57 protein-coding genes and 1 pseudogene (1 of these 58 only partly in view) are annotated in these 55,200 nt (G+C 64.2%); 21 read left to right on the top strand and 37 right to left on the bottom strand.

Translation table 11 applies throughout. The features are described from left to right. On the top strand, positions 1-347 hold the 3' portion of the coding sequence (locus FJ423_RS25895; protein ID WP_140845825.1) for a hypothetical protein. It extends 43 nt beyond the left edge of the window; only the last 347 of its 390 coding nucleotides appear in the window; the start codon falls outside the window, past its left edge; the stop codon is at positions 345-347. 97 nt (positions 348-444) lie between these two features. On the opposite strand, the gene FJ423_RS25890 is transcribed toward FJ423_RS25895, so the two are convergent. Further along, complete coding sequence (locus FJ423_RS25890) at positions 445-783, bottom strand: ATPase (protein WP_140845824.1); 339 nt, start codon at positions 781-783, stop codon at positions 445-447. A gap of 265 nt (positions 784-1,048) precedes the next feature. Next, the gene (gene glyS / locus FJ423_RS25885) at positions 1,049-3,376 is read right to left on the bottom strand and encodes a glycine--tRNA ligase subunit beta (RefSeq protein ID WP_140845823.1); all 2,328 of its coding nucleotides are present in this window, start codon (positions 3,374-3,376) and stop codon (positions 1,049-1,051) included. Between the two features lie 252 nt (positions 3,377-3,628). Here glyS and FJ423_RS25880 point away from each other — a divergent pair, with 252 nt between their 5' ends. Further along, positions 3,629-3,811 carry a hypothetical protein gene (locus FJ423_RS25880; RefSeq protein ID WP_140845822.1) on the top strand — a complete coding sequence of 61 codons (183 nt, stop codon included), beginning with the start codon at positions 3,629-3,631 and terminating at the stop codon, positions 3,809-3,811. Here the strand turns inward: FJ423_RS25880 and FJ423_RS25875 are convergent. Next, entirely contained in the window at positions 3,808-4,731 is a 924-nt protein-coding gene (locus FJ423_RS25875; RefSeq protein ID WP_176480037.1) for a glycine--tRNA ligase subunit alpha, read from the bottom strand. The two genes, FJ423_RS25880 and FJ423_RS25875, sit on opposite strands and share 4 nt — an antisense overlap. 192 nt (positions 4,732-4,923) lie before the next feature. Here FJ423_RS25875 and FJ423_RS25870 point away from each other — a divergent pair, with 192 nt between their 5' ends. Beyond that, positions 4,924-5,385, top strand: coding sequence for a GNAT family N-acetyltransferase (locus FJ423_RS25870; RefSeq protein ID WP_140845821.1), 462 nt, complete (start codon positions 4,924-4,926; stop codon positions 5,383-5,385). Positions 5,386-5,780: 395 nt separating this feature from the next. Here the strand turns inward: FJ423_RS25870 and FJ423_RS25865 are convergent, their stop codons facing one another. From FJ423_RS25865 to FJ423_RS25845, 5 genes are all read right to left on the bottom strand, one after another. Continuing rightward, positions 5,781-7,556, bottom strand: coding sequence for a tetratricopeptide repeat protein (locus tag FJ423_RS25865; protein WP_140845820.1), 1,776 nt, complete (start codon positions 7,554-7,556; stop codon positions 5,781-5,783). 203 nt (positions 7,557-7,759) lie between these two features. Next, positions 7,760-8,176 carry a DUF1284 domain-containing protein gene (locus tag FJ423_RS25860; protein WP_140845819.1) on the bottom strand — a complete coding sequence of 139 codons (417 nt, stop codon included), beginning with the start codon at positions 8,174-8,176 and terminating at the stop codon, positions 7,760-7,762. Then, positions 8,173-8,781, bottom strand: coding sequence for a biotin transporter BioY (locus tag FJ423_RS25855; RefSeq protein ID WP_140845818.1), 609 nt, complete (start codon positions 8,779-8,781; stop codon positions 8,173-8,175). Before FJ423_RS25855 ends, FJ423_RS25860 begins: the two co-directional genes overlap by 4 nt. Before the next feature lie 178 nt (positions 8,782-8,959). Further along, the gene (locus FJ423_RS25850; RefSeq protein WP_140845817.1) at positions 8,960-9,625 is read right to left on the bottom strand and encodes a GntR family transcriptional regulator; all 666 of its coding nucleotides are present in this window, start codon (positions 9,623-9,625) and stop codon (positions 8,960-8,962) included. Positions 9,626-9,725: 100 nt separating this feature from the next. Next, positions 9,726-10,739: a polyprenyl synthetase family protein gene (locus tag FJ423_RS25845; RefSeq protein WP_112095919.1), complete on the bottom strand. Its 1,014-nt coding sequence runs from the start codon at positions 10,737-10,739 to the stop codon at positions 9,726-9,728. A gap of 154 nt (positions 10,740-10,893) precedes the next feature. On the opposite strand from FJ423_RS25845, the gene FJ423_RS25840 reads away from it, so the two are divergent. The 6 genes from FJ423_RS25840 to moaB all read left to right on the top strand — a co-directional run bounded on the left by FJ423_RS25840 (position 10,894) and on the right by moaB (position 14,749). Next, positions 10,894-11,118, top strand: a complete 225-nt coding sequence (locus tag FJ423_RS25840; RefSeq protein WP_027164594.1) for a DUF2007 domain-containing protein — start codon at positions 10,894-10,896, stop codon at positions 11,116-11,118. Beyond that, positions 11,118-11,915 (top strand): methyltransferase, encoded by a 798-nt coding sequence (locus FJ423_RS25835; protein WP_140845816.1) that lies wholly within the window; start codon positions 11,118-11,120, stop codon positions 11,913-11,915. Before FJ423_RS25840 ends, FJ423_RS25835 begins: the two co-directional genes overlap by 1 nt. A 242-nt stretch (positions 11,916-12,157) precedes the next feature. Next, positions 12,158-13,015, top strand: coding sequence for a S49 family peptidase (locus FJ423_RS25830; protein WP_140845815.1), 858 nt, complete (start codon positions 12,158-12,160; stop codon positions 13,013-13,015). 85 nt (positions 13,016-13,100) lie between these two features. Beyond that, on the top strand, positions 13,101-13,286 hold the full coding sequence (locus FJ423_RS25825; RefSeq protein ID WP_095768715.1) for a hypothetical protein: 186 nt from the start codon (positions 13,101-13,103) through the stop codon (positions 13,284-13,286). Between the two features lie 25 nt (positions 13,287-13,311). Continuing rightward, positions 13,312-14,205, top strand: a complete 894-nt coding sequence (locus FJ423_RS25820; protein WP_140845814.1) for a 4-(cytidine 5'-diphospho)-2-C-methyl-D-erythritol kinase — start codon at positions 13,312-13,314, stop codon at positions 14,203-14,205. Further along, positions 14,192-14,749 (top strand): molybdenum cofactor biosynthesis protein B, encoded by a 558-nt coding sequence (gene moaB, locus FJ423_RS25815; protein ID WP_140845813.1) that lies wholly within the window; start codon positions 14,192-14,194, stop codon positions 14,747-14,749. Before FJ423_RS25820 ends, moaB begins: the two co-directional genes overlap by 14 nt. 36 nt (positions 14,750-14,785) lie before the next feature. On the opposite strand, the gene FJ423_RS25810 is transcribed toward moaB, so the two are convergent. After that, the gene (locus FJ423_RS25810) at positions 14,786-15,289 is read right to left on the bottom strand and encodes a glycosyltransferase (RefSeq protein WP_095768718.1); all 504 of its coding nucleotides are present in this window, start codon (positions 15,287-15,289) and stop codon (positions 14,786-14,788) included. 148 nt (positions 15,290-15,437) lie between these two features. On the opposite strand from FJ423_RS25810, the gene FJ423_RS25805 reads away from it, so the two are divergent. Both FJ423_RS25805 and FJ423_RS25800 read left to right on the top strand, forming a co-directional pair. Beyond that, positions 15,438-16,592 carry a PA0069 family radical SAM protein gene (locus tag FJ423_RS25805; protein ID WP_140845812.1) on the top strand — a complete coding sequence of 385 codons (1,155 nt, stop codon included), beginning with the start codon at positions 15,438-15,440 and terminating at the stop codon, positions 16,590-16,592. A 194-nt stretch (positions 16,593-16,786) separates the two neighbouring features. After that, a complete protein-coding gene (locus FJ423_RS25800) occupies positions 16,787-17,485 on the top strand; it encodes a ribonuclease HII (protein ID WP_140845811.1) in 699 nt (232 codons plus the stop codon). 442 nt (positions 17,486-17,927) lie between these two features. Here the strand turns inward: FJ423_RS25800 and FJ423_RS25795 are convergent, their stop codons facing one another. The 7 genes from FJ423_RS25795 to FJ423_RS25765 all read right to left on the bottom strand — a co-directional run bounded on the left by FJ423_RS25795 (position 17,928) and on the right by FJ423_RS25765 (position 23,604). Further along, the gene (locus tag FJ423_RS25795; RefSeq protein ID WP_140845810.1) at positions 17,928-18,419 is read right to left on the bottom strand and encodes a F0F1 ATP synthase subunit B; all 492 of its coding nucleotides are present in this window, start codon (positions 18,417-18,419) and stop codon (positions 17,928-17,930) included. 11 nt (positions 18,420-18,430) lie between these two features. Next, positions 18,431-19,012 carry a F0F1 ATP synthase subunit B gene (locus FJ423_RS25790; RefSeq protein WP_095768722.1) on the bottom strand — a complete coding sequence of 194 codons (582 nt, stop codon included), beginning with the start codon at positions 19,010-19,012 and terminating at the stop codon, positions 18,431-18,433. A 60-nt stretch (positions 19,013-19,072) separates the two neighbouring features. Beyond that, on the bottom strand, positions 19,073-19,297 hold the full coding sequence (locus FJ423_RS25785; RefSeq protein ID WP_027164582.1) for a F0F1 ATP synthase subunit C: 225 nt from the start codon (positions 19,295-19,297) through the stop codon (positions 19,073-19,075). A gap of 75 nt (positions 19,298-19,372) precedes the next feature. After that, complete coding sequence (locus FJ423_RS25780; RefSeq protein WP_095768723.1) at positions 19,373-20,131, bottom strand: F0F1 ATP synthase subunit A; 759 nt, start codon at positions 20,129-20,131, stop codon at positions 19,373-19,375. 65 nt (positions 20,132-20,196) lie between these two features. Then, positions 20,197-20,589: an AtpZ/AtpI family protein gene (locus FJ423_RS25775; protein WP_095768724.1), complete on the bottom strand. Its 393-nt coding sequence runs from the start codon at positions 20,587-20,589 to the stop codon at positions 20,197-20,199. Positions 20,590-20,975: 386 nt separating this feature from the next. Continuing rightward, the gene (locus FJ423_RS25770) at positions 20,976-22,157 is read right to left on the bottom strand and encodes a cell wall hydrolase (protein ID WP_095768725.1); all 1,182 of its coding nucleotides are present in this window, start codon (positions 22,155-22,157) and stop codon (positions 20,976-20,978) included. A gap of 172 nt (positions 22,158-22,329) precedes the next feature. Then, positions 22,330-23,604, bottom strand: a complete 1,275-nt coding sequence (locus tag FJ423_RS25765) for an MFS transporter (RefSeq protein ID WP_140845809.1) — start codon at positions 23,602-23,604, stop codon at positions 22,330-22,332. Positions 23,605-23,719: 115 nt separating this feature from the next. Between FJ423_RS25765 and FJ423_RS25760 the strand changes: the two genes are divergently transcribed. Then, entirely contained in the window at positions 23,720-24,640 is a 921-nt protein-coding gene (locus tag FJ423_RS25760) for a LysR substrate-binding domain-containing protein (protein ID WP_140845808.1), read from the top strand. A 236-nt stretch (positions 24,641-24,876) separates the two neighbouring features. Here FJ423_RS25760 and der read toward each other — a convergent pair whose 3' ends face one another. Together der and FJ423_RS25750 are read right to left on the bottom strand one after the other, a co-directional pair. Beyond that, positions 24,877-26,307 carry a ribosome biogenesis GTPase Der gene (gene der, locus FJ423_RS25755; RefSeq protein ID WP_140845807.1) on the bottom strand — a complete coding sequence of 477 codons (1,431 nt, stop codon included), beginning with the start codon at positions 26,305-26,307 and terminating at the stop codon, positions 24,877-24,879. Positions 26,308-26,313: 6 nt separating this feature from the next. After that, a complete protein-coding gene (locus tag FJ423_RS25750; protein WP_140845806.1) occupies positions 26,314-26,979 on the bottom strand; it encodes a tetratricopeptide repeat protein in 666 nt (221 codons plus the stop codon). A gap of 202 nt (positions 26,980-27,181) precedes the next feature. Between FJ423_RS25750 and FJ423_RS25745 the strand changes: the two genes are divergently transcribed. Next, entirely contained in the window at positions 27,182-28,186 is a 1,005-nt protein-coding gene (locus tag FJ423_RS25745) for a polysaccharide deacetylase family protein (protein ID WP_140845805.1), read from the top strand. Positions 28,187-28,208: 22 nt separating this feature from the next. Here the strand turns inward: FJ423_RS25745 and sbmA are convergent, their stop codons facing one another. The 3 genes from sbmA to FJ423_RS25730 form a co-directional block, all read right to left on the bottom strand. Next, positions 28,209-29,471: a peptide antibiotic transporter SbmA gene (sbmA, locus tag FJ423_RS25740; RefSeq protein WP_140845804.1), complete on the bottom strand. Its 1,263-nt coding sequence runs from the start codon at positions 29,469-29,471 to the stop codon at positions 28,209-28,211. A gap of 122 nt (positions 29,472-29,593) precedes the next feature. After that, complete coding sequence (locus tag FJ423_RS25735) at positions 29,594-30,751, bottom strand: YbfB/YjiJ family MFS transporter (RefSeq protein WP_246680307.1); 1,158 nt, start codon at positions 30,749-30,751, stop codon at positions 29,594-29,596. Between the two features lie 367 nt (positions 30,752-31,118). Next, a complete protein-coding gene (locus tag FJ423_RS25730) occupies positions 31,119-31,310 on the bottom strand; it encodes a hypothetical protein (RefSeq protein ID WP_140845803.1) in 192 nt (63 codons plus the stop codon). Positions 31,311-31,407: 97 nt separating this feature from the next. On the opposite strand from FJ423_RS25730, the gene FJ423_RS25725 reads away from it, so the two are divergent. The 4 genes from FJ423_RS25725 to FJ423_RS25710 all read left to right on the top strand — a co-directional run bounded on the left by FJ423_RS25725 (position 31,408) and on the right by FJ423_RS25710 (position 35,640). Further along, on the top strand, positions 31,408-32,322 hold the full coding sequence (locus FJ423_RS25725; protein WP_140845802.1) for a LysR substrate-binding domain-containing protein: 915 nt from the start codon (positions 31,408-31,410) through the stop codon (positions 32,320-32,322). Positions 32,323-32,447: 125 nt separating this feature from the next. After that, positions 32,448-33,704, top strand: coding sequence for an aminopeptidase (locus tag FJ423_RS25720; protein ID WP_140845801.1), 1,257 nt, complete (start codon positions 32,448-32,450; stop codon positions 33,702-33,704). A gap of 26 nt (positions 33,705-33,730) precedes the next feature. Continuing rightward, positions 33,731-34,087 carry a DUF488 domain-containing protein gene (locus FJ423_RS25715; protein WP_140845800.1) on the top strand — a complete coding sequence of 119 codons (357 nt, stop codon included), beginning with the start codon at positions 33,731-33,733 and terminating at the stop codon, positions 34,085-34,087. Positions 34,088-34,434: 347 nt separating this feature from the next. Continuing rightward, positions 34,435-35,640, top strand: coding sequence for an integrase core domain-containing protein (locus tag FJ423_RS25710; protein WP_140845799.1), 1,206 nt, complete (start codon positions 34,435-34,437; stop codon positions 35,638-35,640). A 161-nt stretch (positions 35,641-35,801) separates the two neighbouring features. On the opposite strand, the gene FJ423_RS25705 is transcribed toward FJ423_RS25710, so the two are convergent. Next, complete coding sequence (locus tag FJ423_RS25705) at positions 35,802-36,149, bottom strand: ArsC family reductase (protein WP_140845798.1); 348 nt, start codon at positions 36,147-36,149, stop codon at positions 35,802-35,804. A 175-nt stretch (positions 36,150-36,324) separates the two neighbouring features. Here FJ423_RS25705 and FJ423_RS25700 point away from each other — a divergent pair, with 175 nt between their 5' ends. After that, a complete protein-coding gene (locus FJ423_RS25700) occupies positions 36,325-36,678 on the top strand; it encodes a metalloregulator ArsR/SmtB family transcription factor (protein ID WP_140845797.1) in 354 nt (117 codons plus the stop codon). Further along, positions 36,675-37,154 (top strand): SRPBCC family protein, encoded by a 480-nt coding sequence (locus FJ423_RS25695; protein WP_140845796.1) that lies wholly within the window; start codon positions 36,675-36,677, stop codon positions 37,152-37,154. Before FJ423_RS25700 ends, FJ423_RS25695 begins: the two co-directional genes overlap by 4 nt. Positions 37,155-37,251: 97 nt before the next feature. Here the strand turns inward: FJ423_RS25695 and FJ423_RS25690 are convergent, their stop codons facing one another. Continuing rightward, positions 37,252-37,605, bottom strand: a complete 354-nt coding sequence (locus tag FJ423_RS25690) for a nuclear transport factor 2 family protein (RefSeq protein WP_140845795.1) — start codon at positions 37,603-37,605, stop codon at positions 37,252-37,254. Between the two features lie 301 nt (positions 37,606-37,906). Here FJ423_RS25690 and FJ423_RS25685 point away from each other — a divergent pair. Continuing rightward, positions 37,907-38,607, top strand: a pseudogene (locus FJ423_RS25685) (SOS response-associated peptidase). Between the two features lie 42 nt (positions 38,608-38,649). Here FJ423_RS25685 and FJ423_RS25680 read toward each other — a convergent pair. The 8 genes from FJ423_RS25680 to FJ423_RS25640 all read right to left on the bottom strand — a co-directional run bounded on the left by FJ423_RS25680 (position 38,650) and on the right by FJ423_RS25640 (position 48,365). Beyond that, a complete protein-coding gene (locus tag FJ423_RS25680; protein WP_140845794.1) occupies positions 38,650-39,687 on the bottom strand; it encodes a PIN domain-containing protein in 1,038 nt (345 codons plus the stop codon). A gap of 540 nt (positions 39,688-40,227) precedes the next feature. Further along, a complete protein-coding gene (locus FJ423_RS25670) occupies positions 40,228-41,205 on the bottom strand; it encodes a 2-dehydropantoate 2-reductase (RefSeq protein ID WP_140845792.1) in 978 nt (325 codons plus the stop codon). Next, positions 41,205-42,734 carry an acyl--CoA ligase gene (locus tag FJ423_RS25665; protein WP_140845791.1) on the bottom strand — a complete coding sequence of 510 codons (1,530 nt, stop codon included), beginning with the start codon at positions 42,732-42,734 and terminating at the stop codon, positions 41,205-41,207. Before FJ423_RS25665 ends, FJ423_RS25670 begins: the two co-directional genes overlap by 1 nt. Before the next feature lie 50 nt (positions 42,735-42,784). Further along, entirely contained in the window at positions 42,785-44,371 is a 1,587-nt protein-coding gene (gene ggt, locus FJ423_RS25660) for a gamma-glutamyltransferase (protein ID WP_140845790.1), read from the bottom strand. 21 nt (positions 44,372-44,392) lie between these two features. Beyond that, positions 44,393-45,193, bottom strand: a complete 801-nt coding sequence (locus tag FJ423_RS25655; protein WP_140845789.1) for an ABC transporter permease — start codon at positions 45,191-45,193, stop codon at positions 44,393-44,395. Further along, entirely contained in the window at positions 45,190-46,113 is a 924-nt protein-coding gene (locus FJ423_RS25650; protein WP_140845788.1) for an ABC transporter permease, read from the bottom strand. Before FJ423_RS25650 ends, FJ423_RS25655 begins: the two co-directional genes overlap by 4 nt. Further along, the gene (locus tag FJ423_RS25645) at positions 46,110-47,189 is read right to left on the bottom strand and encodes an ABC transporter ATP-binding protein (RefSeq protein ID WP_140845787.1); all 1,080 of its coding nucleotides are present in this window, start codon (positions 47,187-47,189) and stop codon (positions 46,110-46,112) included. The genes FJ423_RS25650 and FJ423_RS25645 overlap by 4 nt, the downstream gene beginning before the upstream one ends. A 135-nt stretch (positions 47,190-47,324) precedes the next feature. Continuing rightward, the gene (locus FJ423_RS25640) at positions 47,325-48,365 is read right to left on the bottom strand and encodes an ABC transporter substrate-binding protein (protein WP_140845786.1); all 1,041 of its coding nucleotides are present in this window, start codon (positions 48,363-48,365) and stop codon (positions 47,325-47,327) included. A 225-nt stretch (positions 48,366-48,590) separates the two neighbouring features. On the opposite strand from FJ423_RS25640, the gene FJ423_RS25635 reads away from it, so the two are divergent. Beyond that, the gene (locus FJ423_RS25635) at positions 48,591-49,289 is read left to right on the top strand and encodes a GntR family transcriptional regulator (RefSeq protein ID WP_181174900.1); all 699 of its coding nucleotides are present in this window, start codon (positions 48,591-48,593) and stop codon (positions 49,287-49,289) included. Between the two features lie 16 nt (positions 49,290-49,305). On the opposite strand, the gene FJ423_RS25630 is transcribed toward FJ423_RS25635, so the two are convergent. The 6 genes from FJ423_RS25630 to FJ423_RS25605 all read right to left on the bottom strand — a co-directional run. Beyond that, the gene (locus FJ423_RS25630) at positions 49,306-50,391 is read right to left on the bottom strand and encodes an ABC transporter ATP-binding protein (protein WP_140845784.1); all 1,086 of its coding nucleotides are present in this window, start codon (positions 50,389-50,391) and stop codon (positions 49,306-49,308) included. Continuing rightward, positions 50,381-50,989 carry a cupin domain-containing protein gene (locus tag FJ423_RS25625; RefSeq protein ID WP_140845783.1) on the bottom strand — a complete coding sequence of 203 codons (609 nt, stop codon included), beginning with the start codon at positions 50,987-50,989 and terminating at the stop codon, positions 50,381-50,383. Before FJ423_RS25625 ends, FJ423_RS25630 begins: the two co-directional genes overlap by 11 nt. Positions 50,990-51,195: 206 nt before the next feature. After that, positions 51,196-52,266 carry an ABC transporter substrate-binding protein gene (locus tag FJ423_RS25620; RefSeq protein WP_140845782.1) on the bottom strand — a complete coding sequence of 357 codons (1,071 nt, stop codon included), beginning with the start codon at positions 52,264-52,266 and terminating at the stop codon, positions 51,196-51,198. 27 nt (positions 52,267-52,293) lie between these two features. Next, positions 52,294-53,112, bottom strand: coding sequence for an ABC transporter permease (locus FJ423_RS25615; RefSeq protein ID WP_140845781.1), 819 nt, complete (start codon positions 53,110-53,112; stop codon positions 52,294-52,296). Further along, positions 53,109-53,996, bottom strand: coding sequence for an ABC transporter permease (locus FJ423_RS25610; RefSeq protein ID WP_140845780.1), 888 nt, complete (start codon positions 53,994-53,996; stop codon positions 53,109-53,111). The genes FJ423_RS25615 and FJ423_RS25610 overlap by 4 nt, the downstream gene beginning before the upstream one ends. A gap of 103 nt (positions 53,997-54,099) precedes the next feature. Next, the coding region (locus FJ423_RS25605; protein ID WP_140845779.1) for an FAD-dependent oxidoreductase at positions 54,100-55,200 on the bottom strand (1,101 nt) is incomplete at its 5' end.

The following is a 55,200-nucleotide window of genomic DNA, read 5'->3' as shown; positions in this document are numbered from 1 at the left end:
CGACGACACTGGGCACGGGTACGGCACGGGCCGACGACATGCTTGGCTCTTACACGGCGCGGATTTCCGACCGCGATCACCGCGCCAGCGACGGCTACCCGCTCGGCAGCGCGGCGCAGATGGTGCGGCAGGACCGCGCCAACTGGCATAAATTCCACCGGCGCGACAGCGACGACCAGGGTGATGCCTGGTTTCGCAGCGACGGCTCGCGCGCCGACCTGCAGCGCATGCTGGAACGCGGCGGCGCCATGAGCAGCGCCACAAGGCGCGCCATCGTCAATGGCGAGCCGTTGATCGAGGTCGATGTCTATTCGGACGGTGTGCGGGTCAGCATAGTGGAGGATTAACGGGTCAATCTTCCTGGAAGACCGACAAGAGCCGCACCGACGAAAAAGGGCGACGCGCGACGCGCCGCCCCTGATGGTTCAGACGAGAGGAGACGGCTCAGGCCGCTTCTTCCTTTTCGTCATCGTCGGACTCATCCTCATCGGCTTCGTCCTCATCATCGTCGCCATCTTCATCCTCGTCGTCGGACTCATCGTCGCCCGAGGCTTTGGCGTCTTCGGCGTCGCCGTCTTCGTCGCCTTCATCTTCATCGTCCGGCTCGTCGTCGGCCGAAGCAGTGGTTTTCTCGTCGCCGTCTTCGTCGTCGTCTTCGGACCGATCGGCGGATTCGACCGCCGCGGCGGCAGCGTGGTCGAGAAGGTTTTCGGAAGCGGATTCGATCGCCTCGGCGGCGGCCGGGGTCTCTTCAATCAAGTCGATATCGTCAACGGAATTCATGGCATGCCTCCGTGTTTGGGGAATGTCTTACGGCGCACCCGCGAAACGATTTCGGGCAACGCGCCTTAAGTCTTTGGTTGATGCATGTCGTTGCCCCAGGACCGCTCAGCGCTTCTGGACGACATGCACCTTTGTCCCATGCGGAGGTCATCGTCATATGACTGTAAGCCGGCTCCGGCGCATTAAATTTCGGGCGCCGAATTGTTCAAGCCTGCCGGCATCCTAGCGGATGCGGGCAGGCTCAAATGTGCGGTTTTCCGAGCCGTCAGCCGACGATTTTTGAAAAATCCGCGACCTGATCGGTGGCGGCGCGGATGCGGGCGAGCAGCGCCAGACGGTTGGCGCGCACGGCCTGGTCCTCATCATTCACGAGAACACGCTCAAAGAATGAATCAACCGGTTCGCGCAACACGCTAAGCGCCAGCATGGCGGCAGAAAAATCTTCGTTTTGAATTGCTTGGCCGGCTTCCTTCTCGGCCTGATTCACCGCGGCATAGAGCTTCTTTTCCGCGTCCTCGCGGAACAGCGCCGGCTCAACGGTCTCGGCGATTGCCGTTTTCTTCTTCTCCTCGGCGGCCAGGATGTTGGCGGCGCGCTTGGTTCCGGCAAGCAGGTTCTTGCCCTCCTCGGTGTCGAGCAAGGAGCCGAGCGCCTCGACGCGGCGGACGATCTGCAGGAGGTCGTCGTTCGGCGATTGCCCAATCTCCCCCCTTGTGGGGGAGATTGGGCGCGAGCCCGCTGACAGCACGGCATCGATCAAGTCATGCCGTGCACCGCTTTCACGCAGATAGACTTTCAGACGGTCGTGGAAGAAGGCGAGGAGGTCGGACGACTGGTCCGCGCCGCCTTTGAAGTTTGCAAAGGCCTTGGCGAAAACAGACGTCAGCGCCAGACGAATCCGGTTCTCGACGAGTATTCTGACCACGCCAAGAGCCGCACGTCGCAGCGCGAACGGATCCTTGCTGCCCGTGGGCTTTTCATCGATCGCCCAGAAGCCGGTGAGCGTGTCGAGCTTGTCGGCGAGCGCGACGGCAACCGAGACCGGATCTGTCGGCACGCGGTCGGATGGGCCTTGCGGTTTGTAGTGCTCCTCGGCGGCCGCGGCGACCGACGGATGCTCGCCCTGCAGCAGCGCATATTTGCGGCCCATGGCGCCTTGCAGCTCGGGGAACTCGCCGACCACTTCGGTTTGCAGGTCCGCCTTGGCAAGCACGGCGGCACGGCTTGCGAGCGCGGTAATCTCCCCCCTCGAGGGGGAGATGTCGCCGGAGGCGACCGTCGGCGCCAGTTCCTCAGCCAACCGCTTGATACGCTCAACGCGCGCGCCTTGCGTGCCCAGCTTCGCGTGAAAAGTCACGTTGAGATGATCGAGGCGCGCCATGCGCTGGTCGAGCGGCTTCTTCAAATCCAGGTCGAACTTCGCCGCCGATTCGTTCAGCTGGTCGAGGTCGGGCAAATCGCCTTGATCGGTCCGCCAGAAATAGAGCGCATCGGACAGGCGGGCGCGCACCACCTTGCCGTTGCCGTAGGCGATCTCCTTGCCGCCGTCGCTCGCCTCGATGTTGGCGACCAGCACGAAGCGGTTCGAAAGCGGCGATTGGCCAATCTCCCCCCTTGAGGGGGAGATGCCCGGCAGGGCAGAGAGGGGGGCCTCGCGCTGAGTCCCCTCTGTCGGCTTCCCCGACATCTCCCCCTCCAGCGGGGAGATCGGGCGCGACGTCACGAAACACTTCTGGTTGGCGCGGATGGTGAGGCGGATGACCTCGCCCGGAATGGTGAGGAAATCCTGCTCGAACTCGCCCATCAGCACGACCGGCCATTCCACCAGGCCGGAGACTTCCTCCAGCAGGCCCTCGTCCTCGACCAGGTCTAGGCCGTTGGCGAAGGCGATGTTGCGGGCGTCGGCCAGGATGATCTCCTTGCGCCGGTCGGCATCGAGCACGACCTTGGCCGCCTCGAGCTTCGCCACATAATCGTCGAAGCGGCGCACGGTGATCGGGCCCGGCGCATGGAAGCGATGGCCATAGGTGACGTTGCCGGCGCGGATGCCGTCGATCTCGAAATCGACGATCACCGGCTCCTCGGTCTCCGGCCCGAAGGTGCAGACGATTGACTGCAGCGGCCGCACCCAGCGCAGGGAACCGGACTTAGCCGAGGCCGGGCCCCAGCGCATCGATTTCGGCCAAGGGAAGGCGCGGATGATGCCCGGCACCAGCTCGGCGATGATTTCCTCCGCCGCCCGGCCCGGCTTGGAGATATGGGCGACGTAGAAGTCGCCCTTCTTGGGGTCGGAATGGACATGCGCCTCGGCGATCGACGAAAGGCCGGCCTTGCGAAGGAAGCCCTGCACCGCCTGCTCGGGCGCCGTGGTCGAAGGACCCTTGATCTCCTCGCGGATGTCCTTCGAGCGCGCGGTCAGGCCACGGATGTCGAGCGCCAGACGCCGCGGCGTCCAATATTCGCGCGCCGCCTCATAGGTGAGACCCGCCTCGACCAGACCGTCGGTCAGCATCTTCCTGAGGTCGCCGGCCGCCTTGCGCTGCATGCGGGCGGGAATCTCTTCCGAGCGGAGTTCCAAGAGCAGGTCGGGCATAGTTAAGCTCCCCACCCTCCCCTTGATGGGGAGGGTCGGCGCGAAGCGCCGAAACGAATGGGCGGGAGATAGCAACTCGGCCGCCCGCTGTCACCCCGCAAGCAGATCGCCTCTTCGACCGATTTCGCGGAATTTTTCGACCCGCTGTCGGGTTGGCGCGGGGCTGCTCGTCCTTGGAGCAGAACTTCCCATGAACCGAACGCTGCGCTGAAGCGACAAACGCTCAGGCAGAGACCTATTGGCTGAACGGCGATGAAGACGGCATCGAGAACCCTGCAGATCCTGGCGCTCAGCGCCTGCTTCGCCGCCCAGGCGCATGGCACCATCACGATGCCTGGGATCAGGCAGGCCATGCGCACGATCGACGGCGCATCGGCGCAGATCGTATTGCCGGTCGGTGCCGCCGTCGAGACCGCAAAGGCCGTGTCGGCTTAAGCCGCCGCCAGCCCGCCCGCCCGCGTCTTGAGGAACGCTTCGCCGCAGGCCTTGGCCAGATTGCGTACGCGCAGGATATAGCTTTGCCGCTCGGTGACCGAGATGACTCCGCGCGCGTCGAGCAGGTTGAAGACGTGGCTTGCCTTGATGCACTGGTCGTAGGCCGGGAAGACCATGCGGTGCATCGCCAGATTGTCGCTTGGCTTGGGCGTGCCGGCATCGAGCAGCGCCTTGCACTCGGCCTCGGCGTCCTCGAAGTGCCTCAGCAGCATCGCGGTGTTGGCGAATTCGAAATTGTGGCGCGAATATTCCTGCTCGGCCTGCAGGAAGACGTCGCCGTAAGTGACTTTCTCGGCGCCCTCGCGGCCGTTGAAGTTCAGATCGTAGACATTGTCGACGCCCTGCACATACATGGCGAGCCGCTCCAGGCCGTAGGTCAGCTCGCCCGCCACCGGCGCGCATTCGATGCCGCAGACCTGCTGGAAATAGGTGAACTGCGAGACTTCCATGCCGTCGCACCAGCACTCCCAGCCGAGCCCCCAGGCGCCCAGCGTCGGGCTTTCCCAGTCGTCCTCGACGAAGCGAATGTCGTGCAGCAGCGGATCGACGCCGATTGCTTCCAGCGAGCCTAGATAGAGCTCCTGCAGGTTCGGCGGATTGGGCTTCAGGATCACCTGGTATTGGTAATAGTGCTGCAGGCGGTTCGGGTTCTCGCCGTAGCGGCCATCCTTCGGGCGGCGCGAGGGCTGCACATAGGCCGCGTTCCAGCGCAGCGGGCCCAGCGCGCGCAAGGTGGTGGCCGGATGGAAGGTGCCGGCGCCGACCTCCATGTCGTAGGGCTGCAGGATGAGGCAACCATAGTCCGCCCAGTAATTGTGCAAGGTCAGGATCAGCCCCTGGAAGGAGCGGCTGGGATGCATATGGGCGGGAATTTCGATGGTCACGGCGGCCTCGGAAAGCGCGGGATGACGCTTCCCTAGTTGCCGGGCCGCCGAGCGTCAAGGCGGCGAGCCGCCCGGCGACGTTGAACGCTTTGCGGCCGGCTGGCCCATTGCCGGCCAGCAGCGGTGATCCTTTGCTCAGCCCCCAGCTCCAACAAAGAAGGTTCAGCCATGTCCGGTCAACTCACCGTGCGGCCCGTCACAAGGCAGGATTACGAGCAGTGGCTGCCGCTCTGGGACGGCTACAACGCATTTTACGGGCGCTCCGGGCCGACGGCGCTTGCCGGCGAGATCACGCAGATGACATGGTCGCGTTTCTTCGATGCCTATGAGCCGGTGCATGCACTGGTGGCCGAGCAGGAGGGCAAGCTTCTCGGCCTCGTCCACTATCTCTATCATCGCTCGACCACATCGATCGCGCCGAGCTGCTATCTGCAGGACCTCTTCACCACACAGGCCGCGCGCGGCCAGGGCGTCGGCCGGGCGCTGATCGAAGGTGTGTATGAACGCGCCAGGCAAGCGGGCGCGAACCGCGTCTACTGGCTGACGCATGAGACGAACCACACCGCAATGCAGCTCTACGACAGGATCGGCGAGAAGTCGGGGTTCGTCGTTTATAGAAAAGTGTTCTAGTTTCCTCGACACAGGGAAAGGCCGCTGTTTGTCGGCGCAAGATGGTCACCGGTCATTTCCATGACAACCGCTGAGATTGGTTGAAGCCTTCCAACCTCGTCATTCCAGGGCGGAGCAGCTGCGAAGCGGCGTCGCGGAGACCCTGGAATCCATTCCGTGACCTGAGCCGCGGAGTGCAGCGGAGCAGAATTCTGCACCGCGGGAGCGCTCAGAAGTCACGGAATGGATCCTCGGGTCTGCGCGCGTCGCTGCGCTCCTTGCTCCGCCCGTGGATGACGACAGAGTGGCCGTTTCGGCCAATCTCCACCTGCCAAGGCCCGAGCTCGGCAGACGCCGGGCCGAAACGAAAACGGGGCTCGATGAGCCCCGCATTCTTCAATGTTGACGAAAAGCGCTCAGCCTTTCGGCGCGGGCGTCGGCTCCGGCTTCACCTTGGGGGTTTCCTGCGCGGTGTTGGATTCGATCGGCGGCAGGCCCTTGAGCAGCTTCTGCTGCAAAGTGGCGAGCACATCCGGATCGGGCTTCAGGTCGCGTGCCTGCGTCCACTGATAGGTGGCCTCGAGCTTGCGGCCGACGCGCCAGTAGGCATCGCCGAGATGATCGTTGAGGACCGGATCCTCGGGCTTCAGCGAGACGGCGCGCTCCATTTCGCGCACGGCGTCGTCGAAGCGGCCCATGCGGAAATAGGCCCAGCCCAGCGAATCGACGATGTAGCCGTCGTTCGGCCGCAGATCCACGGCCTTCTGGATCATCGCCAGGCCTTCCTTGAGGTTCATGTTCATGTCGACCCAGGAATAGCCGAGATAGTTCATGACCTGCGGCTGGTCGGGCTGCAGCTCCAGCGCCTTGCGGAAATTGGGTTCCGCCTTCGGCCATTCCTTCAGCCGCTCATAGGCGATGCCGCGCTGGTAGAAGATGTTCCAGTTGGCGGCGGTTGGCGTCTTCAGCTGCTCGACAGCCTTGTCGTAGAGACTGGCGGCCGAGCGGAAATCTTCCTTCGAGCCATAGACGCCGCCAAGCGCCAGATAGGCGCGCATGTCGTCCGGATGCCGGTCGAGATAGGCCTTGAGATGCGAAATCGCCTCGTCATGTTTGTCGAGATCGGCAAGATTGAGGCCGATCTGCAGGTCGGAGAGCTCCTTCAGCGGCGAGGACGCCGGAATGCGGCGGTAGAGCGAGACGGCGCCTTCGCCGTCCTTAAGCTGCTCGGCCACGGCGGCAAGCTGCACAAGGGCTGCGTCGCTGTCCGGCTTCAGCGCCAGGGCATATTGCAGATAGAGCCGCACAAAAGGCTCGCCGCCGCCGCGGTTAAGCGCGGTGGCAAGGTCAAGCAGGATTTCGGATGCGCCGTCGGCCGGACCGGTGACGAGCGGCTCGATCTTGTCGCCCTTGCTGATGCGGTCGCGCAGCGTGGTGATTTCGAGCTTGCCCGGCGCGAAGGCCTCGGCCTGGTTCAACACCGCCAGCGCCTTCGACTTGTCGCCCTTGCGGACCAGGAACGAGGCATAGGCCTGGGCGTTGCGCATCCAGGTTTCGGGCGCGGAGCCGCCGGCCGCGGTATCGGCCATGGTGGCGGCGTAGAGTTCCTCGGCCTTGTCGTTCAGGCCGGCAGCGTCGGCGATCAGCGCCCGGTGGAACGATTTGAACAGGCCGAACCAGTCCGGGCCCTTGAGCTTGTCGATGGAGTCCATGGCCTCGGACGCGTTGCCGGCACCTTCCTTGGCCCAGCCGTCCATGACGCCCGAGAGCAGTCGGTCGAGATCGGATTCCAGCGAGAGCTTCAGCCAGTACTGCGCCTTGGCGTAGTCCTTCTTGTGGAAGGAATCGATGGCCAGAGCCAGGCGCGAGAAGCGCTCGACGTCCGGCACTTCCTTCAGCTTGTCGGCATAGACGAGCGATTCCTCGAAGCGGCCTTGCGCGACCAGAGCCAGCATCAGGCTCTGCTGCAATTCCTTGTCGTTCGGCGCAAAGGCCAGCGCCTGCTTGTAATAGGCGATCGCATCGTCGAGATCGTTGTCGCTTTCGGCGATATGAGCCGCGAGATAGGCGCCCGAGAAAGACGTGATCTGGAGCGGTCGGGCCTCTTCCTTGGCCTGGACCGGCAGCACCCAAAGCGCCACACCGGTCAAAAATGCCAGCCTCGTCAGCCAGCGCGCACGTCCTTGCCGCATCGTATCCCTTTCAGCCAGATGCGATCCCGCCCTTGGCGGACCGCCCACAGACTCGCTCTTTTCCGGTCAAAGCATGGCCTTTTTGGGGTCAGGCTTCAATTGCCGGGCGAATCACAATGCAATCATCCGGCTTAAAAAACGATGCCGCGCCAGCGAAAATCCCGCGCGCAGGCCCGGGACGCCCATATGCGGCATCGGATTGCCTACAGATAGGTATCGCTGAATCCGCTGGCGGCAACCGTATCGCACAGGCCGGACCATTCGCAGCCGGAGCACGCCTGGCGCGTCAGGCCGGCGGAAAAAGCCTTGCGCATCCCCGCCAGTTTGGGGGCGTCCAGCACCAACCGGTCTCCCGCCTGGATCGGCCGCCCGAGGAGAGCGCCGACATCGCGCGCGGCCATCCGGTCCCGCTCGGCGGCGCTCTCGCGCAGGCAATGCGGCTCCGGCTCGCCGAGCAGCGGGGCGCAGACGTCGTCCGGACCGGCAACGATCACCACCGCCTCGCCCTCGCCCAACCGCTTCACCACCTTGTCGTAATTGGCGGTGAAGGCCGGCGAGTAGCCCTTGCCGACATAGGTCAGCAGGCAGAGCAGATGATGGGCGCGCAGCTTGACGGTCATCGCGTCCCGGACGAGCGGTCGCCTTGCTCCGCACGATAGGTGGAAAAGAGCTTCAGCGTCGCCGCGCCCAGCGCCGACTTGAGCAGGCCGCCGACGATGAAGGGCACGAAGCCGAAGGTGATGGCCTTTTCAGTGCCGATCATGACGGCAAGCCAGGCGGTGCCGAGAACCAGGCAGAGCAGGTTGCCGATGAGCATGGCGACGAAGGCAAGCATGGCGCGATTGCCGTTCCAGCCGCGTTCGGCCAGCCAGCCGACGACAGCGCCGACGACCGGAAAGGCGAAGAGATAGCCGCCGGTCGGGCCAACGAAATGCTGTATGCCAGCGGCGCCGCCCGCCAGCACCGGAAAGCCGGCGGCGCCCTCGACGAGCCAGGCGGCGATGGTCAACGCACCGAAGCGCCAGCCATAAAGCGCGCCGACCAGTGTGACGGCGAAGGTCTGCATGGTGACCGGAACCGGCACCATCGGCACCTCGATATAGGACGACAGCGCCAGGAACAGCGAACCGAGGATCACGGCGCCGATCTGCCAGGCGAGCGAACGGCTGTGCAGCCGCAACGGGCTGAAGGAGGGCTTGTACGTCGAAACGGCTGCGTTGGTCACGGTGTCTTCCTTGGTTGGCGTGGAATTATAGATAATTTTTCGACTTCATCTATTATCGAATCCATATTTTCGCGGAGATGGCAAGTCCGGCTGCGACACGGCTTGCGAACAGATGGCGGATACAGGCGATCTGGGTCGTAGCGTGATATCGACGCCGACGGCGATGCGACGGCGTCCGCTACCCCACGATGGCGAAGGCGTCGCGCGTCTTGCCGGAAGCGGTCTTGACCGGCTTCTGGCCGATCCATTGCACGTGCCGCCCGAGTGTCGCGGCGGCCGATTCGGTGTTGCCTTGTCTCAGGGCGCTCAGGATCGCCCGATGATCCTGGTCGGTGCGGGTTTCCCATTCCGAGCGCCAGGCCGCGAAAAGGAAGCGCGCGCTCGCGGCATGCAGGTCGTCGATGGTGGAGAGCAGGCGCGGCATGCTGCAGGGCGCCAGGATCAGCCGGTGGAAGGTGCGATTGGCCTCTTCCCAGGAGCGCACGTCGCGGGATTTGTCGCCGGCCTTGGTCGCCTCCTCGGCTTGATCGAGGATCGACGCCGTCAGATGCGGCACGGCATGGCGCAGCGCCAGCACTTCGAGCGCCGCCCGCATCTCGGCCACCTCTCTGACCTCGCCGAGATCGAAAGAGGCGACGCGCACGCCGCGGCGCGGTTCGCCGATCGCCAATCCTTGAGCCTCCAGGCGCCGGAAGGCCTCGCGCACGGGCACATGGCTGGTGTTGAATTCCTGGGCGACATGGTCCTGGCGCAGCCGCGAGCCGGGCTCGATGGCGCCCGAAATGATGCGGTCCGCCAGTTCCTTGCTGATGCGGACGGCGATCGTGTCTTCTTTGCTGGCCATATTTTATAGATAATTTGCCGGACCGCCGTTTGTCGAGACGGCCGGCGCGGGATTCACAGGCGCCCTTCCCGGCGGACCCAAATGTGCCGGATCCGCGGGCTCAGTTGACGCGGCTGATGCAGAAATCGATCACGTCGATCAAAGCCGACTTCTGCGGCGTCGCCTCCAGCGGCGCCAGCGCGTCGCGGGCGATCTCGCCGAAATGGCGGGCGCGGCCGATCGTATCGGCGATGGCGCCGTGGCGGGCCATCAGTCCGATAGCCTTTTCAAGCCCGGCATCGTCGGCGACGTTGTCCTCGATGGCGCGCTTCCAGAAGGTGCGCTCGGCCTTGGTGCCGCGCCGGTAGGCGAGGATCACCGGCAGCGTCACCTTGCCCTCGCGGAAATCGTCGCCGACATTCTTGCCGAGATCCTTGCTCGAGCCGCCATAGTCCAGCGCGTCGTCGATGAGCTGGAAGGCAAGGCCGAGATTCATGCCGTAGGAACGAAGCGCGGCGCGATCGGTGCGCGAGGCCTGGGCGATGACCGGCCCGACTTCGGCGGCGGCCGAGAACAGCGCCGCCGTCTTGGCCTTGATGACGGCGAAATGCTCGTCCTCGGTGGTCTCGAGGTTCTTGGCGGCGGCCAGCTGCATGACCTCGCCCTCGGCAATGATGGAGGCTGCGGCCGACAGGATGTCCAGCGCTTCCAGCGAGCCGACCTCGACCATCATGCGGAAAGCCTGGCCGAGCAGGAAATCGCCGACGAGCACGCTCGCCTGGTTGCCCCAGATCATGCGCGCCGTCTTCTTGCCGCGGCGCAGCGCGCTCTCGTCGACCACGTCGTCATGCAGAAGCGTCGCCGTGTGCATGAATTCGACGGCGGTCGCGAGCTTGACATGGCCTTCGCCGGAATAGCCGAACATCTGCGCGGCGGCGAGCGTGAGCATGGGCCTGAGCCGCTTGCCGCCGGAGGAGATCAGATGATTGGCGATCTCCGGGATCATCTCGACGTCGGAGCCGGCCTTGGACAGGATCAGCTCGTTGACCCGCCCCATATCGGCGGCTGTCAGATCGATCAAATCCTTGATGGAAGCGGGTTCCCGCTTGCCTTCGATGTTGAGAACGACACCCACCACGACAACTCCCGTCAATCTGACGCACCCTTGATCCCTCGCCGACTCTAGGGCGGTGCAACCGGACACGGCAAGAGGCGAATTAGCGCGGCTCCGCCGACGGAGTGTCCACGCGCACGTTTACACGAACGCCACAACCTGCGATTTTCGTTTCATGATCGAGCTTGTCCGCACCAACGACGCCGTCGTCATCTCCTTTGTCGAATCGCTGATGCGCGATGCCGGCATCGCCTGTTTCGTCGCCGACCAGAATATGAGCGTGCTCGACGGTTCGCTCGGCATCCTGCCGCGGCGCGTGATGGTCGACGCCGAAAAGGTCGATGCCGCACGGCGCATCCTCAAGGATGCCGGCATCGAGAACGAGATCCGCAAAAAATAATGGGAGCCAGCACCGCCCCCGTCCCGGATACGCCGGCGCACACGATCGATGCCTTCCATCGCGGGCGCTTCTGGCTGGTGCAGCCGAGCCGCGGCGGTCATCGCGCCGGCATGGACGCCATGATGCTGGCGGCCGCCGTGCCGTCCGGCTTTTCCGGCCGGCTCGCCGATTTCGGCGCGGGCGCCGGCGCCGCCGCCCTTGCCGTGCTGTCGCGCTGCCCAGCGGCACAGGCCGTGCTCGTTGAGCGCTCCGCCGAAATGGCCGGGTTCGCCACTGCCACGCTTTCGCATCCCGGCAATGGCCATCTCGGCGACCGCGCCTCGGTGCTGACCGCCGACGTGACGCTGACCGGTCGAGCGCGGACCGAGGCCGGGCTTGCCGACAACTCCTTCGACTTCGTCATCATGAACCCGCCGTTCAACGCGGCCGAGGATCGCTCGACGCCCGACGCGTTGCGCAGAGAGGCGCATGTGGCGGAGGACGGCCTGTTCGAGCGCTGGATCAGGAGCGCCGCCGCCGTCGCCAGGCCGCGCGGCGGGCTGGCCGTCATCGCGCGGCCCGAGCAGTTGGTTGCCATCCTGAACGCGATCGAAGGACGCTTCGGCGATGCCGAGTTGCTGTGCGTGCATCCGCGGCCGGATGCGGTGGCGATCCGCATCGTCGTCAGGGCGGTGCTCGGCGCGCGCGGAAAATTGTCGATCCGCCCGCCGCTCATCTTGCACGGGCCGTCCGGCAACGGGCCGGCGGAGCGGACGGAAATGATCAATAACGGCCTGGCATCGCTGTTCGGCGATTGATCCTTGAAGCGCGTCGCGTTGAAATGGATTCTAGCGACCCGCTTCAAGTTTTTGTTTTATGCATGTCTTTCTCGCAAAACCGCTGCACACTTTTGCGCGACATGCACTGGCCGGCGATGCGGCATTGCCGTTGGCCGGCGAGTTCCTTACATGCCCAAGCAGGATGACGCTGCGCCCGTGAAACAGACCAACCGACCTGATCTCATCTTGCTCCTTTGCCTTTTGTCCGGAGACAATCGTTCGTGAAACGCCTTTTCAACCGCCTGCTGCCGAAATCCTGGCGCTCGACAGTCGTCACCATTCCGGTCATCCGGCTGCAAGGCCCCATCATGGCCGGCGGAGGCCAGTTCCGGCCCAGCCTGTCGCTCGCCTCGACGGCCGGCCTGATCGAAAAGGCGTTCAGCTTCGACGCGCCGGCGGTCGCCATCTCGATCAATTCGCCGGGCGGCTCAGCGGTGCAGTCGCGGCTGATCTTCAAGCGCATCCGCGACCTAGCGGCGGAAAAGAACAAGAAGGTGCTGGTCTTCGTCGAGGACGTGGCGGCCTCGGGCGGCTACATGATCGCGGTTGCCGGCGACGAGATCTTCGCCGACCCGTCCTCGATCGTCGGCTCGATCGGCGTGGTCTCGGCCTCTTTCGGCTTCCCGGAGCTGATGAAGAAGATCGGCGTCGAGCGGCGCGTCCACACCGCCGGCCAGAACAAGGCCGTGCTCGATCCGTTCAAGCCCGAGAAGGAGGAGGACGTCGAACGGCTGAAGGCGCTGCAGCTCGAAGTGCACGAGACCTTCATCGACCTCGTCAAGGAACGGCGCGGCAGCAAGCTCAAGGACGACCCGGACCTGTTCACCGGCCTGTTCTGGACCGCCAAGCGCGGTCTCGAGCTCGGCCTTGTCGATGCGCTGGGCGATATGCGCAGCGTGCTCAAGACCCGTTTCGGCGAAAAGACGCAGCTCAAGCTGATCACCGCGCCGCGCGGTCTGTTCGGCCGTTTCGGCCTGTTCGGCTCGCGCGTTTCGGCGCCGGATATCGCGGCGGCCGCCGCCAGCGGCGTCCTCGATGCGGCGGAAGAGCGCGCGCTGTGGGCGCGCTTCGGGCTTTGAAAAAGCCATGAATGCGGCTAGCATGGCCGCTTGACCGAGCCTGTCCGGCCGGCCTTGCCGCGAGGACGCGGGAGGAGTTTTAGAGATGCCGCAGATCATTTTCTTCGCCGTTGTCGGCGCCGCCGCTTACTTTGGCTACCGCGCTTTCGTGCGCGAGGCCGAACGCGTGACGGCCAAGATCCGGCGCACCGAAAGACAGGCGGCGAACGGCACGACGGGCACGCTGGTCAAGGACCCCAAGACCGGCGAATATCGTCTCGCCAAGGACTGATCCCATCTCGCCAGCAGCCGACATCCTGGAGCCCGGCACAGAGGTCCGGACGTGGCTTGCGCCTGCCAAGATCAACCTGGCGCTGCATGTCATCGGACAGCGCGCCGACGGCTACCATCTCATCGACAGCCTTGCCGTCTTCACCCGCTTCGGCGACCGGCTCGAGATCGAGCGGGCGGAAGAGGATGACTTCTCGATATCCGGCCGTTATGCCGCCGGGCTGCCGCTCGACGGCGACAATCTGGTGGTGAAGGCGCGCGATGCCTTGCGCCGGGAAGCCGGCATGCAACAGGGACCGCCGGTCGCCATCCGGCTGGAGAAGAACCTGCCCATCGCCTCCGGAGTCGGCGGCGGCTCGAGCGACGCGGCGGCCGCGCTTAATGGCCTGGCGCGGCTCTGGAAGCTCGATATCGACGACAATTCGCTGGCCCGGATCGGGCTTTCGCTCGGTGCCGACCTGCCGATGTGCCTCGAATCAAAGCCGCTGATCGCACGCGGTATCGGCGATGAAGTCTCGCCGCTATCCGCCTTTCCTGCGCTTGGGCTGGTGCTGGTCAATCCGGGCATCGCGGTCTCGACGCCGGACGTGTTCAAGGCGCTCTCCAGCCGCGATAACGAGAGGCTGCCGCCGCTGCCGAAGCGCCTCGATTTCCACACGATCCGCAACTGGCTGGAGACGACGCGCAACGATCTTGAGTCTGCCGCGCGTTCGATCAAACCTGCGATCGGCGAGGCGCTCAAGGCACTGAAAAAAGCCGACGCCGCGTTCGCGCGCATGTCCGGCTCGGGCGCCACCTGTTTCGGCCTGTTCGAGACCGGCAATGTTGCAAAACGCGCGGCGATCGAGATCCGCGCCCGCCACCCCGACTGGTTCGTTGCCGCGACGCGCAGCATGGAGGTGAGCGATGGCGAAGCTTGACGAAAGCCGGCCCTTCATTCCGGTGCGCATCGCCGTGCTTACCGTCTCCGACACGCGCGGCCTCGCCGACGACAAATCCGGACAGACGCTGGCGGATCGCATCGCGGAAGCCGGCCATACGCTCGCCGCGCGCGATATTGTCACCGACGACCGCGAAAAGATCCGCGACAAGGTGCTCGGCTGGTCGAAGGACGAAAACATCGATGTCGTGATCACCACCGGCGGCACCGGCTTCACCGGCCGCGACGTGACGCCGGAGGCGCTGGAGCCGATCTTCGAAAAGCGCATGGACGGCTTTTCGGAAGTCTTCCACCGCATCTCCTACGACAAGATCGGCACCTCGACGATCCAGAGCCGGGCAACAGGCGGCGTCGTCAACGCCACCTTCGTCTTCGTGCTGCCGGGCTCGCCCGGTGCCTGCAAGGACGCCTGGGACGGCATCATCAAGGCGCAGCTCGACTACCGGCAGATGCCCTGCAACTTCGTCGAGATCATGCCGCGGCTGGACGAGCATCTCAGGCGCGGCGGCAAGCCCACCTCGTAAAGCTCAGTTAAGGCGCCCGGCCGGCACGGCGGGGCATCATTTCGGCGGCGCGATCCAGATTTCGGCGTTCAGCCTTCTGGTCGCCAGGCCGCGCGCCAGGGCTTCGGCGCTGCGCGCGCTCTTTGCCAGAGCCGAGGCCTGACGCTTGCTGATGACAAGCCCCTCGGCCAGCGCACGATTGCTCGAGAACACCCTGGCCAGGAAAGGCGCACGGTTGGCGCGGGCGCGTGAAAAGCGCGCCGGCATGGTCTGTTTCGCGGTGTGCGCCACGACTTCGTCGATCCAGCCCTCGGCGAGCCGCGCCCCCGGCTCGAGCAGGAGCAGCCAGTCGCCCTTGGCCTGGCCGATACCGGCGCCGATCCCGCCGGTCGCATAGTGGCAGCCGGCATGCTCGGCCACCCGGTGCGTCTGATCGGTCGAGCCTTGATCGCAGACGATCACGTCGCGCACGACGCCTTCGACCGCGCCGCCGACCAGCGAGGCGAGCGTACGGGCAAGCCCCTCTTCGTCGTTGCGGGTTTCGATAAGGACGCTGAGCATTTTAGCCGAATAGCGGAAAGTGCGGCGATGCGCCAGTTGCGCGCTTCAAGCGAAAAAGTTCTTGCTTTGTTCTCTTCGGCGAAATAGGAATAGTTTCATGAACAGAGCGATTCGACAGCCTGCCGACAGTCCCTGGGAGAGGGCGAAAATGGAACAGATCGTGCGCGCCGACATTGCCGCTTTCGGAGCAGGCCGAGCCGAGATGGCGAACGCGATGATCGAGCAGAGCGGCTTGCGCGTGCGGCCCGATCGCAATCGCGGCCGCTCGGCCGGGATCAATCCGTCCGGCCGGTTCGAGCCGATCAGCCGGCATGTGTTCGACGACGGCTGGAACTCGCTGGAGGAACTGCCGCCGTTCAAGACGGAAGTGCAGGTCGAAAAGCCGCGCACCATCATCACGCGCAACGAGTCGCCTGACATCTCCTTCGACCGTTCGATCAACCCCTATCGCGGCTGCGAGCATGGCTGCGTCTACTGCTTCGCCAGGCCGACGCATGCCTTCATGGGCCTGTCGCCGGGGCTCGATTTCGAATCGAAGCTGTTCGCCAAGCCGGATGCCGCGCGCATGCTGGACAGGGAATTGTCGAAACCGGGCTACCAGCCGCGCACGATCGCCATCGGGACCAACACCGATCCCTACCAGCCGATCGAGAAGCAATACCGCATCATGCGCGAGATCCTGGAAGTGCTGGAAGCGCGCGGTCATCCGGTAGGCATCGTCACCAAGTCGGCGCTGGTGACACGCGACATCGACATCCTGTCGCGCATGGCCGAGCGCGGCCTTGCCAAGGTGGCGCTGTCGGTGACGACGCTCGACCGCATGCTGGCGAGAACGATGGAGCCACGCGCCTCGACGCCGACGAAGCGGCTGGAGGCGATCAGGCAGCTTTCGGACGCCGGCATCCCGGCATCGGTCATGGTGGCGCCGATTATTCCGGGGCTTACCGATCCCGAGATGGAGCGCATCCTCGATTCGGCTAGAGCCGCCGGCGCGCGGGAGGCCGGCTACGTCATCCTGCGCCTGCCGCTCGAAGTGGCGCCGATCTTCAAGGACTGGCTGTTGCGCCATTATCCCGACCGCTACCGGCATGTGATGTCGCTTATCCGCTCGATGCGCGACGGCAAGGATTACGATTCCGAATGGGGCAAGCGCATGAAGGGCGCCGGTCCCTATGCCTGGCAGATCGGCCGGCGCTTCGAGATCGCCGCCAAGCGGCTCGGCCTCAATGTCGAGCGGCGGCAGCTTCGCACCGACCAATTCGTCGCAGGCGCCAGTGCCGGCGAGCAGCTGATGCTGCTTTGACGCCAGCACCGGCCATGACGGCCGGCGCTAAGCACTTCCAGGCAAAGCGATTTTCGGTCTGGAATTGCTATTTGTTTCGAAATCCCGTCCGGCCCCTGTCCCCCGGCTGTGAGACGGTGCCTTCCCGGTCCGACGCCCCATCCGACCCGGAAGGACTTGCGGAGAATCGGAGCCGATGCGAACCTCGCCGCACCATGGCTCGCGCGCGTTCCGATTCTCCGCTTCTCTTTGAAATGGTCGAGAAGCCCGACTTCTCGATCGAGACGAAAGCGATAGCCGACGGGCTGTGGCCGGTCGCCGGTATGGACGAGGCCGGCCGCGGTCCGCTCGCCGGTCCGGTGGTGGCCGCCGCGGTGGTGCTCAACCCCGCCAACATTCCCGAAGGCCTCGACGATTCCAAGCGCCTCACCCATTTGCAGCGCGAGGCGCTGTTTCTCAAGATTCTCGGCTCGGCGCTCAGCATCTCGATGGCTTCGATCAGCGCCGAAGGCATCGACAACAGCAACATTTTGAAAGCCAGCCTCGAAGCGATGCGCCGCGCTGCCGCCGGCCTGTCCTTGCGACCGAAGCTCGCCCTGGCCGACGGCCGCGACATACCGCCAGGTCTCGCCTGCGAAGGCCGCGCGCTCATCAAGGGCGACCAGCGCTCGCAGTCGATCGCCGCCGCCTCGATCGTCGCCAAGGTGATGCGCGACCGCATGATGTGTGGCTGCGGCGGACATCACGAGCACTACGGCTTCGAAGTGCATATGGGCTACGCGACGGTCCGCCACCGCACCGCGATCGAGGCGCATGGGCCGGTGGCACGGCTTCACCGAGCCTCGTTCGCGCCGTTCCGGTTGGGTGGGGCTGAAATGGCGGAAGAGGAAGAGAGCCTCGCCGGGCTGGAGTAGTTAGCTGATCTCCCCCAATGTGGTTACGGCTTGCGGACATCCTCTGTCACTGGCGCGACTGATCAGGCCGAGGCTTGATTGCCACGTGGTTCCCCCAATCCGTCGCTGCTTCGCAGCGCCACCTTTCCCCCTCCGGAGGGAAAGGAAGGGAGCGTTGCTGGACGGGCATTGACGGCAAAAGGCTTGGCGCCTTTCCTCTACCCCGTCGATCGGGGCAGAGGTGGCTCGGCGAAGCCGAGACGGAGTGGGGGTCGACCAGCGCTACATCAAACAATGCATGCGCCAAGCTGCCATGCACGCTATCGCCAAGACCAGCTGCTCGGAAATGTGTGCATAGCGTAGCCCCTTGTGGGGAAGATTGGCAGCTTCGGCGCCGCGCTTCCAAACAAAAAAGCCGCCGGGTTGCCCAGGCGGCTTTTGATTTCGAAGTTTCGAAGTCAGCTCAGTTCAGCTTGGCCTTCACATCATTGAGCGCCGACTTGAACAGATCCGCGCCGGTCTTGACGTCGACCTTGGCGGCGAGCAGCGTGCGGGCGGCTTCGACGGCGATGTCGACGGCGGTGGCGCGCACTTCGCTGACCGCCTCGCGCTCGGCCTGGCTGATCTTCTGCTCGGCAAGCGCTGTGCGCCGGGCGACATAGTCCTCGGTCTTCTTGGCCGCCTCGGAGGCAAGCAAGTCAGCCTCGCGTTTGGCGGCAGCGACGATGTCGGCGGCCTCCTTCTCGGCTTCCTTGCGCTTCTGCTGATACTGGCGCAGCAGCTGCTGGGCCTCCTCGCGCAGGCGCCGTGCCTCTTCGAGCTCGCTGCTGATCTTGGCCGCGCGGGCGTCGAGCGACTTGGCAAGCATGCCCGGCACCCTCAGATAGACGACGGCGCCGAGGAAGATGATCAGGGCGATGGTGGCCCAGAGCGTGGCGAGTGATGTGGCGTCCATGATCCCGCTCCTCACCGGCTCGCGGATTTGACCGCGGCCGCGATTTCGGCCTTGTCGGCCTTGCCGCCGACAAGCGCCTCGACGATGGCCGAGGTCGTGTCCTCGGCGATAGTGCCGACTTCCTTCATCGCCTTGGCCTTGATCGAGGCGATGCTCGCCTCGGCCTCGCCAAGTTTCTTCTCAAGCTCGGCCTCGAGCTTCTTGCGCGTGCCCTCGGCTTGCGCCTTGGCGGCGTCGTTCGCCTGCTGGCCGATCTTGTTGGCGTTGACCTTGGCTTCCGCCAGTTCCTGCTCATAGGCAGCAACCGCGGCGTCCGCCTCGCCCTTCAGCCTTGCGGCATGGTCGAGGTCCTGGGTGATGCGGTCGTTGCGGACATCGATGATGCCGCCAAGACGCGGCATCACAACCCGCTTCAGGAACAGATAGAAGAGCCCGAAGGTGATGACCAGCCACAGGATCTGCGACGGGAAGGTCTTGGCATCGAACGGCGGGAACGCTTCATGCTCCGCGGCAGGCACGGCAGTGCCGGCATGCGTATCGCCCTCGGCCGCGGCCGGCGCTGCTTCTTGCGCATAGGCAGATGTCACGAACATCTCATTCCCCTGTCCCTAGAACGGACCGCACCATGCGGCCCCTTTCGTCAGCTCCGGCTCTTACTTGAAGACCAGGAGCAGAGCGATCAGGAGCGAGAAGATGCCCAGAGCTTCGGTCACCGCGAAGCCGAAGATCAGGCGGCCGAACTGGCCGTCGGCAGCCGACGGGTTGCGGAGCGCACCCGAGAGGTAGCTGCCGAAGATGTTGCCGAGGCCGATGCCCGCGCCGCCCATGCCGATGCAGGCGATACCAGCGCCGATAGCAGCTGCTGCAGTTGCGTCCATTTCAAAACTCCTGTGGTTTCTCTGTTCGTTGAAGTTGGTACGTTGGGTAAGCTGGCGCCGGGGCGCCGGTGAAAATCAGTGGCTCGGGTGCAGGGCGTCGTTCAGATACATGCAGGTCAGCACCGCGAACACATAGGCCTGCAGGAAGGCGACCAGCAGCTCGAGCGCCGAGAGCGCGACCGCCATGGCAAGCGGCAGCACCGAGCCGGCGATACCGACGGCGCCAAACGCGCTCAGGCTGACGACGAAGCCCGAGAACACTTTCAGCGTGATGTGGCCGGCCAGCATGTTGGCGAAAAGACGAACCGAGAGGCTGACGGGCCTCGAGACGAAGGAGATGATTTCGATCGCCACCACCAGCGGCAGAAGATAGCCCGGCACGCCATGCGGCACGAACAGCTTGAGGAAGCCGAAGCCGTGCTTGGCGAAGCCGTAGACGAGGACCGTGCCGATGACCAGGATCGCCAGCGTGAAGGTGACGATGATGTGGCTGGTGACGGTGAAGAAATAAGGGAACAGGCCGATCAGGTTGGCGACCAGCACGAACATGAACAGCGAGAACACCAGCGGGAAGAACTGCATGCCCTGCTTGCCCGCGGCATCGCGCAGCATGTTGCCGACGAATTCGTAGGCCATTTCGGACACCGACTGCAGGCGACCGGGAATCAAGGCCCGGCTGGCGGTGCTCATATAGAGAAAGGCGGACGCCAGGACGATCGTCACGACCATGAACAAAGAGGAGTTGGTGAAAGATACGTCGTAGCCGCCGATATGCAGCGGGATGATCGGATGGATCTGGAACTGGTGGATCGGATCGACCTTGTCAGCAGCCACTTTAAATCCCCGTCAAAGCCACAAACGGCTTTTTAATTCACTTTAGCGCCCTGCGGCGCCTCACTTCATTCTCTCGGCTCGCGCGGCTTGCCGCCCTGGCCGAATTCCGATGCCAGTCCCGCCGAGCGCAGGACATTGAGTATGCCTGCGCCAAAGCCCAGCAACAGGCCGACGATCAGACCCCAGGGCGCTATTCCCGCCAGACGGTCGATGATCCAGCCCAAGCCGACACCGACCACCACTCCGGCGATGAACTCGCTGGACAGCTTCAGCGCCTGACCGTAACCGGTCGCAGCTTTCGCTTCGTCTTTCCCCTCGGACCGGTCCGTGCGTCTCGTCGCAAGCGATGCTTCGAGGTCGCGCCGGCGGCGCTCAAGTTCGTCGTCGCGGATGGTGGCTTCTGGCTGCCTGCCGCGGCCGGTTTCTCCGGTTCCGTCTGGCCCGGTTTTGTCGGCCATCGCAACCCCCCTGCCCGGGCAGACGATTGCCGTCCGTCCGCTTCTAAAGTCGCCGGCAACATAGTTAGAGGGTCCGGCCCCGTCAAGCCACGGGCCGAACTTCCGAGCGATGTATTTTTAGCAGTTAAATCAATGGTTTATCGAGGTGCGACATCGTGCCCTTCACGCCTGCGTGAGGTAACGGCGCGAATCCGCGCGACAAGGCGCGTCCGCCGAGGCATTGCCGGGCGTCGGAGGAAGGATAGCCGGGGCGGTGTTTGGGCGGCTCAGCTTGAGCCGCCTAAGCGCGTCGCGATCCTTCAGATTCGCTCCACGCGCTTCAGTTTTTGATTTGCGCGTGTCTTCCCGAAACCGCTTACCACTTTCGGGAGACATGCTTTAGCGGCTCAGCTCCAGCCGCCGCCATAGGTGCGGTAGAAGATATGCAGGCCGATCCTGGTCATCTTGTGCATGGCCCGCGCCCAGCCCGGATGGACGTAATTGGCGTAGTAATGCGTCGAAGAACCGACCTCGGGAATGAATATCTTGCCGGCGGTCACCGCCATGGCAACCTCCTGGGCGGTCTTGTAGGAGGCCAGGTCGGTGATTGTCTTCTTCCTGCCGTCGCAGGCAAAGGAGAACTGGCAGCGGTTGAACCAGTTGTCGTTCTGGTAGACGACGCCGCAGATCGTCTTCGGATAGGTCGGGTTGCGGACGCGGTTGAGGATCACCTGCGCCACCGCCGCCTGGCCGCGGACCGGCTCGCTGCGCGCCTCGAAATAGATGCCCTTGGCAAGGCAGGCCTGCTCGGGCTTGGAAAAGACACTTGCCGGCAGGGGGGTCTGCAGCCAGGCATGGTCGCCCTTGCCCATCGGCGGAATGAAGCGGCCATCGTTGGGATCGTCCTGCAGCAGCGCCTCGAAGGGCGAAGCCTTGGCGTAGTCGGGCGCGGACTGGGCATAGGCCGTGGCAAGGATGTCCGGCTTGTCGTTGTTGACGAGAGCGACAAGTGCCGCCGGCAGCGCCGGATCAGGCCTCTTGTCCTCGCGAAGATGGAAGGCCTGGGCGATCTGGACTTCCTTGCCCTTGATGCCCGGCTTGGCGAAGGTGAGCTTCAGGCCGCTGTCCATCGCGGGACGCAGCAGCGAGGAGGTGCGCTCGAAAATCGAGCCGGCGCTGAAATTCTTGGGCGGCGCGACTGGCGACACCTTGACGATGCGGCCCTTCTTGTCGGCGCGCACGACACGATCCTCATCGGGCGTCACGCCCACGGCGCTGCCCTTGCCGCGGAAGGCGACGGTGCCAACCCCCGGCAAATTCACGCCGGAACCGGACAGCGAGCCGGTGGTGACGGAATCGACAAACGGCATTTCGGCGGCATGCACCGAGCCGGCGGCGGATTTCTCGATATAGGCGTTCCAGCGGGTGTCGGACGATTCCAGGCCGGAGATCAGGCTTGCCATATCCTGGTAGGCGACGGCCGACGGGAAGCCGATCCAAATACCGAGCCCAAGCACCAAAGGAGGAAGAAAGGAACGTTTTTTCGCAACGGCGGCGGCGGCAAGCCGCAATGAAACGCGTCGATGCACGGAACTCTCCAGAACGCTACTGACCCCGGAGAGTCAAAATGAAGCATTAACCTTGATGCGGGGTTAACGGCATCGATCATGTTCTTTTCATGTTTGAGGCAAGCCGGCTTGCAATTTCCACAGCGGGCCGATGAAGAATCAGGCCTGGGTGGGTGCATCAGTTTTGGGTGAATCAGGCGGGGCGCAGGAAGATTGGCCAGGCGAGCGCCGCGCAGATGGCGGCCGCGAGCCACACGCCGGGCCATGCGAAGACCACCAGCAGCCATGGAATGGCGATCGGCACCAGGCAGAAGCCGATGAACACAAAACTGTTGGCCAGGCTGAGCGCGGTGCCGACATGGCCGGCGCCGGCAAGCGTGGCAAGCTCGGTATAGGCGACGCCGTGCCAGGCCGAGACGGATATGCCGGCGACGACGACCATCAGCGGAAGCAGCGCCAGCAGCCACGGCGCGCCGGCAGCGCCGATCACCAGCAGCCACAGCGCCAGGAAGGCAAATGCGCTCAGCGCGCTGCAGAGTTTCAGGAACGGGCGGCGGTTGCCGTGGCGGTCGGTGAAGCGCCCGCTCCAGACACGCATCGCCATGGCGCCGGCCTGCACAGCTGCAAGGCTGGCGCTGGTCACAAAGGTGCCCATGCCGGCGAAGTCATGCAGGAAGACCGAGGCGAAGGTCAGCACCGCGACCTGCGGGAAGCAGAGCAGGCCGATGGCGGTCGACATGCGCCACACCTCGATGTTGCGCAAGGGCGCCGGGCCGCTTGCCGCTGCGGCGGCGTAACCGCCGCTTTCAGCCGGCGGCTCGTGCAGCCAACGCCAGGCAAACCAGGCCGAGAGCGCGGACACGACGGCAAGCAGGCCGAAGACCGCGGCGAAGCCGAAAGCCAGCGCCAGCGAAGGCAGGATGAGAGCGCCCAGCCCGCCGCCGAGCGGCACCGCCGTCTGCCTGATGCTCATGGCAAAGCCGCGCTCGCCCTCGCCGAACCAGCCCATGATGGCGCGGCCGCTGGAGCCGTTGACGCTGCCGCCGAGCAGGCCGGCGACGAGCAGACTTGCCGACAGCAGCGTGACGCCGGGTACCGCCATTTTTGTCGGCACGACGAGCATCGCCATGATGAAGAGCCATGCGGCCGTCGCGCCGAGCCCGGTCAGGAGCACGCGGCGGTCGCCCCAGCGGTCGGTGAGCACGCCCCAAGGCAGCTCGCTCAGTGCCACGCCGAGACCGAGTAGACCCAATGCCAAGCCCAGCGAGGCATTGTGGAGGTGGTAGCCCTGGCGCATCGCCACCGTAGTCGCCGGGATGCCAGAGAAGGTGGCGGAGAAGCCGGCATTGGCGGCGACGCCGATGCCCAGCACCTTCCAGCGATGGTTGGGGCCGAAAGCGCGGCGGGCGGAGACGCCGGCGGGTGCATCAGGACGTTGGCAATCGCTGCGTGTGACGATGGCGGACATGGTTCATTCCCGTTGCGACCGGCTGACGGCTTGACGGACTGGATGTAGCGCCATAGCTTCATCCATAAAATCAGGAATTTTTTCACCAACAATCCTGAAAATCAGGACGATCCCGATGCGCCGCGTCACGTTCGACCTCGATGTCCTCAGAACCTTCGTCACCGGCATGGATCTGGGCAGCTTCGCCAAGGCGGCCGAACGGCTTGGCCGCTCGACATCCGCGGTCAGCGCGCAACTGAAGAAGCTGGAGGAGCAGGCGGACACGCCGGTCTTCCGCAAGGCAGGGCGCGGCCTGGCGCTCACCGAAGCCGGCGAGACGATGCTTAGCTATGCGCGGCGGCTGATCGAACTCAACGACGAGGCGGCCTCCGCTATCCGCGACGTCGAGCTGGAAGGCTGGGTACGGCTCGGCCTGCAGGAGGATTTCGGCGAGGCCGTGCTGCCCGACGTGCTCGGTCGCTTCGCCCGCGCCCATCCCAAGGTCCGCATCGAAGCACGGATCGGCCGCAGCCACGACCTTGCCGAGCGTGTCCTGTCAGGCAATCTCGACATCGCGCTTGCCTGGCACGACGGCACGGCCCTGCCCTATAGCCGCCATGTCGCCGACGTGCCGGCGCGCTGGATAGGCCCGGCCAAGCCGATCGAGGCTGGTCCGCGCAATGGCGAGCCGCTGCCGCTGGTGGTGTTCGAGGCGCCGTGCCTGCTCAGAACCGTGGCGACCGAGACACTCGATCGCGCGGGCATGCTCTGGCGCATGTCCTTCTCGAGTCCTTCCCTCGGCGGCATCTGGGCGGCGGTGGCGGCAGGCCTCGGCCTGACGATCCGCACTGATATCGGCCTGCCGGCCAATGTCAGGGCAATCGCGCCGGGCGTGCTCGGGCTTCCTGCCCTGCCGACAATGGCGCTGCACCTGCACCGGAAGGACGCCGAGCTCGACCCGGTGGCAGCGCGGCTGGCGGAGATATTGCTGCAGGCGGCGCTGGAGACGCTGCCGGAGGGGACGCGAACCGGCGATGGACTGCGGGAGGTCGCTTAGCGTCTTAGCCGACGCCTTTCGACATCGTCATTCTAGGGCGAAGCAAGGAGCGGAGCGACGCAGCGCAGACCCGAGGATCCATTCCGTTACTTCGCGCGAGGAATGCAGCGGAGCAGAATTCTGAACCGTCGCGGCGCTTCTAAGTCACGGAATGGATCCTCGGGTCTATGCGCGTCGCTTCGCTCCTTGCTTCGCCCGTGGATGACGAGGGATCAGCGTCGGCGCTTTCCCAGAAGTCACCGCTTCTTCGCCCTGCCCGCAAACGGATTGTCCGAGGTGCGCAGCGCCATGCGGATCGGCACGCCTGGCATGTCGAAGGCCTCGCGCAGGCTGTTGGTCAAATAGCGGACGTAGGATTGCGGCATCGCGTCCGGGCGGGAGCAGGAGACGACGAAGCCCGGTGGGCGGGTTTTTGCCTGGGTGACGTATTTGATCTTCAGCCGGCGGCCGGCGACGGCGGGCGGCGGGTGATGCGCGAGGATGCCTTCCAGCCAACGGTTGAGCTTGCCGGTGGAGACACGGCTGTTCCAGACCTTGTGCGTCTTGATGACGCTTTCCATCAGCTTGTCGAGGCCGCGGCCGGTCTCGGCCGACACCGTCACCGCCTGGATGCCGCGCACCTGCGGCAGGAGCCGCTCGGTCTTTTCGCGCAGCTCGGCCAGCAGCTCCTGCGGATTGTCGATCAGGTCCCATTTGTTGAAGGCGATCACCGGCGCCCTGCCCTCGCGGATGATGAGGTCGGCGATTTGGAGATCCTGCTTCTCGAACGGGATGGTGGCGTCGAGCATGATGATGACGATCTCGGCGAAGCGGATGGCGCGCAGGCCATCCTGCACCGAGAGCACTTCCAGCTTTTCATGGATCCTGGATTTGCGGCGCATGCCGGCCGTGTCGAACAGCTTTATCCTGCGGCCACGCCAGTCCCAGTCGACCGAGATCGAATCGCGGGTAATGCCGGCTTCCGGACCGGTCAGCAGCCGCTCCTCGCCGATCAGCGCATTGATCAGCGTCGACTTGCCGGCGTTCGGGCGGCCGACGACGGCGATGCGCAGCGGCTTGGTGTCGTCATAGGGCGCTTCAGCATCCGGGTCGGCGATGTCCTCGCCGATCAGAACCTCGCTGGCGGCGATCTCGCCGGCTTCGTCTTCCTCATCCTCGCCGAAAGCGCGTTCCTGGCCGAGCGCTTCAATCACCGCGTCGCGCAGATCCGGCATGCCCTGGCCGTGCTCGGCCGAGATCGGGATCGGCTCGCCGAGGCCGAGCTCCCAGGCTTCCAGCATGCCCCCTTGAGCGCCACGCGCCTCTGCCTTGTTGGCGACGAGCACCACCGGCTTGCCCGATTTGCGCACCACTTCGGCGAAGGTGCGGTCGTCGGGCATCAGGCCCGACTTGGCATCGACGGTGAAGAAGATGAGGTCGGCTTCGCGAATGGCGATTTCGGTCTGCTGGCGCATGCGGCCGGGAAGCGTCGAAGCCGCCGCGTCCTCGAAGCCGGCGGTGTCGATGACATCGAAATGGAGATCGTAGAGTTTTGCCGCATGGACACGGCGGTCGCGCGTTACACCAGGCGTGTCGTCGACAAGCGCCAGCTTCTTTCCGACCAGCCGATTGAAAAGAGTCGATTTGCCGACGTTAGGCCGGCCGATGATGGCGACTTTGAAGCCCATCCAGGATCACGACACGTTGCCCGACCCACGGATCAACTCGGACATCAACTGCGCGCGTTGGCGCACATTGCGCGGAGCGGCTTCATCCGAAGAGATCTGGTCGAACAGTTTGAGCGCGTCCGCCGATTTGCCGTCCTTCCAGGCGGCAAGGCCGAGCGCCTCGCGCGCCGAATGGCGCAACGGATTGGTGTCGGCGGTAAGCGCCTCGATGCGGCTGGAGACATCGGCGTAGGAGCCGTGGTCGACGAGCAGGAGCGCCGCCCTCAGCCGCGCGATATCGCGAATGCCGGCGGGAATGGCGCTGTCGGCGGCGACCTCGTCGAAATCCTTGACCGCGCCGTCGACGTCGCCCTTATTGGCCTTGACGGTCGCGGCGCGCATGCGGGCGAGCAGCGGATAGGCGCCGTAGCCGTCCTTCTCCAGCTGGTCGAGCGCGGCAATCGCCTCGTCGTTCTTGCCGTCATTGGCGAGCTTGAGGGCCGCCGAGAAGGCGTCGCCCGAGCGGTTGGCGCGGGTTTCGTCCCAATAGCGGTAGCCGACGACAGCGGCAGTGCCGAGCACGATGAGGATGGCAAGGCCGAGAATGGCCGGGCCGAAACGGTCCCATAGCTTCTGCGCCTGCTCGCGACGAATCTCTTCGTTGACTTCGCGGATAAAACTGTCGTCCGACATCAATCAAAACCATTGCGGCCCCAGGAGGGGGCGCTTCTTGAGCCCGCGTTTTAGCGAAATTTCGTCGGCATGGAAGGGGGCGGACCGGAAAATCGGCTGAGAATGCCGGGCGCCCACAGTCCATACCTGAACGCAACCACGCCACATTTGCGCGATAGCCGGCTTCCGATCGGCCGGAGACGTCCCCGCCAGAAGGTTGTCAATGCTTCGTTCGTACCGCGTCCTTGCGATCAGTCTCGCCTCGCTCGCCTCAGCCAATGCCGCCTTCGCCGATCCGCCGAGATCGCCAACCGTTTGGCCGGCCAAGCAGGTCGTGCTGGTCTCTTTCGATGCCGCCCGCGAGATCTCGCAATGGCAGCGCAGCCGGGCGCTGGCAAAGCGCACGGGCGCGCATTTCACCTATTTCCTGTCCTGCGTCTTCCTGGTCTCTCCCGAGACGCGGCTGCACTATGCCGGCCCCGGCAAGGCCGCCGGCAAATCCAATGTCGGCTTCGGCGCCTCAAAGCAGGATGTGGCCGACCGGCTTGAGCAGGTCCAGCTGGCTGCGGCCGAGGGGCACGACATCGGCAGCCATGCCTGCGGCCATTTCGACGGCAAGGACTGGAGCAAGGCCGACTGGCTGGCCGAATTCGCGTCTGCGCGGCGCATTTTCGAGAATGCCTATGCGATCAACGGCATCCAGGAACCGGCTAGCTGGCGCGATTTCGCCCGCCATACCGTAACCGGTTTTCGCGCGCCCTATCTGGCCACCGATAAGGCGCTTTACGAAGCGCTGCCCGAGGCCGGCTTTGAATACGATGCGAGCGGCGTCTCGAGCGGCCCGGTCGTGCCGCCAACCCTGAATGACATAACCCGCTTCGCCCTGCCGCTTATCCCGGAGGGAGACAAGGCCAAGCCGGTCGTCGCCATGGATTACAATCTTTATGTCCGCCACTCGGGCGGCACCGAAAAGCCGGCCATGGCGGACGCATTCACCGAGCGCGCCTATCAGGCGTTCCGCGCCGCTTTCGAGGCTCAGTACAACGGCAAGCGCCTGCCGCTGGAGCTCGGCTTCCACTTCACCCTGATGAACGACGGCGCCTACTGGAACGCGCTGGAGCGCTTCGCCGGCGAGGTCTGCGTGATGCCGCAAGTCGAGTGCATCAGTTTCCGCGACTATCTCGCGCGCCAGCGGCCCGGGCAGGCGCAGGCGGCGGTGGGCGGCTGAGCCGCCCACCTTGCAATCCGACCTAGGCCGGATCCGGCTCGTGTGCTTGGCGTTCGATGAAACGGCGATCGATGTCTGGTAGCGGCTCGCCATGGATCGTCGCCTCGAAAGCACGAAGGCGTTTATATATGGAAATCAACTCGACAATGGTTGGCCAGGAGTTGACCAGATATTGGAACGACGAACGCACCTGATCAAAAGAGTTTAGGATCTGATTTAGGGCCCCAAGCTTTATCTTGCCAGCAACCATTGTGGGCACGAGAACTATATATGGGAATATATTATCGATTTGCAGGTAGAAAATTCTAGCCACGTTAAAATATAGATAATGGAAATACTTTCTGAAATAGTTATTTTTGACGTTCCGAAAAAGTTCAGCGACAGTTGGCGGCTGCGCACGACCTATATCGTCCTCGCCGTAGACAAGCTCTTTGCGGAAAGCCGCCTCGACGCGTTGTGTGCGGAACTCAAGCCCCGGAAGCTTGATACCAACCAGCGCCAAGAAAGTGGTTCCGAAAATGGACCAGACGATAGCCACAGCGACGAGTGAATAAGGCACCGTGCCGACAATCGGCAATTCCGTAACGTTCTGCGAAAGATGCAGCAGCACGGGAAGAAACGCGATCAGGGTCATGACCGACCCAACCAAGCTAACACCCAGATCCTCCATCGTGGTTGAGAAGCGCATCGTGTCTTCCTGGACACGCTGCGATGCACCTTCGATACGTCTCAACCTATCCCAGTTGGCCATATAGTAGTCGTTCATGGCGGTGCGCCAACGAAAGATCCAGTGGCTTACGAAGAACCGATTGAGAGAGCCAACAGTAACAGCCAGAAGCGCGATCCACATGATGGTCAGCAGCTGGCTGTAAAAATCCCATGGCGTCGTAGAATACGGTGTCCCCAACGCCTTTTGAATAAGATCGTAAAAAGGGCCGTACCAATCGTTGAAAGCAACGTTGACCTGCACCTGGTAATAGATCACGAAGAGGATGAGCGAAGTCCCAAGAACTGACCAATTCAACCATGGATGGGGTCGATACCAAGCCCAAAAACCGTAGAAAACGAAAACGACCGCGGCGAAATATATGTAGAACCACAGAAAGGGCTTCGACCAAAAGAGCTCGACGCCGATGATCTTGGGGACACCCTCTGCTACCGGAGGCAATCCGAACATCGCGCCCAACTGCTCGCCGCCGAAGAACCAGAACAGGATCGCGGCAAGGCTCCAGACGGCGGCCGAGGTGCAGAAAAGCTTCGGCTGCGGGAAGAAGGATACGAACACTGTGGCGGGTTTCCTCGGTCTGACCGCAAATCAGCGGCGTTGCAGTTCGGCGGGCATAAAGTCACACATTAGGGGGAAAGAAAATGCCCGTGCCCGACGTCCGGCATCGAACAAACCGCAAATCATGGCGATTTTGGCGCAGCCGACCAAGCAATGACGCCGGAGGCGAGCAGCGCCGACGCTGCCATGATCGAAGCAAGCACGTAATTGCCCGAAGCCTGGGCGAGCAGGCCGGCGGCGATCGGGCCGACGATCTGGCCAAGGCCGAAGGCCGCCGTCATCACCGCGAAGATGCGGCGCGGCGCCCGCGGCGCGAGCTGCCTGCCCATCTGTAGGCCCAGCGCCGTGATGGCGATGAAGGTGCCGCCGAGCAGGACGCCGGCGATCAGCGGTCCGGCGGCGCCCTTGACGACGACGCTGGCGGTGACGCCGACCACCTCGACCAGGCAACTCGCGGCATAAGTGGCATAGAGCCCTATCCGGCCGGCGAGCTTCTGCCACGCCCAAGTCGAGGGAAAGCCAGCGAGGCCGGCGACCATCCAGACAGTCGCCTCGAAGACGCGCCCGCCGCCGCCCTGGCGGACGATGGCGACCAGGAAAGTGGCGGTCACCACATAGCCGAAGCCGAACAGTCCGTAGGCGACGATCAACTTCACCAGGGACCCGTCCTTCGGCAGCGCCGGCTCGCGCCCGTCGGTGACATTGGCCGGCGTGGTCGAGCCGGCGAGCAGCGCGACGACGAGCAGGCCGACGGTCGAAAGCGCCCCCGACCAGAGCCAGCCGGCGGCCCAATCCGCATGTTCGGAGACGAGGACCGCCAGCAGCGCCGAGGACGCGGCAATGCCGAGGCCCACGCCGCCGAAATGCAGCGCCTGCAAATCGCCGCGGCCGGCCTCTGCCAGATGGCTGAAGACGATCGAGGCCATGAACACCATGACGAAGGCACTGGCGAGGCCGGCGAGGAAGCGGATGACGAGAAAGGCGGCCATCGTCTCGTTGAACCCCATGAGGGCCGCGAGCACGGCGCTGGCGGCGAGGCCGGCGAACATCAGCATGCGCTCGCGGCCATGCGCCCAGCCACCGCCCGCGGCAAGCGCGCCGAGGAGGTAGCCGACATAATTGGCGGAAGCGATCCAACCGGCATCGGCCGGCGTCAAATGCAGCTCCTCCATCATGCCCGGCAGGATCGGCGTGTAGACGAAGCGGCCGATGCCCATGGCGACGGCAAGCGCGACCATGCCGGCGAGAGCAAGCCGCAAGGGAGATGGCGAGGCGTTCATTGCAGTGCACAATAATTGCATGTGCAGGTGAAACAATGCGCTTGCGTTGGGCCAGTGTCACGATCGTAGAAAGGACCGATCGCATCGGACTGGCGCGAAACTTTCTGCGTCAGCGCTGCCCCTCATCCGCCCTTCGGGCACCTTCTCCCCGTATAGTGACGGGGAGAAGGAAACCGGCCGCAACGCTGGCGATTATCCTACAGCGTTGAAAATTAGCGAAAGCGGCGATGACAGCGTCTTTCTCCCCGTCTCTATACGGGGAGAAATGCCCGGCAGGGCAATGAGGGGCAGCGCTGACGCCGGCAACGCTATGCACAATGGTCACATTAGTTTGTCTTTTGGTTTCCGCCGCTGCGGCAACGTGACTTCAACGGCAGCCGGTCTCGTAAGCTGTGCGGCGGGCCGTCAGCCGGAAGGGCATGTCGCCGAGCTCGCGCTCCGACATGGTGTCGAGCACCGGATGCGACAGCGGATCGATGATCCAGCGCGCGATCTCACCGTCCTCGGGCGGCCTCGCCTCGGTGCCGCAAAGCCCTTTCAGAAAAGATAAAATCTTCATGGGGCCACCTCATGGCTCAAGGCTGTTCCAGGTAAATTCTGCCGTTTCCTGTCGGGTTTCAATTGAGACTTCGGTCCGTTCACTTTAGAAAAACTGGATGGCTATGCTGAACCGCGTCCATCTCAACGGCCTGCGCGCCGTGGAAACCGTCGCCCGCCTGGGATCGCTGGCGGGCGCGGCCGCGGAGTTGAATGTCTCGGTCAGCGCCGTCAGCCAGCAGGTCAAGCGCACGGAAAAACAGTTGGGACAGGCGCTGTTCGAACGCACGCCGGGCGGGCTCGTGCCGACGGAATTCGGCGTCGTCTTCACGACGCGGCTCTGCGCCGGCTTCCGCGAGCTTGCGCAAGCCGTGGCGCTGGCCGACGAGGCCAACGAATGCACGCTGGTCGTCTCGGTGGCGCCGGCTTTCGCCTCGAAATGGCTGTTGCCCCGGTTGTCGCGGCATTTCGCGCGCCATCCGAATGTGCTTTTGCGCATCGACGCCTCGGCCAAGGTCGCCGATCTCGACCGGTCCGACATCGATATCGCCATCCGGCTTGGCGATGGCAAATGGCCGGGCGGGCGCGCCGAGCTCCTGCTTGCCCAGGAAGTGTTTCCGGTCTGCGCGCCCTCGATCGCTGCCAGGCTGAAGTCGATCGGCGATCTGGCGCAGACCTGCGCCATCACCGACGAGCGGGCGATGTTCAGCTGGGACGGCTGGTTCGAGGCGGCCGGCGTCGAGCCGGTCACCTTCCAGAAAGGGGCGCGCTTCACCGATCCGATGCTTTGCCTGGAATCGGCGATCGCCGGCCATGGCGTCATGCTCGCCTGGCAGTTGCTCACCGCCGACGCGCTGGCCGACGGCCGGCTGGTCGCGCCCTTCGGTGTGCGAGCCGAAAGCGGGCTGGGTTACTGGCTGGTGACCTCGGCCACCAAGAGCGAAAGCCGCAAGGTGCGCGACTTCAAGGCCTGGATCCGCGAGGAGATCGAGGCGACCATGGCGCAGTTCCGGGCGCTGGACAGCGCCGCCTAACCGCTCCGCACTTTTCAATGCCGCGGTTCGTCCTGCTTGAGAGCAGGCCCAGTCGATCGCTGTGGAAAGGTCAATCGCAGCGGTCTATGTAAGGATGAGAACCCCAACAAATAGCAGGCAGGATCATGACCACACATTCGCGCGGCGTTTCGGCAAGCATCGACCCGGTGAAGCTCGACCGGCTGGCGGAAGTCGCCGTCAAGGTCGGGCTGCAGCTGCAGCCCGGTCAGGACCTGGTGCTGACCTCCTCGATCGCGGCACTGCCGCTGACCCGCCGCATCGTCGAGCACGCCTATAAGGCCGGCGCCGGGCTGGTGACGCCCATCTTCAACGACGACGAGATCACGCTGGCGCGTTTTCGCTATGGGGCGGACGCCGGCTTCGATCGCGCCGCCGGCTGGCTCTATGAAGGCATGGCGAAGGCGTTCTCCAACAATGCGGCGCGGCTCGCCGTGCGCGGCGAGGATCCGTCGCTGCTCTCGTCGCAGGATCCGGCCAAGGTGGCGCGCGCCAACAAAGCGAACTCGATGGCCTACCAGCCGGCGCTGGAGAAGATCACCGGCTTCGACATCAACTGGAACATTGTCGCCTATCCCGACCTTGCCTGGGCTAAACAGGTGTTTCCGGGTGAACCCGACGACGTCGCGGTCGTCAAGCTCGCCGACGCGATCTTCTCGGCCTCGCGGGTCGACGTCGAGGACCCGATCGGCAACTGGAAGGCGCATAACGCCGCCTTGGCCGAGCGCACGAAATGGCTCAACGAGCACAGTTTCCACGCGCTGCATTTCACCGGACCGGGCACCGACTTGACCGTCGGGCTGGCGGACGGCCATGAATGGATGGGCGGCGCTTCGACGGCGAAGAACGGCATCACCTGCAATCCGAACATCCCGACCGAGGAGGTGTTCACTACGCCGCATGCGAGGCGTGTCGAGGGCCATGTCTCCTCGACCAAGCCGCTCTCCTATCAGGGTACGCTGATCGACGAGATCTCGGTGCGCTTCGAGGGTGGGCGGATCGTCGAGGCCAAGGCCTCGAAGGGCGAGGACGTGCTGCAGAAGGTGCTGGACACCGATATAGGCGCGCGGCGTCTCGGCGAGGTGGCGCTGGTGCCGCATTCCTCGCCGATCGCGAAGAGCGGGCTGTTGTTCTTCAACACGCTGTTCGACGAGAACGCCGCCTGCCACATCGCGCTCGGGCAGTGCTATTCGAAATGCTTCGTCAACGGCGCGTCGCTGAGCCAGGACGAGATCGCGGAGCGCGGCGGCAACAAGAGCTTCATCCACATCGACTGGATGATCGGCTCCGACAAGATCGACATTGACGGCGTGAGCAAGGATGGCGGCCGCGTGCCGGTGATGCGCAAGGGCGAGTGGGCGTAACAGCTCTCTCGCCAACGAGAGATAGGATGGCCTTCGACATTGCGGTGAAGCCTGTCTATGAACCGCCGGCGAAAGCCGACGGCCAGCGGGTGCTGGTCGACCGGCTCTGGCCGCGCGGCATCAGCAAGAAGGACGCCGAACTGACGCTGTGGCTGAAGGAGATCGCGCCGAGCGACGAGCTGCGCAAATGGTTCGGGCACGAGCCCGAGCGCTGGGCCGAGTTCCAGAAGCGATATCGGGCCGAGCTTGATGCAAATAGCGAGGCGGTGGCACAGTTGCGCGGCCTAGTGCGCGAGGGCAAGGTGACGCTGCTCTACGGCGCGCATGACGAGGCGCACAACAATGCGGTGGCGCTGGCGGGGTATTTGGAAGCCCACGCATAATTATCGAGACGTAGCGTTCCTTCGCCCCCTCTCTGTCCTGCCTGACATCTCCCCATGAAATGGCTAGACTATGCACACGTCTTGTGTGACAGGCGTAACGGATCAGGCCGAGGCTTGATTGCCACGTGGTTCCCCCAATCCGTCGCTGCTTCGCAGCGCCACCTTTCCCCCCTCCGGAGGGAAAGGAAGGGAGCCTTGCGGACGAGCGTTGACGGCAAAAAGCTTGGCGCCTTTCCTCTCCCCCATCGATCGGGGGAGAGGTGGCTCGTGTCCGAACCGGATAGATAGGTAACAGAATGGACCGATTAGATGGGTGACAGTTTTCTTGCCAGCCGGGAGGACCGGCGATGGTTTGGCGAGAGACTGGCATCATGGATGAGCGGCTACGTTTTGTTGTGGAGTGCCTTTCTGGCGAGGATGCGATGACGCAGTTGTGTGCGGCCTTCGAGATCTCGCGCAAGACCGGCTACAAATGGCTTGGACGCTACCGGGAGTTCGGCCCGGAAGGCCTTCACGACCGGCCGCGGGCGCCGCTCGAGCACGGCCGGGCAACGGCAGCGGAGCTGGTGGAGCGTATCTTGGCGGAGAAGGAGGCGCATCCGCTGTGGGGGCCGAAGAAGATCATAGCGCGGCTGAAGCGGGCCGAGCCAACATGCGGCTGGCCGGCGGTTTCGACGGCTGGCGAGATCCTGAAGCGGCATGGTCTTGTCGGGCGGCGCCGCGCCCGCTGGAGGGCGGCGGGCAACGGCCCATGGCCGGAGCCCGAGGGACCGAACGCGCTTTGGACGGGAGATCACAAGGGCTGGTTCCGGACCGCAGACGGCTGGCGCTGCGAGCCGCTGACGGTGATGGATGGGGCGTGCCGCTATCTGTTGGCGCTGGCGGCGACCGGCTCGACGTCGGAAGATGAAGCCTGGCCGGTGTTTGAGCGAGCCTTTGAGGAAAACGGCCTGCCGGATCGGTTCAGAAGCGACAATGGCGCGCCGTTCGCGTCGGCCGGTCTCAGCGGGCTGACGCCGCTGGCGGTGCGCTTCATCAAGCTCGGCATAGTCTTGGAGCGCATCAAGCCGGGCAAGCCGCAGCAGAATGGATGCCATGAGCGCTTCCACCTGACCATGCTGCCACTGGCCAAGGAGCCGGCGGCCGACCGGGCAGCGCAGGCCAAGGCGTTCGAGGCTTTCCGACGCGAATACAACGAGCTGCGCCCGCATGAGGCGCTGCGCATGGACACGCCGGCACAGCACTACCGTCCATCAACCCGACCCATGCCCAAGACGATACCCGAACCGGACTACCCCACCGAGGCGGCGGTGCGCAGCGTGCGCCAAAACGGCGAGATCAAGTGGAACGGCGACTTCATCTACGTCTCGAAGACCCTGGCCGGGGAAGCGGTTGCCGCGACCGAGACCGAGGAGGGTGAATGGGCGCTCCACTTCTATGCCCATCCGCTCGGCTTCATCGACGGTCGACACAAGAAACTGGTCCGCCGCAGTGCCGTCCAACCCCGACCAGACGGCACCGCGGCGGACAACAACTTAGGGGGAAAACTGTAACCCATGTATCCGGTTCAAAGTGTTACCCATCTATCGGCTGGACACTCGGCGAAGCCGAGACGGAGTGGGGGTCGACCAGCGCTACATTAGACGATGCATACGCCAAGCTGCCATGCATGCCGTAGCCCACAAGGGGAGATTGGCAGCTTCGCGGTCGCGCACTATTTCACCGCCTCTTCATAAACCTCCGGCTTGAATCCCACAAACACCCGATCCCCCACCTCCAGCACCGGCCGCTTGATCATCGTCGGCCTGGCGAGCATCAGCTGCTTCGCCTTCTTCTCGTCCAGCCCGGCCTTGTCCGCTTCCGGCAGCTCGCGAAACGTGGTGCTGCCTTTGTTGAGCAGCTTTTCCCAGCCGACCCGGCCGACCCAACCGCTGAGCCTGTCGGCCTCGATCCCCTCTGCCCGGTAGTCATGAAAGCGATATGGTACGTCATGGCTTTCCAGCCAGACGCGCGCCTTCTTGATCGTGTCGCAGGTGGTGATGCCGTACATGGTGATGGTCAAGGCGGGCCTCTGTCAGATGGGCTTTCGAATCCGGCGGAAGCCTAGGCCGGCCCCACAAGCTTTGCCAGCGCCTTTGCTCCGGTGCGATTTTGGCTCTTGCCAATATTAAGGTTTTTTCCTAAGTATTTTCTCGTAAAGATTGCCCGCCCGCCGGACGGTCGCGGAAGGAACAGCTATGAGCCTGCAGACAACAAGCCAGAACCCGCCGCCCATTGACGGCATCTTTCGCGCGCTGGCCGATCCGACACGCCGGCGCGTGGTGGAGCGGCTGAACAGGAGCCCTGCCTCGGTCAGCGAGCTGGCCGAGCCCTTCGGCATGGCGCTGCCCTCCTTCGTCGAGCACCTGAAGGTGCTGGAAGGTTGCGGGCTGGTGCAGTCGCAAAAGGCCGGACGCGTCAGGACTTACAGCCTTTCGCCCGAGCCGCTGAGGCTTGCCGAAAACTGGCTCGCCGAACAGCGCGCGCTGTGGGAGCGCCGCCTCGACCAGTTCGACGCCTATGTGATGAACCTCAAGGAGAGTGAAAAGTGAGCTATCCGTTCAAGCCGAACCCCAAACTGGATCTGACGCTGGAGCGCTTTCTCGACGCGCCGCGCGAACTCTTGTGGCGCGCCTGGACGAGGCCGGAGCATGTGAAGCAGTGGTTCACGCCGAAGCCATGGATCATCACCGACTGCGAGATCGACCTCAGGCCCGGCGGCCTGTTCCGCACGCGCATGCAGTCGCCCGATGGCAAGGAGGTGAGCGACCGCCATTGCTGTTATCTCGAGATCGTGCCGAACGAACGACTGGTGTGGACCGACGCGCTGCTGCCGGGCTACCGGCCGTCCGGCGAACCCTTCATCACCGCGGTCATCGCGCTGACGCCCGAGGGCAAGGGAACGCGCTACACCGCCACCGCCATCCACCGCGACGAGGCGACGCGCAACAGCCACGAGAAGATGGGTTTCTTCGACGGCTGGGGCACGGTGGCCGACCAGCTTGCGGATTACGTGAAGACGATTTGAGAAGCAGACATGGCGGCCTGGACATCATCCGAGGCCGTCATGCCTGATCTTTTAAATCATGCTGTGAAAGGCGTGCGCAGCCGAATGCCGGCAAGCCTCAATAATAGAAACGCTCTTCGCTGATCTTGCCGTTCTTGACCGTGTAAAGGCCGACCTCGTCCATCTTGACGCGCTCGCCGGTCGATTTGGGCGTCACGTCGAAGCTGAAGCGCAAGGCGAACTGGTCGCCATTGACATAAGGCCCCTCGATCGAGCCGCCGTGAACCTCGTGGTTGGCTTCCCACCAGGCGCTCTTTTCCTTGACGGCCTGCTTGCCGTTGCAGACGGCCATCGGCCCTTCCATCGCCTCGTAGCTGACGATGTCGTCGGCATTGTACTTCGCGGCAGCGCCGTGGCTGTCGCCCCGCTTGAGGAGCTCGGTGAAATCCTTGGCAATTTCCGCAGTGGTCATGATTCCCTCCCGGTTTGGACAAGACATCAGGTAGGTATCGATCTTTCGCCTGCCACTGACGGCCGCCTCCACAGGTGACAAATCGTGTCAGGATGGTGGCGCCGCGCCATCAAAGGCCAACGATCCAGTTCCCGCCAACGCCTTGCAACCATTGGACCATGGTGCTCGGCCGGTTGGCCGGCCACGTGATAGCCCCAACAGAAGACCCTTAGAGGGGTCGAGTTGCAGGCATGTTCGACCGACAGGTCCGTTGGCCATTTTTGTTTCTGGATTGCGAACGATCGCTGGGGCATCTTAGGGCATGTGCAACCTCTACAACATCACCACCAGCCAGGACGCGATCCGCGAGTGGACCCGCGCCATGCGGGACATCATGGGCAACCTTGAGCCCTCGCTGGATGTGTACCCCAATATGCCGGGCGCTGTGGTCCGCAACGCCCCTGATGGCCAGCGGGAGCTTGCCAAGCTGCTCTGGGGGATGCCGTCACCGCCCGAGCGAGTGAAAGGAAAGGCAGACTACGGGACCACTAACATTCGCAAGACCAACTACTTTCATTGGCAACCGTATCTCGGGGTCGAGCATCGTTGCGTGGTGCCCGTGACGAGCTTCGCGGAACCGAGCCCAGTCGATGTGAAAGACCCTGAGACAGGCATCAAAAAGAACTACTGGTTTGCGTTGAACGAGGACCGCCCGTTATTCTTTTTCGCCGGGCTCTGGACACGTTGGCACGGGATGCGAAAGGCGAAAGACGCTCCGGCAGATCACGAGGTCTATGGCTTTCTGACTACCGAGCCCAACCGCCTCATCAAGCCTATCCACGAGAAGGCTATGCCGGTGATCCTGACCACACAGGAGGAGGTGGAGACCTGGCTCACCGCCCCGTGGTCTGAAGCGCGGCACATGCAGCGGACAGCCCCGGACGATGCCTGGTGACAGTCGAGAAGCCGGCCACACAGATCAAGTTTCCGCAGCAGGCTCCCGCTCAGGGTTCATTGTTCTAGATGGTGGGATGTGCCCGAGCGCACCTCTGAAAATCCCAAGCCTCACGTGTCTAGCATATCCCAATCGTCGCCTAGAACCCAGCGCAGCGCTGAGAGCTTCCCGTTGATCATGCCCCATTCGAAGTCGTCCCAGGGACCGAGATTCTGAATTCCGACCTCTTGCTCGGTCCGGTTCGCGGCCTCGCGGGCAAGCTTCCAAGTGCCTTGGGTAATTAGCGTCTGGCGGCGGCGTGGTTCCGCAGCCGACCACTCTGCACCAGAAACGATTTTCGTCTTTCCTCGCTCAATACTGATGCGCAGGTTCTGGTGCCTGTTGTACCAGACCTGCTTGTAAAGCAGATGTTCGGCCTCGCGAATTTCAGAGAACCCTCGGACCTGGGTGGCCCCATATAGCTGAAGGTCGTAGTTCGCCAGCAAGTCCTGGTCTAGGTCGTTAAGCATGTCCGCCGGCGAAATCCAGAATGTCGAGCGACCGCCGTCGAACAGCGGCAGCAAATCGGCATGTGGTTGGCGGTGGTCGCCCGCTTCCTCACTAAAATCGGCCTTGTTGTGCGTGACGAAGGCAAACTCATCGTCCCAAGAAGCGACCGGAGCCATCTGCTCAGCATAGGTCTCGATGATGATGGAATCTCCGATGCTGTTCTTAGGGCGGTGGCAGGGAGCCGACCCACGGAGGGCGCGATCAGCCGCTCGGGCCTTGACCGACTCCGTTGCCGCGATCGGCTCTGCTGCCTGGAGCATCCGCTCGATACGCTCAAAGGATTCGTTCACAGCCTCGCCTTTGTAGACCGCCGCGTGATCCACCTCGTTCAGGGCTTTGATGGTCGGATCGATGTCCTTCTCGTTTCCGAAACGTCGCACGGCGTCCCTGACGAGGCTGAAGTGGGATTGAAGACTTCGTTTCGCATCGGCGGCAACCCTCTCCTTGTTCCGAGCGAACTCGTCTAGGACTGTCTGCGGCACGATTAGCCCAAAGTCAGGATGGTTGAGGAGGTCCTCCAGGGCAGCGACAACCGGCTGGTTTCGATAGTCCTTCGCGAGGTCTAGCCACACGCAAGTGTCAACGAGAATGCGGAGCATCGATGCGTCCTTTCGGCAGTATTCTTAGCCGATAACCGAGGTATCCGGGAGCCGCTATCCTTGCCCTTGTGGCCTGCTTTACAACAAGCCGCCCTATGCTGCTATTCATCGCTCCACATCACCCGCCGCACCGTACGGACTCCCACAAGCCGCCTCACGCGTATTTTCACGCGTTGCACCGCGCTAGGCAGAAGAATGTCCACATCGAACTCCCGCCGCTTGCAGCGATCGCACCGCATGTGCCGCTCGACATCCCAGAACGGAATGTCCCCCATGAGCTTGAGGAGGTCTCCTGGGAGGTAGTGGCGCGTGATGTTGCAGTTGATGCAGCGGACGCGGATCAGCTGCCCAATGTCATGGGCGCGGCTCAGCGTCTGGACGACGCGTCGGGTTCGGCTGCTGGGCTCCGGCATGGACCACGAAATAGGAATGTGTTCCTCGCGGAGTCAATTCAGGCCAGGCCCTTTTGTTCTATTTTTGTTCATTGTGGCAATTAGAGCTATCGGAGTGAAGCGGCGGATTTTCAGGACCGGCGTTCCTCTAATAACACCCGCGCTCGATCGCCAGCCGCCGTACCAGCGCCAGCACGGTGTCGATGGTCGGCGTCGGCTGGCCGGTCAGGCGGCCGAGCTCCTGCACAGCGGTGACCAGCGCGTCGATCTCCATCGGACGGCCGCGCTCGAGGTCCTGCAGCATGGAGGTCTTGTGCTCGCCGACATCGCCGGCGCCCTTGATGCGCCGGTCGACGGGAATAAGGAAGCGCACGCCGAGCTTCTCCCCGATCGCCTGCGCCTCCAGCATCATGGCGCGGGCGACGGCGCGTGTGGCTTCGTCGGCGACGATGGCCGCAAGCGTGCTGCCGGTCAGTGCCGAGATCGGATTGAAGGAGAGATTGCCCCAAAGCTTCACCCAGATCTCCGAGCGGATGTCCTCGCGCACCGGCGCCTGCAGCCCGGCCTTGACCATTTCGCGGGCAAGCGCGGCGGCTCGCTCGCTCTTCTTCCCCGACGGCTCGCCCAGCGAGAAGCGCGTTCCTTCGACATGACGGATCAGGCCTGGAGCATCGACCTCGACGGCTGGATAGACGACCGAGCCGATGACGCGCTCCGGTCCGATGCGCTGCCAGATCGCGCCACCTGGATCGACCGCGTCGAGCCGTGTGCCTTCGAGCGCGCCGCCCGCCTTGTAGAAGTACCACCACGGCACGCCGTTCTGCATGGTGACGACGACTGTCCCCTCGCCCAAGAGCGGCGCAATCTCGTCCAGCGCCGGGGCCAGCGAATGCGCCTTCAGCGCCAGCACGACATAGTCCTGCACGCCGAGTTCCTCGGCGCGTGCCGCCGCCCTCACCTGCGCCACGGTTTCCTTGCCGTCCTCGATCAGGCGCAGGCCGCCGGCCTTGATCGCTTCCAGATGCGCGCCGCGCGCCACGATCGACAGATCGACCGAGCCGGCGATCGCGAGCTTGGCGGCGAGATAGCCGCCAATGGCGCCGGCGCCAAAGACTGTAACGCGCATCAGCCGAGTCCGAGCTTGGCCGCCAGCCCGATGCGCTGCAGCTTGCCCGTCGCGCCTTTCGGGATCTCGTCGAGGATCACCACCTTGCGCGGCACCTTGAAGTCGGCGAGCCGGGTCGATGCAAAGCCACGGATATCGGCCTCGCTGGCGCTCTTGCCTTCGCGCAGCACGACGGCCGCCGCCACCTCTTCGCCGAGCTTGTCATGCGGCATGGCGAAGGTGACGACCTGCGCCACGGCCGGGTGATCCATCAAGACGCCGTCGACCTCGAGCGGCGAGATCTTCTCACCGCCGCGGTTGATGATCTCCTTCAGCCGGCCGGTGACGCGCAGATAGCTGTCCTCGTCGAGCACGCCCTGGTCGCCGGTGTGGAACCAGCCATGGGCGAAGGCGCTGGCATTGGCATCCGGGTTCTTCTCGTAGCCTGCCGTGACGTTCGGTCCGCGAATGACGATCTCGCCGACCTCGCCGGGTTTGAGCAATCGACCGTCCGGCGCCATGACGGCGACTTCCGGTCCGGCCGACGCACCGACGCTGCCGGGCTTGCGCAGTCCGGGCGGCAAACGGTTGGACGCCATCTGATGCGCGGCCTCCGTCATGCCGTAGGCCTCGATCACCGGGCAGCCGAAGGTGGATTCCAGCTCGGCCATCACCTGCGCCGGCAGCGAAGCCGACGACGAGCGGATGAAGCGCAGCTTCGCCTCGGCGAGCTGCTCGGGATTGCGGGCGGCGCGCGGCAAGATCGCCTGATGCATGGTGGGCACGGCCGTGTACCAGCTGGGCTTCGCTTCGGAGAGCCACTGGAAGAAGCGCAGCGCGTTGAAGCCCGGTGTGCAGAAGACGCTGCCGCCCGCGGCGAGCGAGGAGAGCACCGCCGCGATCAGCCCATGGATGTGGAACAGCGGCATGATGTTGAGGCAGCGGTCGGCCGGTGTCAGGCCGAGCGTCGCGCCGATATGTGCCGCCGACGCCGCAAGGTTGGCGTGGCTGAGCGGCACCAGTTTCGGACGCGACGTCGTGCCGGAGGTGTGGAGCAGCAGCGCAACATCGCTTTCCGCGGCGAAGCCAGACGAGACCGGCGATCCAACCGGCTCACCCTCGATCGTGAAGGTTCCAGACGGCGCGCCCTCCGGCACGACCAGCCGCAGCACCGGGATGCCGAGGCGCTCGGCGACTTCTACCGAAGGGCTCTGCTCGTCCTTGCCGACGAGGATCGCCTTGACGCCGATATCGCTGAGATAAAAATCGAGCTCGTCGGCCCGGTAGGCCGGGTTGAGCGGGGCGGTGGACGCAGCCGCCGCCACCGCGATGAAGGATGTGGCCATTTCCGGGCCGTTCGGCAGCACGATGGCGACGCGGTCGCCGCGGCCGATGCCGAGCGCGTTCAAGCGCGCCACGGTATCGCGGATTAGGCGGCGCAGCCCGCCATGCGAGAGTGCCGTCCGTTCGGGCGCGGCGATGGCCGGCGCGTCGTCGGCGCCGGGGGCAAGACGATGGGCGAGATCCGTGGCGTTTTCGCTGTTTGTCATGGTTCCAGACTATGTTTCGAACGATCGGCTTATGTCCAGCAAAGGCCTGCTCAATATCCGAGCGCCAGGCCGTCCTTGCGCGGATCGGATGCGCCGGTCAGCGTGCCCTTTTCCCAATCGATCAGCACCGCCTGCCCACCGCCCAGCGGATGGTCGGGCTCCACAATGCGATGTCCACGCCGGCGCAGGCCTTCGATGGCCTCGGGATGCACGCTTCGCTCGGCCTCGACGACGTCGTGGTTGTAGAAAACGCGCGCCGCATCGATCGCCTGCTGCGGGTCCATGCCGAAGTCGATCATGTTGGTCAAAAGATGCACATGGCCGAAGGGCTGATAGCCGCCACCCATGACGCCGAAAGGCATGAGGGCGCGGCCATCCTTCGTCATCATGCCCGGCATGATCGTGTGCATCGGCCGCTTGCCGGGCGCTATCACATTCGGGTGCTTCGGATCGAGGCGGAAGCTCGAGCCACGGTTCTGCAGCACCACCCCAGTCTTCGGGCCGACAACGCCGCTGCCGAACGAATAATAGGTCGAGTTGATGAAGCTCACCGTGTTGCGGTCGCCGTCGACGACGCTGATATAGACCGTGTCGCTGCCGGGAAGATCGAGACGCGGCAGATCGGTCATGGCGCGCTCGGGATCGATCGCGGCGCGCAGGCTGTCGGCATAGGCGCCGGAAAGCAGCGCCTTGACCGGAACATCGACATGATCCTGGTCGGCGAAAAACATATCGCGATCCTGATAGGCGAGCCGACCGGCCTCGATCTCGAGGTGCAGGCGCGCGGCGCCGTCCGGATCGAGCTTGCCCAGCTCGAAGCCCGAGAGCAGGTTCAGCATCAGAAGCGCGGTCAGGCCCTGGTTGTTGGGCGGCATCTGGTGGATGTCGTAGCCGCGATAGGAGGTGCTGACCGGGGTCCGGTAATCGCCCTTGGTGGCGGCGAAATCGTCGAGCGTATGCAGGCCGCCGAGCGCGCGAAGCCGCCCGACCAGATCGTCCGCGACCTCGCCTTCATAGAATCCGGCGCGACCTTTCCTAGCGATGATGCGTAAGGTCTCGGCCAACTCCGGCTGGCGATGAACATCGCCGGCCTTCGGCGGCTTGCCGCCTGGCAGGAACATGCGCGTGGCCACCTCGTCAGCCGTCAGGTCGGTCTCGGGATCCTCCCAATCGAAGGCGACGCGGTCGTGCACGACATAGCCTTCTTCCGCATAACGGATGGCCGGAGCGAGCGCGTCGGCCAAACCCTTGCGGCCATGATCCTCCAGCAGCCGGCACCAGGCGTCGACGGCGCCTGGGATGGTGACCGCGTGCGGACCCTGCTTCGGAAGCTCGCTGAACCCCTTATCCAGATACCAGTCGACCGTCGCGGCCTTTGGCGCACGGCCCGAGCCGTTGAAGGCAAGCACGTTGGCGTCACCCTTCGGACAGTAGAGGACAAAGCAGTCGCCGCCGATGCCGGTCGACTGCGGCTCGACCACGGCCTGCACCGCGGCCGCGCAGACCGCAGCGTCCATCGCGTTGCCGCCGGAGCGCAGCATGTTGATGGCCGCAAGCGTAGCGAGCGGATGCGAGGTCGCGGCCATCGCCTCGATGGCGCGGACCGGCGAGCGGCCGGGAAACTGGAAATCACGCATGCGGGTCTGGGTATCCTTGTATCAACGTCCGCGGCCGAAAAGCTGGGCGGCGGACAACAAGATGATCGATAGCACGATCAGGCAAGTCGAAATGGCGGCAATCGTCGGATCAATCTGATCGCGCAACGCATTGAACATGCGCCGCGTCAGGGTTGTGGTCTCGCCGCCGGAGATGAACAGCGAGACCACCACCTCGTCGAAGGAGGTGATGAAGGCAAACAGCGCGCCGGAGACGATCGAGAAGCGTATCTGCGGCATCGTCACCTGGAAGAAGGCCGAGAAGCGGCCGGCCCCGAGGCTGCGCGCCACCATCTCCTGGTTCATGTCGTAGGAGCGCAACCCCGAAAGCACGGTCAGCACGACCAGCGGCAGCGCCTGCACTGTGTGCGCGATGACAAGACCGGTCAGTGTGTTGTTGAGGCCGATGCGGGCATAGAGGAAAAAGGTGCCAATGCCGATCAGGATGACCGGGATGATCAGCGAGGCCGTGAGCAGCGCGTTGATCGCGCCGGTCAGCCGCAGCGTGCGGGCGTTGATGGCGTAGGCTGCGGCGGTGCCCAGCAGCGTTGCGACGATCGCCGTCATCACCGCAACCTTGACCGATACGATGGTGGCGTCGCGCCATTCGACCGAGCCGAAATAGCTTTCATACCAGCGCAGCGACCATTCCTGCGGCGGGAACTCTAAGAGCGACGAGCCGGAGAAGGACATGATGACGATGATCACCGACGGGGCGATCAGGAACAGCATGACAAGGCCGCCGAGCGCGTAGAGCCAAAGGCGTTGCCGATGCGAGATGGGCAGGGCATTTTCCATGCTCATCGCTGGCTCCAGACCCCGGTGGCGCGGGCGCCGAGCAGCCAATGGAAGAGGCCAAGCAGCGCCAGCGTGACGGCGAGCAGCACGACGCCGAGGGCGGCGCCCGCGCCCCAATTGGAATAGAGGCTGGTGGTCTGCTCCATGCGCATCGCCCACATGATGACCTTGCCGCCGCCCATCAGCGCCGGGGTGACGAAGAAGCCGAGGCACAGCACGAAGACGATGACCACGCCCGAGGCCAGGCCGGGCAGCGACAGCGGGAAGAAGACCTGCCAGAAGGTGGCGGCCGGGCTGGCGCCGAGATTCATGCCGGCGCGCAAGCAGTCGACGTCGATGGTCTTCATCGAGGCGTAGAGCGGCAGCACCAGGAAGGGCAGCATGATGTGGGTCATGCCGATGACGACGCCGGCGAAATTGTTGGCGAGTGGCAGCGGCTGGCCAATGACGCCGAGATCCATCAGCCATGTGTTGACCAGCCCCTTGCGCTGCAGGATGACGAGCCAGGCATAGGTGCGCACCAGCACCGAGGTCCAGAACGGCAGGATGACGAAGATCAGGCAGACCCCGGCGGCGCGGCGCGGCAGTTGCGACAGCATATAGGCCAGCGGATATCCGAAGAGCACGCAGGCGCCGGAGACGACGAAGGCCACCTTGAAGGTGGTGACGAAGGTCTTGATGTAGGAGGCCTGCTCGAAGAAGCGCGCATAATTGGCGGCGCTGAGCTGTCCGCTTTCGTCGAACAGCGAAAGCCAGAACAGCCAGCCGATCGGTATGATGATCACGGCGAAGACCAGAAGCAGCCCGGGCGACAAAAGCGCGAGCAGGCCACGCGCTTCCCTCCGCGCGTCGGCGCGCAAGGCATCGGTATTGAGCGCCCCATTGGGCCGCCCGGCGTGGTCGAGGCTTACGGACGCGGTACTCATTGGTCCGCCACCAGCACCACATCCTGCGCGTCAATGCCGAGCATTATCGGTTCGCCTGGCGCCGGCAGTCTCGCCAACACCTCGGAACGGCAATAGTCGCGCAAAATCACCTGCCGGCCGTCCTTGAGCGTCGCATAGCAGACGAAGCTGTCGCCCTGATAGATGACGTCGCCGACCGTTGCCGGCAGTGCATTGATGTCGCCAGTCTGTTCGCCAGCGATCAGGCGCAGCTTCTCCGGCCGCACCACCATCAGGTGCCGGCCCGAGGACGGCATTGGATCCTTCATGCGCAGCTTGTTGCCTTCATGCCAGACGCCGCCATTGCGGCATTCAACCGGAATGAAGCTGGATTCGCCGATGAAGCCGGCAACGAACTTCGTTTTCGGCCTGGCGTAGAGGATCTCGGGCTGATCGATCTGCTCGATGCGTCCGGCATTCATGACAGCGACGCGGTCCGACATGGTGATCGCCTCACGCTGGTCGTGCGTGACGTAGACCGTCGTCATGCCGAGCCGACGATGCAGGTTGCGCAGCTCGATCTGCATATGCTCGCGCAGGCTCTTGTCGAGCGCGGACAGCGGCTCGTCCATCAAGACGATGCGTGGCTCGAAGACAATGGCGCGGGCCAAGGCCACACGCTGGCGCTGGCCGCCGGAGAGCTGGTCGACACGGCGCTCGCCGAGGCCTTTCAGTTGCACAAGGTCCAGCGCCCTCTCGACACGCTCGGCCGTTTCGGCCGTCGACACGCGGCGCTGCTTCAGCGGAAAGGCGATGTTGTGGAAGACGTTCATATGCGGAAACAACGCATAGTTCTGGAACACCATGCCGATATTGCGCTTGTGCGGCGGCATGGTGATGATCTCCTCGCCGCCGACCTTGATGGAGCCGGCATTGGCCCGCACGAAGCCGGCCAGGATCATCAAGAGCGTCGTCTTTCCCGAGCCGGACGGCCCGAGCAGCGTCAGGAATTCGCCCGCCGCCACGTCGAGGCTGAGGTCGCTGAGGATGGAGACAGCACCGAAGCGCTTCTCGATACCGCTGATGCCTATGGGAAGCGCGGACTGCGCGAGAGACAAAGAGCATCTCCTTCAACTCCGGGTCATTTTTCGCGAAACGATGCGGAGCGGCGTATCAGAAGCCGCTCCGACAGTTTCTTGTTACGCAATTTCGGACGGAAAACCGCTGCGCACTTTTCCTGGAATTGCTTAGCGTTACTGCTGGATCAGGTTGTTGAACTTCTCGGTCGCCTCGACGAGGGTGTCGCGCCAGAAGGCCGGATCCTGCAGCACCTGCTTCTTGACGTTCTCCGGCGCGGAATTGATGTCCTTGATCCGCTCCGGCGGGATCTTGCCGGTCTCGAAAGCCTTCTCGTTGGCCGGGCCATTGTCGACATAGAGCGGCAGGTTGGCCTGGAGGTCGGGGCTGACGAATTTGGCCAGCGCCTTCATGGCGACGTCCTTGTTCTTCGAGCCCTTCGGGATGACCATACAGTCGGCGGTGAGCACGCCCTGATCGAAGGAGAAGCTGACCGGCGCGCCTTCCTTCTTCAAGGTGCCGGCGCGGCCGTTCCAGATGCTCGCCATGTCGACCTCGCCGTCCTTGACGAGCTGCATGGCCTGCGCGCCGGAGGTCCACCAGGCATCGATATGGCCCTTGACCTTGTCGACAGATTGCAGCGCGCCGTCTATGTCGACCGGATAGACCTTGTCGATCGGAATGCCCTTGGCGAGTGCGGCGACGCTCAGCGTCTCCGTCGCCTGGCTGCCGGAAAGCGCGCGGCGTCCAGGGAATTTCTCGACATTCCAGAAATCGGCCCAGGTCTTGGGGCCCTTGTCGCCGAAAACATCGGTGCGATAGATCAAAACCACCGACGTGTAGGAAATGCCGACCCAATCATCGTGGACAAGCTTCGGGTTGATGCCGCTCTTGTCGATAACGTTGTAGTCGAGCTTCTCGAACAGGCCTTCCTTGGAGCCGCGCGCGCATTCGTCGGCGCCGAGTTCGGTGATGTCCCATTTGACGGCATTGCCGGTGACCTGCAGCCGCACGTCGTCGAGGCCGTTGGTGGTGTCCTGCTTGATGGTGATGCCGAGTTCCTTGGCCGTCGGATCGAAGAAGGCCTTGGTCTGCGCTTCCTGATAGGTACCGCCCCACGAGGCGACGGTGATGGTGTCGGCGGCCGAGGCCGGAACGGCGACCGTAGCCAGCAGGCCGGCGACGGCCAAGCCGTGAATACAGAGTCTCTTCGTCATTTTCGCTTCTCCAACCGGTGTTCCCGTTATCGTTGATTTGGTATGCGAATTTGTATACAATTTTGAGTGTAATTCGCTGGAAGCCGATGTCAACATGGGACATCGGGTTTTGGTGGTGGAAAAGCAGACGGTTCGGAGCGGCGGCTCGCCCCGAAACGGTCTGTTCAAGCAGGCGCTAAAAGGCACTAAACTGTGATTCCAGACTGACCGTTGGAGGCGGAACGCTTGAAGGAGAGAAAGAACACGCTGCGCGACTCGGTGTTCGAGAAGCTCAAGGCGTTGATCATCACCGGCCAGATTCCGCCGGGCGGCCGCGTGACGGAAAACGAAATCGCCGAGCGCCTGAAGGTGAGCCGCACGCCGGTGCGCGAGGCCTTCAACCGTCTGGAGCGCGACGGCCTGGTGATCGGGCGGCCGCGCCAGGGCTATGTGGTGGCCGAGTTCAACCTGACCATGTTCCGCGAGGCCTTCGACATCCGCGAAATGCTCGACGGGCGCGCGACCGAGCTGGCGGCGGCCAACGCCACCGCCGCCGACAAGGCACGTCTGCGCGAGATGCTCGCCGAATGCGAGCGGCTGGCGGCGATCCCGGATCGCAGCACGCGGGAGAAATTCTCGGAGCTCCAGGTCGGCATCGACCTGCACCGGGTGATCGCCGAAATCAGCGGCAATGAGATGCTCTACGGCATGCTTTGCGGCATCCTCGACAAATGCCAGCAATATGTGTGGACCGAGCTTCTGTGGCTGGACGAATGGAAGCTCACCCGCGAGGAACATGCCGGCATCGTCGACGCGATCTGCGCCGGCGACGTCGCGCTGGCCGGCGAGCGCGCCCGCGCGCATGTGCGCGGCTCGCGCGAGAACATCCTGCGCCTGCTGCAGGCCAAGTCCGACTATCAGGGATTCTTCGCCAAGGCGTCTTGAGCCTAGGCCCGTTCCATCAGTTGGAAAGCATGGGGCAGTTGGCGCCGCGCCGCAGGCTGACATGCGCCACGTCGCCGACGCTGAATTGAGTACCGTCGGCGCGGCGCGGGGCATCGATGACGATTGCTGTGCCTTGTCCGAGCTCGGCATGCAGGCGCAGCGTGCGGCCATGGAAGACGACGCCGCTGACGCGCGCCGGCGCGGTACCTTCGCCGGCTTCACCGACAACCAGGAGATCTTCCGGCCGCACGCCGATGGTTCGCGTGTCGCCGGCGGCCGGCGTCTCGCCACCGTCTGAGATCGCCTCCAGCGGCAGGTCGCCGGCGGCAAAGCGCAGGCGCTCGCCGTCGCGGCCGAGAAAGCGCGACTGCAACAAGTTCATGGTGCCGATGAAGGAGGCGACGAAGCGTGTCGCAGGCCGGTCGTAAAGTGTGGCCGGCGGCGCGATCTGCTCAATGCGGCCCTTGTTCATGACGACGATGCGGTCGGAGATCGACAGCGCCTCGGTCTGGTCGTGCGTGACCATGACGAAGGTGGTGCCCAGCCGCGACTGCAGCCGCTTCAATTCGACCTGCATCTGCTCGCGCAGATGCGCGTCGAGCGCCGAGAGCGGCTCGTCGAGCAGAAGCACGCGCGGCTCGCAGACGATGGCGCGGGCTAAGGCGACGCGCTGGCGCTGGCCGCCGGAGAGTTCGGAGACGCGGGCGCGCAGCTTGTCGACAAGGCCTACCATGTCGAGCGCCTCGCGGACCCGCTTGGCCTGCTCGGCGCCGGTGAGTTTGCGCAGCGACAGGCCGAAGCCGACATTGGCGGCGACATCCATATGCGGGAACAGCGCGTAGTCCTGGAAGACCGTGTTGACCGGCCGGTCGAAGGGCCGCAGGCCGGTGATGTCGCGGCCGTCGAGCAGCACATCGCCGCTGGTCGGGCTCTCAAAGCCGGCGATGACGCGCAAGCTCGTCGTCTTACCGCAACCGGAAGGGCCGAGGAGGGTCAGGAACTCGCCGGGAGCGATGTCGAGATCGACATTATCAAGCCCGACAATGCCGCCAGGAAAAACCTTCGAAACCTTCTGCAGCCGAACGAGCGCGTCAGGCGCCATCGCGCACCTCGGACGGTTTTGTCGTGTTGACCCAGAGGATCTGGCAACGCTCGGCGCCGGGATTGCGGAAGGCATGCAGAAGGGTGCTCTTGAAGGCGAAGCTGTCGCCGGCCTTGAGGACATAGGTGCTGGCGTCCACCACCAGCTCGACCTCGCCGGCCATGACGAAGCCGAACTCGTGGCCGGCGTGGGCGTAGGCTTCCGCCGTGCCGCCGCCGGCCTCGACCGTGACCAGCATGCCGGTCAGCGTCGCGGCCGGCGGCGACAGCAGCGCCTTGGCGATGCCTTCGGATTTCACCGGAATCTGCCGTCGCTTGTCGGCGCGCACGCAATAGAGATCGTTGACCGCCTCGTTGCCGTCGGCGATCAGCGCCGACGGCTCGATGTCGAGCGCCGCGGCCAGCGGCCAGATCACCTTGACGCGTAGCGAGGACATGCCGCGCTCGATCTGGCTGAGCGCACCGATGGAGATGCCGGCCTTGGCCGCGAGCTCGGCCAGCGACAGCTTGCGCTCTAGCCTGAGCGCCCGCACGCGCCGGCCGACGCGGATATCGGCATCGTCTTTCGGCGTTGCCGCCGCTTCGTCAAGAATGTCCATGCGTTGGTCCTTGTTGTCTTTCCCCGGTGTGATGCAGCGCCGCCAGGCTCCCCCTTCTCCCCCTGTGGGAGAAGGTGGATCGGCGCGACAGCGCCGAGACGGATGAGGGGTGTTCCAGCGAAGTGAGACGTCTGTGTTCCCTGGAGCACCCCTCATCCGGCCGCTTCGCGGCCACCTTCTCCCACAAGGGGAGAAGGGGGAGCTAGTCATCCCCCGGCCTTCACCTTCTCGAACATCTTCGCCATATCGTCATTCTGCTTCATCGGGCCGGTGAAGATGGTGCTCTTCAGCATCACGTCCGGATCGGCAGGCAGCTGCAGTTTCTCCAGCTCCTCCTTCGACACGCCGGCGAAAGCGGTCGAGAGGGAGCTGCCATAGCCATAGGACTGGATCAGGAACTTGCCGGAGTCGGCGTCGAGGCGGCTGTTGATGAAGTCATAGGCGAGATCGACGTTCTTGGCGTCCTTGAGCATGACGAAACCGCAGGCCCAGGTCAGCATGCCTTCCTTCGGCTTCATGAATTCGACCGGCACGCCCTGCTTCTTGAGCGAGGTGGCGGACGCGTTCCAGGTCATGGCGGCGACCAGCTGGCCGCTGGCCAGCGCCTGCTCGACCGAGGTCATGTCGGTGGTGTAGCTCGACAGCAGCGGCCGCTGCTCGCGAAGCTTTTCGGCCACCTTGTCCATCTGGTCCGGCGTCATGTCGAAGGGGTTCACACCCGCCAGGAGGGCCGCGACGATCGGCGTGTCGTGCACGGCGTCGATGGTCGCCATGCGGCCGGCATATTGCTTGTCCCACAGAAGATTCCAGCTCGCTTCCGGGTTCTTCACCAGGTCGGTGCGGTAGAGGATCGAGGTGTTGCCCCAATCCCAGGGCACCATCCACACCTTGCCGTCGCCGGCCTGCAAGTCGGGCAGGTTCTTGAACACCGGGAAGATCGAATCCCAGTTCTTGATGCGCTTGGTGTCGATCGGCTGCAGCAGGCCTTCCTTGTTCCAGCGCGCCACTTTGTCGTAGCAGGGATGCGCGATGTCCGGGCGGAAGCCGGCCTTGACCTTGGTGAAGGCGTCGTCATCATCGCCGAAGATCGTCGCCTCGACGCCATCGGGATGCGCGGCAAGGAAGCTCTTGTTGAAGTCGGGCAATTCGTAGCCCGACCAGGTGAAATATTGCAGCTTGTCGGCGGCAAGAGCGACTGTCGACGACAGCGCGAGCGCCAGCGCGGCAAGGCCAGCCCGGGCTTTGTGTCCGGCGATCGATTTCAGGTGGACTGTCATTTTCGTTCTCCTCTTCTTTGTTGTGGTTCAGGCTGGATTGCGGTGCGCAGCGCCGAGGCCGCGGTGGCGAAGGATTTCGGCTGTGCCCGCGATGATGAAGGAGACAGTGAGGATCACCGTGCCGAGCGCCATCACGGTCGGCAACGAGCGCGGGAAGCGCAGCTGGCTCCAGATGTAGAGCGGCAGCGTCGGCTCGGTGCCGGCGAGGAAAAAGACGACGATGAACTCGTCGAAGGAAATCAGGAAAGAGAGCATGAAGGCCGACAGTATGGCGGGCAAGCTGAGCGGCAGCATCACGCGCCGGAACGTCGTCCAGTCGGAAGCGCCGAGATCGAGCGCCGCCTCGCGGATCGTCTTCGGGATTGCGGCGAAGCGGCTGCGCATCACCACGACCGTCGTCGGCAGCGCGACGAGGATGTGGCCGAGCACGATCGAAACGCGCGACGGGCCGAGGCCGATCAGATTGACCAGGATCAAAAGCGAGATGCCGACGATGACGCCGGGGATCAGGATCGGCAGGCGAGCGATGGCGCTGATGGTGGCGGCGATCGGCGAGCGGCCGTAGAGGTCCATATAGGAAACGGTGATGCCGCAGAGCGTCGCGCCGAAGGCGGCGATGACCCCGATGACCAGGCTGTTGGCCAGGGCGCCGGACAGCGCCGGATTGCCGTAGAGCGTCCGGTACCATTCAAGCGTGAAACCCTGCAACGGAAACGCCGCCTGGATCGAGTTGTTGAAGGAAAACAGCGGGATCAAAAGCACCGGCAGATAGAGGAAGACGAGATAGCCAAGCACGTAGACGCCGAGCCAGCGGCCGTCGCTATTGATGTCTGCCCGGGCGCTCATGTGCGGCTGCCGAACCGGCGGTCGGCGCCGCGCGCGACCAGCACCACGCACAGGATGACCAGCATGACGCAGACCGAGAGCGCGGCGCCGAACGGCCAATCATTGGCCTTGCCGAATTGCGACTGGATCAGCGTGCCGATCATGGTGCTGGCCGGACCGCCGACCATGGCCGGCGTGACATAGTCGCCGACCGTCGGCACGAAGACGACCAGCGCCGCCGCCAGAACGCCCGGCATCGAATTGGGCAGCACGACGCGGCGGAAGCTGGTGAAGGGCCGCGCGCCAAGATCGGAGGCTGCTTCGAGCAGCGATTTGGGGATCGTGTCCAGCGCCACGTAGATCGGCAGGATGGCGAAAGGCGCATAGGCGTGGGCGAGTGTCACCACGACCGCGGCCGGCGTGTTGAGGAAGGCGAGCGTCGGCTCCTTCCAAAGGCCTGTCTCGATGAAGGCCGAGTTCAGAACGCCATTATAGGCAAGCACGATCTTCCAGGCGAAGACGCGCAAAAGGTAGCTGGTCCAGAACGGCAGCGTGACCAGGAAGAGCAGCAGGTTGCGGCGGCGGCCGGCATGAAAGGCGAGATAGTAGGCGACCGGATAGGCGGTGACGACGGTCGCCAGCGTCACCAAGCCGGCGATGACCAGCGAGCGCAGCGTCACCGTCCAATAGAGCGGATCGGTGGCCACGGTGACGAAATTTTCGACCGTCAGGCCAACCCCGAGCAGCGAGCCGTCATTGCCCCTGAAGGCGAGAAAGACCACCAGGCCAAGCGCGAACAGGATCAGAAAGAAGGTGACCAGCCCACCCGGCAGCAGCATGGCGAAACGGAAGACCGGCGAGATGCGGTTTTCCGGCAAGGGCCGTGTTGCGGCGATGGTCGACATCGAAGTGCCTGTTGGCTCCATCGGATTTTTGAAATCGCCTGATGTTTTTTCATATTCATGAAACTGTCAAGCAGATTCGCTTGTGCGCTGCACGCATTCGGCGTCAGCGTTCGAACGCGTCGAGCATGCGGTACCAGGTGATTGCCGCGGCGACGCCGACTTGGCGGAAAGCGTGGAACGGGATCGGCTTGATCGGCGACAGCGGAAACGGCAACTGCCTCACGTCGCCGCTTGCAAGGTAGTTTGCCATGCGCTTGCCCAGCGCGCTCATCAGGCCGACGCCCCTGCCTTGGCAGCCGACAACCGCGAGCAGGCCTTTTTCCGGTTCATGCAGATGCGGCAGGTGATCCGGCGTCAGCGCCACGCGGCCGAACCAGCGCTTTTCGATGGCGATGCCGCCCAGCGCCGGATAGAGGCGGATGAGCGCGCGTTCGCAATGTGCCCAGTCGGCGGCGCTTGAGGGCAGCGCCATGCGGCCGCGACCGCCCAGCACCATCCGGCCGTCGGGGCTCTTTCGGTAGTAGACCAGGATGCGACGGGAATCGGAAACGGCCTGACCGCCCGGCAGGATGCTTGCAGCAAGCTCGGCCGGAAGCGGCGCGGTGGCGATCTGGAAGGAATGCAGCGGCACGATTGTTTGCGCGAGACCAGGCAGGAGGCCGTCCGTATAGGCGTTGGTGGCGAGCACGACCGACTTGGCCTGCAGTTCGGCGCCGCCTTGCGTCGAAACCCGCCAGGCACTGGCATTCTTGGCGAGTTTCACCACCCGCTGCTGCTCGGCGATTCGGGCGCCGGCGGCCGCCGCGACGCGGGCGAGCTCGAGCGTGTAGGACAGCGGGTCGATGACGCCGGCGCGACGATCGAGCCAGCCGCCGAGATAGCCCTTGGCGCCGGTCATCGCCGCGATCTCGGCCTGGTCGAGCAATTTGACGTCGGCACCGCGCGAGCGCCATTGGCGATCCCGGTTCGCCGCTGCCTTGAGCGCGGTCTCGGTGTGCGCGGCCTGGATCCAGCCGTTGCGCGTGAACGGCACGGCCAGCTTCTCGTCGCGGACCACATCGAACACGGCATCGGCCGTCGAGGCGGCGAATGCGACCAGGGCTTCGCCGCGTTCCTTGCCGAAGTGTTCGATCAGCCATTCCGGATCGTATTTGAGGCCGGGGATGACCTGGCCGCCATTGAGGCCCGAAGCGCCCTGCCCGAT

The organism is Mesorhizobium sp. B2-8-9, from assembly GCF_006439475.1.
In the GTDB taxonomy this organism is placed as follows: Bacteria; Pseudomonadota; Alphaproteobacteria; order Rhizobiales; family Rhizobiaceae; genus Mesorhizobium.
Note: the sequence above shows the minus strand (reverse complement) of the source record. Positions and strands in the feature narration are given on the sequence as shown.

Bases quoted from the DNA above. Each gene is read 5' to 3' on its own strand.
- FJ423_RS25890 (WP_140845824.1), bottom strand. From the start codon at position 783: ATGAATTCCGTTGACGATATCGACTTGATTGAAGAGACCCCGGCCGCC.
- glyS (WP_140845823.1), bottom strand. From the start codon at position 3,376: ATGCCCGACCTGCTCTTGGAACTCCGCTCGGAAGAGATTCCCGCCCGC.
- FJ423_RS25880 (WP_140845822.1), top strand. From the start codon at position 3,629: ATGAAGACGGCATCGAGAACCCTGCAGATCCTGGCGCTCAGCGCCTGC.
- FJ423_RS25875 (WP_176480037.1), bottom strand. From the start codon at position 4,731: ATGCATCCCAGCCGCTCCTTCCAGGGGCTGATCCTGACCTTGCACAAT.
- FJ423_RS25870 (WP_140845821.1), top strand. From the start codon at position 4,924: ATGTCCGGTCAACTCACCGTGCGGCCCGTCACAAGGCAGGATTACGAG.
- FJ423_RS25865 (WP_140845820.1), bottom strand. From the start codon at position 7,556: ATGCGGCAAGGACGTGCGCGCTGGCTGACGAGGCTGGCATTTTTGACC.
- FJ423_RS25860 (WP_140845819.1), bottom strand. From the start codon at position 8,176: ATGACCGTCAAGCTGCGCGCCCATCATCTGCTCTGCCTGCTGACCTAT.
- FJ423_RS25850 (WP_140845817.1), bottom strand. From the start codon at position 9,625: ATGGCCAGCAAAGAAGACACGATCGCCGTCCGCATCAGCAAGGAACTG.
- FJ423_RS25840 (WP_027164594.1), top strand. From the start codon at position 10,894: ATGATCGAGCTTGTCCGCACCAACGACGCCGTCGTCATCTCCTTTGTC.
- FJ423_RS25835 (WP_140845816.1), top strand. From the start codon at position 11,118: ATGGGAGCCAGCACCGCCCCCGTCCCGGATACGCCGGCGCACACGATC.
- FJ423_RS25825 (WP_095768715.1), top strand. From the start codon at position 13,101: ATGCCGCAGATCATTTTCTTCGCCGTTGTCGGCGCCGCCGCTTACTTT.
- moaB (WP_140845813.1), top strand. From the start codon at position 14,192: ATGGCGAAGCTTGACGAAAGCCGGCCCTTCATTCCGGTGCGCATCGCC.
- FJ423_RS25810 (WP_095768718.1), bottom strand. From the start codon at position 15,289: ATGCTCAGCGTCCTTATCGAAACCCGCAACGACGAAGAGGGGCTTGCC.
- FJ423_RS25805 (WP_140845812.1), top strand. From the start codon at position 15,438: ATGGAACAGATCGTGCGCGCCGACATTGCCGCTTTCGGAGCAGGCCGA.
- FJ423_RS25800 (WP_140845811.1), top strand. From the start codon at position 16,787: ATGGCTCGCGCGCGTTCCGATTCTCCGCTTCTCTTTGAAATGGTCGAG.
- FJ423_RS25795 (WP_140845810.1), bottom strand. From the start codon at position 18,419: ATGGACGCCACATCACTCGCCACGCTCTGGGCCACCATCGCCCTGATC.
- FJ423_RS25790 (WP_095768722.1), bottom strand. From the start codon at position 19,012: ATGTTCGTGACATCTGCCTATGCGCAAGAAGCAGCGCCGGCCGCGGCC.
- FJ423_RS25785 (WP_027164582.1), bottom strand. From the start codon at position 19,297: ATGGACGCAACTGCAGCAGCTGCTATCGGCGCTGGTATCGCCTGCATC.
- FJ423_RS25775 (WP_095768724.1), bottom strand. From the start codon at position 20,589: ATGGCCGACAAAACCGGGCCAGACGGAACCGGAGAAACCGGCCGCGGC.
- FJ423_RS25765 (WP_140845809.1), bottom strand. From the start codon at position 23,604: ATGTCCGCCATCGTCACACGCAGCGATTGCCAACGTCCTGATGCACCC.
- FJ423_RS25760 (WP_140845808.1), top strand. From the start codon at position 23,720: ATGCGCCGCGTCACGTTCGACCTCGATGTCCTCAGAACCTTCGTCACC.
- der (WP_140845807.1), bottom strand. From the start codon at position 26,307: ATGGGCTTCAAAGTCGCCATCATCGGCCGGCCTAACGTCGGCAAATCG.
- FJ423_RS25750 (WP_140845806.1), bottom strand. From the start codon at position 26,979: ATGTCGGACGACAGTTTTATCCGCGAAGTCAACGAAGAGATTCGTCGC.
- FJ423_RS25745 (WP_140845805.1), top strand. From the start codon at position 27,182: ATGCTTCGTTCGTACCGCGTCCTTGCGATCAGTCTCGCCTCGCTCGCC.
- FJ423_RS25735 (WP_246680307.1), bottom strand. From the start codon at position 30,751: ATGAACGCCTCGCCATCTCCCTTGCGGCTTGCTCTCGCCGGCATGGTC.
- FJ423_RS25730 (WP_140845803.1), bottom strand. From the start codon at position 31,310: ATGAAGATTTTATCTTTTCTGAAAGGGCTTTGCGGCACCGAGGCGAGG.
- FJ423_RS25725 (WP_140845802.1), top strand. From the start codon at position 31,408: ATGGCTATGCTGAACCGCGTCCATCTCAACGGCCTGCGCGCCGTGGAA.
- FJ423_RS25720 (WP_140845801.1), top strand. From the start codon at position 32,448: ATGACCACACATTCGCGCGGCGTTTCGGCAAGCATCGACCCGGTGAAG.
- FJ423_RS25715 (WP_140845800.1), top strand. From the start codon at position 33,731: ATGGCCTTCGACATTGCGGTGAAGCCTGTCTATGAACCGCCGGCGAAA.
- FJ423_RS25710 (WP_140845799.1), top strand. From the start codon at position 34,435: ATGGTTTGGCGAGAGACTGGCATCATGGATGAGCGGCTACGTTTTGTT.
- FJ423_RS25700 (WP_140845797.1), top strand. From the start codon at position 36,325: ATGAGCCTGCAGACAACAAGCCAGAACCCGCCGCCCATTGACGGCATC.
- FJ423_RS25690 (WP_140845795.1), bottom strand. From the start codon at position 37,605: ATGACCACTGCGGAAATTGCCAAGGATTTCACCGAGCTCCTCAAGCGG.
- FJ423_RS25680 (WP_140845794.1), bottom strand. From the start codon at position 39,687: ATGCTCCGCATTCTCGTTGACACTTGCGTGTGGCTAGACCTCGCGAAG.
- FJ423_RS25670 (WP_140845792.1), bottom strand. From the start codon at position 41,205: ATGCGCGTTACAGTCTTTGGCGCCGGCGCCATTGGCGGCTATCTCGCC.
- FJ423_RS25665 (WP_140845791.1), bottom strand. From the start codon at position 42,734: ATGACAAACAGCGAAAACGCCACGGATCTCGCCCATCGTCTTGCCCCC.
- ggt (WP_140845790.1), bottom strand. From the start codon at position 44,371: ATGCGTGATTTCCAGTTTCCCGGCCGCTCGCCGGTCCGCGCCATCGAG.
- FJ423_RS25655 (WP_140845789.1), bottom strand. From the start codon at position 45,193: ATGAGCATGGAAAATGCCCTGCCCATCTCGCATCGGCAACGCCTTTGG.
- FJ423_RS25650 (WP_140845788.1), bottom strand. From the start codon at position 46,113: ATGAGTACCGCGTCCGTAAGCCTCGACCACGCCGGGCGGCCCAATGGG.
- FJ423_RS25640 (WP_140845786.1), bottom strand. From the start codon at position 48,365: ATGACGAAGAGACTCTGTATTCACGGCTTGGCCGTCGCCGGCCTGCTG.
- FJ423_RS25630 (WP_140845784.1), bottom strand. From the start codon at position 50,391: ATGGCGCCTGACGCGCTCGTTCGGCTGCAGAAGGTTTCGAAGGTTTTT.
- FJ423_RS25625 (WP_140845783.1), bottom strand. From the start codon at position 50,989: ATGGACATTCTTGACGAAGCGGCGGCAACGCCGAAAGACGATGCCGAT.
- FJ423_RS25620 (WP_140845782.1), bottom strand. From the start codon at position 52,266: ATGACAGTCCACCTGAAATCGATCGCCGGACACAAAGCCCGGGCTGGC.
- FJ423_RS25615 (WP_140845781.1), bottom strand. From the start codon at position 53,112: ATGAGCGCCCGGGCAGACATCAATAGCGACGGCCGCTGGCTCGGCGTC.
- FJ423_RS25610 (WP_140845780.1), bottom strand. From the start codon at position 53,996: ATGTCGACCATCGCCGCAACACGGCCCTTGCCGGAAAACCGCATCTCG.